This is a genomic window from Aerococcus sp. BD502 (assembly GCF_057919555.1).
In genome coordinates this window covers 1,195,515-1,253,185 of record NZ_CP147972.1, presented here as the reverse complement: position 1 = coordinate 1,253,185, position 57,671 = coordinate 1,195,515, and the positions used below count along the sequence as shown (strand labels likewise).

The following is a 57,671-nucleotide window of genomic DNA, read 5'->3' as shown; positions in this document are numbered from 1 at the left end:
CACATATGTCCTAACTTACATAAACAAAGCGCATTAGGACGGGCTTTGCTTACTTTTACCCAGTTTGTAAAGAATAGGTAAAACGGTTAAAACATACATTTTTTGTTTTCGTAAGTGAACTTTAATCTTTTATCGTGAATTTAAAATACAAGCCCCAGCTATTTTGTCTTTATACTTTCAAAAGTATCATTTTTTCCTCTCGCCATAGGGCTTGACAGGGCTCATATAATCGGGTAAACTCTTATTCGTAATGACTACGATTTAAAACGAAGGAGGATTTATGAAAATACGCAAAGCATTATTTTTATTCTTTACCGGCCTCCTCTTCCTCGCTGGCTGCCAAGGTGGTGGCCGGCAAGAGGCAGCTAGCCTAAAAATTCAAACCAGTTTCTATCCCATCTATAGTCTGACGAAAATGGTGTCCGGGGATTTGAATCAGGTCGAAATGATTAACGCCAAGCAAAGTATTCACAGCTTCGAGCCCGCCGCCAGTGATCTGGTGAAAATTGAAGATAGTGATGTTTTCATTTACCACTCGCATATTCTAGAGGGCTGGACAAAAAATCTCGCCGACAACTTACACGGTAAAGAGGTCACCATCGTGGAAGCCGGTGCCAATTTAAAAATGACACGCGTGCCGGGGCTAGAGGATATCGAGCCTGGTCCTGGTCAAGATGCCAGTAATCTCATGGATCCCCACACCTGGCTCGATCCCGTCCTTGTCGCTGATGAAGCCCAGGCGATCGCCGAAGCCTTGGGGCAAAAAGACCCCGAGCATAGGAGCACTTACTTGAAAAATGCCGAAAAAGTCAAGACCGATGCAGAAGCCCTCGTTAATAAATATAAACCCCAATTTGACCAATTGGAGCATAAAACTTTCGTCACCCAGCACACGGCCTTCAATTACTTAGCCCAGCGTTTCGGCTTGACGCAATTAGGTATTGCTGGGGTGTCTGACAGCCAGGAACCCAGCGCCAAGCAACTCGCCGAAGTGGAAGACTTCGTCAAGGAATATCACGTGAAAACCATCTTCACCGAAAGCCAAGCCTCCGAACATCTTGCCCAGGTCATTTCCCAAGCGACCGGCGCCCAATTAAAACCTCTCAACCCCTTAGAAGTCGCCCCCGATAATGATAAGAATATCTTGGAAAACATTGCTTGGGATTTAGAAACCTTAGCCACGTCATTGAAGTAAGCAGGCAGATAAAAAGCAGCTCAGAAAATTGAGCTGCTTTTGTTATTTACTGGGCGGAGAGGTCTGATCAGCTATCTAAATCATTAATGGCCTTCAGCCACCTAAAACTATAATTTAAGATCTATTCAAATCAACACTGCTCTCAAACTGTCAGCTGATGAGTATGAAGAACTTTTCGGTTTGAGACCTATTCAAATCAACACTGCTCTCAAACACCCCATCATCAACCAATCACTGGATAATTGTTTGAGACCTATTCAAATCAACACTGCTCTCAAACAGGAGTTGCCAGTACTTACCCCGCACGCCTGTTTAAGACCTATTCAAATCAACACTGCTCTCAAACTATCTTTCTAAGGGAGGTTTTAGGACGAAAGTTTAAGACCTATTCAAATCAACACTGCTCTCAAACTTTATTCCTGAAGGCATTGCTGTGGGGGTGGTTTAAGACCTATTCAAATCAACACTGCTCTCAAACCTTTCTCCATGCTGGCGTTTGCTCTTTTTGGTTTAAGACCTATTCAAATCAACACTGCTCTCAAACTTATCGCTACACCAAAGCCTTTATTGATCGGTTTAAGACCTATTCAAATCAACACTGCTCTCAAACGGCAGCCGCTTGGGACTTTGTCAAAACACAGTTTAAGACCTATTCAAATCAACACTGCTCTCAAACCGGCCGCTATCTAAACCGGTGCTGCTATTAGTTTAAGACCTATTCAAATCAACACTGCTCTCAAACCCTCCACCTTGCGCTCATGGGCAAATATAAGTTTAAGACCTATTCAAATCAACACTGCTCTCAAACTTCTTTACGCTATAAGCTACAACCCATGGGTTTAAGACCTATTCAAATCAACACTGCTCTCAAACTACGAAGCGAAAGCGGTAGAAGGAGGAGGAGTTTAAGACCTATTCAAATCAACACTGCTCTCAAACCATGGTGTACTACGAGGCGGTGCACTCCTAGTTTAAGACCTATTCAAATCAACACTGCTCTCAAACCTCAAATCCAAAGTAAGACCAACTTAGGATATTGATATATTGTTAAAAGTATTACAACATAGGCGAGATACAGAATTATTTCAAAGGTCTCACTAGTATTATATCAATAAATCACATTAAAATCACGGTCAATGATGTATTTGTTAGTGTCAAGCAATGCTCGGTCAATCATAAAGAACTCTATCTCGTATCTAATTATTCAAAAGTCACTTCGTTTTTGTGCTAAAGGACGCTGCGTTGAAAAGCAGTGGCACCGGCTTACGCTTCATAGAAGCTTACGCCTGACCGTCCTATTCTGGCTCTATGTCGTTGGATAGGCCTCGCTACGCTCACCCTATCGGCACTCCGAGAGCCAGATATACGGACGGCCTGCTAACACTGCTAACGCAGGTCTTTAGCACGCACTCCGTGTCTTTTGGCGAAGCAGCTAACAAAATGTATGGTATAATTTCCCGACCATACTGCTTGACACTTCACTTGGAATCGTGCCCTGATGGGCACCACAAGAACTTTATTGCGGCCTGTGACATAGTATTGCCCTAACAATCCCTGGATATTCGGGTATAAATGGGCTTGTATTAGCTTCAATATCTGATCGAACAGCTTCTTCAAAACAATGATTAGATTGAGCGGTGATAATGGCAGCCATTGCTGCTGCGCCTTGACGGGTCCAATTTCGTCCTTGCTTTTTCATGCGATAAGTATAAAGCCGATGGCCTGCTTCACAAACGCCACCGGAAAAATGGTTTGGTAAGCCTCGCTGCTCTGCTGGTTTAATGAGTAACCAATTCCTTTGAAGATAAGCTCTTAGAGCTTCAATTTCAGCCAAAAACTCCTGATGATGGTGCCAGCGACTTTCACAGGTCTCCAAAGTAACTTGAACTCCTTCGAAATCATAAGCCTTCACTTTTTTAATGACCAATTGACGTATTTTATGATCAAAAAATAGGCGCGTTCTGATTTTTTGAATGACATGAAATTTATCGCAGAAATGTTCATGCCGAAGGCATACCCCAATCATCTCGTTAAAATCTTCCTCCGTATAACCACTGCCACCATCCGAATTAGAAATCACAATCGTTTGATGTAAATCATAGTAGGAGTTAAGAAATCGGCTAACTTTTTCTCGAAGGGCTGCACTAGATTGAACAGAAGAAAAATAATGAGCTTGAATAAGTTGATGCCGCGAAGTGGATCGATCGACGCCTTCATAGAGAGTCACACGGTGTAGTTGAAGATGTTTTGTCCTTTTCCCTTTTTTCTTCTTCTTAGTGATTAAAACCCCATCCCCTTCAATGTACAGAAAAGGAACGGATCGTTTTTGAGAGTAAGCCAGTTCCTTCTCTTCTGCTTTTTTATTCTCAAAGCTTAAAATTTTTTGCCCAATTTCTTGAACAATATGATGTGCGGTCTGATGCGAAATACTAAAAGGCATTAAAGCATTGAAGGCTTCTGCAGTCGCACGAAAAGTTTGCTTCGTACAAAGCTGGGCAATTTTTTCTTTGACCTGAGAAGAAAGATGACTTCTTGCTTCTAGGCCTAAACACAAATCTAGGGGAAGAAAGCTAGAGTGACCTTCTTTTTTCATCCGACAGCGTCTAAAAGTGACGGCACCAAACATAAAACATAGTGTGCGTGGTTCATAGCGAGCAATTTTCCAGCCTTCGGCTTGGTATCTTTGAATTAATTGCTGATCAAGTTGAGTGAAAACCGCTGCAAGACATTCACAGCAAAAATTGCTTAATATCGGATAAACAAGATCTTCAAAGTCACCTAAAGATGAGCAATTTTCCGTCTTTTTTAGAATATCTGTGATAATATCATTCATGAGGACATCTTCTTTCTTTTTTTTGATCAACTTAAAGATAGATGTCCTTTTTTTATTTTTCAAGTCTTACCGAGCATAATTTTACACTAAGGATGTATTTACTAGCTTCCTCACCTCCTTTAATTTCCTGTCGTTCTATTAAAATTAAGGTCAATTCCTTTTGCTGGGCATATTGAATCACTGCCGTAATGTCTTGTGCTTCGAAATAAGCACTCAATTGATCGATAAGAAAAACTTCCGCCAGGTTGAGTTCTGTTATAACCTCTAAGTAAGACAATAAGCGTTCTAACGAGTTTTCCCCAGCAGTTAAAATATTGAAGCAAAATAATTGCAGCAATTTCTTCTGATTCATTTCCGTCGACCAAGAGACCCCCACAGGTAGGGCTTCTGCAATATCATACAAATACTCTTGTAAATGCTGCTGCAAGCCGATAAAAGCCTGATAATCCTCTGTGACATAGCTTAATAGCATACGCTCTAATTTCTTTAGAATCTTTTTTTCATTAACATCCAATAATAAAGGATGAAAAATAGTTTCCAATTGGCATTCTTTTCTACTACCTAAAATAGGATAACAAGCTACTTCGTCCTCCTCCCCTAGGGCCTGCTGGTGAAGGGCCAACAAGAACTGCCGGTATAAGTTAGGAGATTCAAGCGTCAAAATTAATTGTCCTGGAGAAGATATTTTAATGGCTTCCGGAAAACCAGTGTAAACCAGCCTCATAAAATCACCACCCGGTCGATTGAATCTAGTGTGCCCGTATGTTGCTCACCGACAACATATTCCATACGTGCAAATTGTTTTTCGGTAATGATGAGCAGTTGAACTAAGCCTTTCTCTGGCGCCTCCTCGCGTACATTATTAGCGATGGTATTAGCCACTGTAGGATTATGAGCTAATTTACTATACACCGACTGCTGCAGCATGATAAAGCCCGACTTCAATAAAAAACGCCGAAAATAGCGATAGGACTTGCGCTCCTTACTGGTCACCATCGGCAAATCAAATAAGACAATCACCCGCATATACCTATAACTCATTTCTATAAAACCTCAATAAACTAATATCCTCATGACGCAAAGCTCTAAAAATGCTGTGCACATAAACTCGGATACTATCTAATATATAGCGTTTCTTACCTCCAATGCTTACTTTTTGGTCAAAAATAGTCAGCATCGTACGGCGTTCCTTCTCCAAAAATTCAGTAGGTTCAAATTTCTTAACTAAATGGTCTACCAAAGGCCGATATGGTTCCATCACATCCGAGCCTAAGTTATAAGGATTGAATTGATTGCGATGGAAGAGTCCGAGCTGCGTATTGTAGCCAGCTGCAACAATCTCACGATTGCAAGCTGCTAAAATTAAAGCATAACCATAATCAAGGGCAGCATTAATGGCTGAGCCATCCGAGCGAGAAAAGCCAGCACCAAACAAACGGTTAAAATATACTTTCCCTGCATGAGCCTCTCGATTGGTTACATCGAGAGGCTCGATCTGTTCCGCATAAGTTAACAATAGACTTGCCCCTTCCTGATGATGGGGTTTAAGAACCTCGGCTTGGCGCATAATTTTCTCTCGAATAATACTCGCCCAAACGTCTGCCACACACAATGGCGACCAAGACAACTGCTCCTTTAGGCAGCCACTACTATCGTGACTGCCATAAAGGGGAAAACATTCCAAAGCAGGCTGATGGTATTCGTCACAGAAAATAATTTTTATTTTCCGTTTTCGACACTCATTGAGCAAGGCGGCTGTAATAGAAACGGCTGTGGATTCAATAATCAAGACTGCAATTTCATCTAGAAAAATCTTTACCAACTCATTGGGGCGTCTGAGAACCAAATGATTCAGTTTTAAATCGAGTTTTGCCCGTCGACTAATCAGGACTGTTCGCCAACTCATGACTGATATAACACCACCCGATTTTCGAAGAGGCCGGTCACCGATTGATTGATGAGATGGACATAGGTTTTACTGGATAGGTTATTAGGTATACGAATTCGACCTGTAGTTTTTGGTTTTCCAACTGACTCCAAATTAGCATTCATCGAGGTTGTATCGAATGCCTTCACTGTTTCTAAAATTAGGGCGGCCTTTTCAGAGCGATCCAAATCCCTCTTCTTCTTTTTTACCGTTATTGTATTTTGAGCTATTGCTTTTCTCGTTTCCCATAAATGCTTGTGTGTTGCTGATGTCAAAAGCCCCTTAAAATACTTTTTATCCAAATTCTTAAGAATCTCATCATACATCGCTAGCATTTCTTCGTCATTTAAACGGATACGGTGTTCTAGCAATTGATCTTGATTTTTTAATTTTTCAAGATGCTTATAATTTTCAATAAATGTTACTGAATACACAGCTGGCGTCACATTAGCTAAATTAAATCGATTATCTGAACGAGAAGTTATTCGTGCTCGCACGGCATATTCACCTTTTTTCTCTTTGTATTCGATCACACAATTTACTGGATTAATGGGGCCTTTTATGAAGATGCATTGATCTGCCTCTTCTTTCTTTGCTGCATACTTCTCCAATTGTTCAATGTTTTGAATCTCTGCGCCCATATAGCGAGGAATTGATAAAAGGGAAACAGTCTTCCTATTCCCTTTTTTTCTTTGGAATACTGCATAATAGTCAGGAGATGCGCTCGTATAGCCTCCATATTTTTCAATAGGTAAGTCTTTTTTAACCCGTATTTGGCCTTGGCCTTTAGACTGGATCGTTTGCTCAAATAGGCCCCCTCTTTTTTCTCCTGCCTGCCAAGTGAGGAGAGCATCATGTCGCTTCATCATGCGATTGACCTGTTTGATCGTTCCTTCCAGGCCAGCTCGCCAGGCTATGATCTGCCCCCGTTGAATATCGAAGTCAAACATCCTCGCTAAATTATAATGAGGCTTGTGGTCCTTCTTCAGAAAATTAAGCGGATTACTGGTAAATTTCGTGTAATACACATTACCGACGATGATATTTAGATAAGCGTCCTTAGCATGATGCAAGTCATTTAAAGATCGCACCTTAATGTAGTAACGGTAGTCTGGATTGATCGGTTTATTGGTATCTTTATCTTTGTTTTTCTGCTGGGCTCGGAATTCACTAACCAGGTGAGCTTTAACAGGAATGACCTTGGTTTTTGGCAAGGCCTTCGTTAAAATATCTTTCAATGCCTTGGAACTTTGGTGGGTTTCAACTAATTGTCGCGCAATAAACCCCGCTTTTTCTTCCATCGATAGGGGCTGGGTTCGGACCAGACGAGCAAATTTCTGCTTCGACATTAATCCTATTTGGCGTAGAGCTAGCCAGAAGCCTTTCTGTTGTTTTTGAATTGTTGGCTCTAAAGGATAGACATTGCTTTTATGCCGATTCAAAACACTTTTCACAAGAGCTAGATTACTGTAGCTATCATCTTTCTTGATGGATCGGGGAATAATATGATCAATATCATAAACTTGACTCCCAGAATCACCTAGGAGCGTATGATAGTCAATGGCCTCCCCACTGTAGAGACATTTGCCTTGCTGCAAGTAGTAGAGGAAAATTTTCTTTCGCCGTAGATTGGCATCTGTTTCCTCATCCAGCTGGTCTTTGACTTCATCAGCAACCTTAATTGACTTATAGAGCTTAGCTAGGAACTCACGACGCGAGGTCGCCTTCTGTCCTTTTTTGCCCCCACCGCGTGCCATCTCAATAAAAATACGCTTGGGATCGTAACCCATAATACCGCGGATTTCCTTAACCAGTCGGAGGCTTTGCCACATGGCCCGTTTAACAGCGGGTGACAGAACGAGATCCTCAATCACCTTCATATCAAAGCCTTCAGTGCCGGCAAATTCTTCCTGGTTTCTCGCTGTCTTTTTCGCCATGAAATCAAATTGACCGCTCAGAAGTTCCTCAAGAATATAGACTTGACCTTGCCTGCCTGAGCGCAGGGCTTCAATAATCGATGTTGGCCCATTCAGAAAATGCTCGGTATCTTGAAGCTCAGTCAGAAAAGCCTGTGAGAACTTCCCCCAGCCGGAAAAATTGATTCGGGTGAGGGCTTTAATTTCTTGAGGGGTTAACTCTTGCTGGTAATGTTTTTCAATTTCAGCCTGGAATAAGGGCTTCGTTTCTCCAAATAATGTTCCCCAGAGAACACAATTTTCCAGCAATTCTGGCTTGGGCAGGCCGGCAGGGAAAATGGCCTTAAACTGATGGTAGGTGGTTAGCCGTCCTTTGATATCCTCATCAATACCAGTGACTTCCAGCAAGTCATCCTTGCCGAGACCATGGTACTGGCGGTACCAAGCGTCGATTCGTTTCTTCGTTACGCGGATATTTTGCTCGATAAAAAGGTCTTGAAAAAGCTTTTCTTGCTCTGTTGCCGTGATCCGTTCACCATTGAAACACAACATATTTAAGGCATTCAAAACAAGGTATTCCTGATAAAGCAGGGAGTCTTTGGGCAATACATCTTCACCGAAGAGGTAAGTGCAAGGACTGGTCATCCGGCGAATGAAATTTTTTGCCGAAGAAGCAATATCCACCATTTCCTCAAAATTCCAAGGGTAAACCTTGCCCGCCTTTTTTCTGACGACCCAAGCATAGCCACTATCAGGATCATCCTTATGAGCTGGGTTCAAAGGTCCCACATAGTAGGGAATGCGAAAGGTAAATAATTGCTTTATTTTATCTTGGACCGTGTGCCCTTCCTGGTCTTCCTCATTTAAGAAGGGAAGATAGTTTTTCGCCTGCCCCAAGATTTTCTCCAATTCTAGCTGGTGAACCTGGCGCGGGATCACACCATTGTCCTTCTTGCGCTGCTTAACGAGATATTCCCCGTCATCAATTGCCTTTAGCAAGCTCTCTTTCTCTGGACATTCCTTGGGAAACTGCTGAACTAATTTTTTGAGCGATGCCTTAAACTTTTCTGCAGAACATTTTTCCCCACCGTCCTGATGCATATAGCTAGCATAATTCTGATAGCCCTTACTAGTACTATATTGTTTCGCGATTTTCTCTTCTTCCGGTGTTAAATTTTTAAGATTCGGTGTATGGAAGAAAAACCGATAGTGCTCAGGCAAGTACTTTTTAACAAGGACCTTCAATTCCTTTAATTGCTCGCGATATTTGTTATAGCTTTTAATCTTGGCTTGGGAAATATTTTCTTCGCCATCTAAGATATTTTGTAAAATACCCCAATCATACAATAATTTAGCTACTTCCAAGAGCCGCTGTTCATCACCAGTGAGTTCCTGGAGGGAGAGGTCCCTTTCATCTAGTTCTTTTCTAAATTCTAGGCTTTCTTCACCGGTAAAATTTTCAAAAAGCGTTGATAAGCTAACCTTGCCTCCTGCTAGTAAATCACAAAGTTTTTTTAATGAAGCATTCTTACTGTTCTTTCCTAATTGTTGCTTAAGCCCGTTTTTTTTATCAGTCAAAGACATGGACTCACTCAGGAAATGTGTCACATCTTGAAACGCGCTGGAATCTCCGATATCAGGAAAAACTGGGGCAGCAAACAAACGCTCGCTAAGCGCATTTAATTCCGCTAGTAATTCTTCTATGGCTTGACCACTTTGAAAGTCTCCCTCCAATAAGAAGTGTCCGCGGTATTTTAAAATATGATGAAGGGCTAGGTAAACGAGCCGCACATCATGCGGTTCGGGATTTTTCATCAATTCCTGGCGAAGATGATAAATGGTGGGATATTTTTTGTAATAATCCTTGTCGGTAAAATCCTCATCATTAAATAAGCGGTAAGAGTCCTCGGTTGTCCGATCATCAGCTTGCAGGCGCCCCTCTGCTAAATTCGTGAAGAAATTAGGATCAAGGCGATCGATCGCTGGCTTGAAAAAGGCTTGTAAAGTTGCTAAACGCTCCCGCCGCCGTTGATAGCGGCGACGCGACGTCCGAAACAAACGAGTGTCTTCTGCTGTTTTAGCCTCGTCAAACATCCGAACGCCCCACATGGATTTTTTGTTAAATTTGCAAACCTTATAGCGCTCGTTGGTAACGGCCCAGCCCACTGAGTTAGTACCAATATCTAGCCCTAAATAATAGTCCCCGTAAAGTTTCTTCTTGTTTTTCATTTGACTTCCTTTCTACTTGCCCATATAATGATATTAGGTAAATAACCTATGCAGCTTTAAGACCTATTCAAATCAACACTGCAGGTTCAAATAAGGTTTTACCGATTTTGCTTATGTTGACATAAGCCTAGCTGGCGTGTGCCAGCTTTTTTTATTGTAGCATACAAACTCATCAAACGCTTGCATGAACAAAAATGACAGTAAGCCAAAAAAACCCACGCTGCAGCCTCTATCTTCTCGAAGCATGCGTAAGCGTAGGTTTTTTTAATTCTAAACTTCTTCCATCGATTCCTGCCCCAGTCCTTCCAGCAGTTGAGGGACATCTTTATCCCCACGGCCCGATAAATTGACCATCAGACATTCGTCGGCTGCCATGGTGGGGGCAAGACGCACGGCACCGGCGAGGGCGTGCGAGCTTTCCAAGGCTGGCAGGATGCCTTCGGTTTTGGCGAGCAATTGGAAGGCTCCCAGTGCCTCATCATCAGTGATGGCATAGACTTCTTCCCGCCCGCTCGTCTTAAGGTAGGCGTGCTCAGGGCCGACACCCGGATAATCTAAGCCGGCGGAAATGGAATACGTGGGAGCGATGGCTTTTTTGTCATCGCAAAGGAAGAGGGTCTTCATGCCCTGGTCCACGGCCACTTCCCCTAAGGTTAAGCTGGCCGCTGTTTCCCCGGTGTCTAGTCCCCGTCCAGCGGCCTCACAGGCAATGAGGCGCACCGATTTTTCGGGGATAAAATGGTGGAAGGCGCCGATGGCATTGGAGCCCCCGCCCACGCAAGCTAGCACGGCGTCAGGCAGCTGACCGACCTGGTCGAGGAACTGCTGCTTAGCTTCCTGGCTGATGACACTTTGGAAGGTGCGCACCATTTCGGGATAAGGTGCAGGTCCCACGGCAGAACCGATGACGTAGAAGGTATCCTCCAAGTGCTCCAGCAAGTCTCCCATGGCCACGTCCACCGCGTCCTTTAAGCCTTGGCCGCCTTGGGTCACGGCTTTAACATGCGCCCCCATCAGTTCCATGCGGAAAACATTCAATTGCTGGCGCTGGGCGTCTTTCTTGCCCATGTAAACGTCACAGGCTAGGCCGAATTTCGCCGCCACTGCCGCAGTGGCCACCCCATGCTGGCCGGCACCTGTTTCTGCGATCACGCGCTTCTTCCCGAGCCGGTTAGCTAAAAGAATTTGCCCGAGCACATTATTAATTTTATGCGCGCCGAGGTGGTTCAAGTCTTCGCGTTTCAGGTAAATTTGCGCCCCACCTAAAGCTTTGGTTAGGCCCTTGGCATGGTAGAGTGGTGTGGCCCGGCCGGAGTAGTCCCGTAGTTCCTTATTTAGCGTTTCTTGAAAGTCGGGGTCTGCCTGAGCTTCTCGGAAGGCTTTTTCAATTTGGACCAATTCGTCCTGCAAAATATCGGGGACGTATTGCCCGCCAAAATCACCAAAGTAGCCGGCTTGTTTTACTGCTGTTTGTTGTGTCATGCTTATCCTCCTCAAATGTTCTGGTTTAACATCAAGGAGCTTGTGCAGTTTAGGATACAAAAAAGGCACTCCATATCCACTATGAAGTGCCACTCAATCGTCGTTTACACTGCATAGGCTCCTATTTTTCTTCGCGAAAAACCAGTGAGCCTATTTTGACCCACCGTTTAAAGCCATGCTTGCCAACGGTTCATCTTGTGCATGTGTAAACCTCCTCGAAACTTATTTTCTCTATCATAGAATGCCCGGGTCCCTTTGTCAAGGGTGCATCTTATTTCCGGCGGTCATTGACGGCAGCAATCACTGCCTTTTGCACTTGCTCGCCTTCTTCTAAGGCTTTTTCCATGCGCTCGGTGTAGCCGTCTGCTTTTTCCTTGTCTTTTAACAATTTAGCATTTTCAATAACGTTATATTTGGCGCAATTTAAAGCCGTATGCAAGTGTTGAATGCCTACTTCCACGTCCGCCAAGACAGATTTCCGACCAGTTTCAGCGATCGTTTGCATTTCTTTCATGCATTTCAAGCTGGTCTCCATCACATCGAGGGGAACTTCCGTGGCGTCAAGCAAGGCGTCTTGAATGGCTGCAGTCCGTTTTTCCTTTTCCTCGTCGGTATTTTTGGGCAAGCTATATTGCTTGAACATGTAGCCGGAGACTTCCTCGTCCTTATCGCTTAATTCTTGCAAGTGTTCAATACGCTCATGCATGCGGCCTAAGAGAGCGTCGATCGCTTCCACGTCGGCATTTTTGCTTTTGTCCTTGGTAATTTCAAAAACCATGCAGCCTAAGGAAGCCCCCAAGGCTCCGGTCAAAGGGATGACTGAGCCGCCACCGGGTGCAGATTCTTTCGATGCGACTGCTTCAATATATTGTTTAATTTCCATACTTGCCTCCTATTAATGTTGTTCATGGAAATAGTTTCCATGCTCATCTTAGCATGCTCTCACTGCTTTTACCATTAAAAGCCGCCTTAAAAATAATCGTTTTCTGGGTGTAGAGCTTGCTTTATGGCCACCAGCACCTAGAAAAATTGAACATTCGAGAGCTGCTCTTGCCATCAAGTTAATGTTAACGCTAAATATTTAAGCGAGGCTAAATATTTTCAAAAAACTGCCATTTTTTTCATGAAAAATATTGCATGACGGGGACATTTCTTCCATAATATACAACATGAAATAAGCAGTAAAGGAGTCCTCTCATGACAAGAATTACACGTGAAGACATTAACCGTGATGTCAAAGCAAAAGATGTGCATTTCCTCCGCCTGGCCTTTACAGGAATTGATGGTATTTTGAAAAATGTGGAAGTGCCCATCAGCCAATTAGACAAGGTCCTTGACAATAAAATGATGTTCGATGGCTCTTCCATTGAAGGCTTCGTCCGAATTGAAGAATCTGACATGTTCCTGGTACCCGATTTGGATACTTGGATTGTCTTCCCTTGGGAGGCTGTAGGTGGCCGCCGGATCGGCTTGTTGCTTTGTGATATTTACCAAGTGGATGGCACACCCTTCCCTGGTGACCCACGTGGCAACCTAAAACGCATGGTAAGGCAATTGGAAGCGGCCGGTTTTAGCGAAATGAATTTGGGACCAGAAGCAGAATTCTTCCTCTTCCTAAGAAATGACCAGGAAGAACCCACCCTCCAGGTGAATGACCACGCCGGCTACTTCGACCTCGCACCCGTCGATTTGGGTGAAAACTGCCGCCGGGACATTGTCTTAATTCTTGAAGAATTAGGTTTTGAAGTGGAAGCCTCCCACCACGAAGGCGCTATTGGCCAGCACGAAATTGACTTCAAGTACTTGGATGTCGTCCAGGCTTGCGATAAGATCCAGCTCTTCAAATTGATCGTGCGCACGATTGCCCGCGAGCATAATTTGCATGCGACCTTCATGCCTAAACCGGTCGCTGGCATCGCTGGCTCCGGCATGCACTGCAATTTATCTCTCTTCACCGAGGAGGGCAATGCCTTTGCTCAAGCTGACGATGACCTTGGCCTCTCCAAAACGGCCTATCAAGTGGTCGGTGGCTTGTTGAAGCACGCCAAGGCCCTGACCTCCGTGGGCAATCCCTTGATTAATTCCTATAAGCGCTTGACGCCTGGCTTTGAGGCTCCCGTTCATATTGCCTGGTCCGCCCAAAATCGCTCTCCCCTTGTCCGCGTGCCGAGCGCCCGAGGGAATTCCACCCGCTTGGAATTGCGCTCAGTCGATCCTTCCGCCAATCCTTACCTTATTATGGCCGGAATTATCGGCGCCGCCCTCTCAGGGATCGAAAACGACCTCACCCCACCCCATAGTATTCCGCAAAATATCTACGACATGAATTCTGAGGAATTAGCAGACGCCGGCATCGACCACCTGCCTTACAGCTTAAACGATGCCTTGAATGCCTTAGAAGCAGATCCCGTTGTCCTAGATGCCCTGGGCCAGCATATTGCTGACAACTTCATCGAAGCCAAACGCTTGGAATGTGCCGATTACGAGCAAAGTGTCTCCGCCTGGGAGATTGAGCATTACTTCAAAGCTTTCTAGCCCCTCACTTTAACCCATGACGCGTTCATGGGTTTTTTGCTGCTCAGATCTTTTCTTCCAAGGCCTCGAGAGACCCAGTGTCCCTAACACAGAACGCAGAGCCTTCAGAATTTTAAAGACTCGATAGAGTTCTTGATGTTTGACTGAGCATTGCTTGATACGAAGTAAAAGGAATCGCCTTGCTAACCTTGCAGGCTTATGCTATATTGAAGGCGTAATAAATGAGAATGATTATCATTGTCAGAAAAGGAGACAAAAATGAAAAAATATGCGAAACTTTTATTGACTCTCAGCCTAGCCCTGCCCCTCGTGGCCTGCCAAGGCGGTCAAAGCGAAAGCCCAAACCCAGCGAAGGAAGAAAGCAGTAAAACGGTCGAAAAGTCAGACACTAAAAGCGACGAAGCCGATAAAGGCACGGAAAAAACGGACGACAGCAAAGAAGAAAGTGAAAAAGACGGCGAAGCGACGGACGAAACCATTACCGTCAAAGACATTCACGGTGAGGTGGAGGTCCCCAAACATCCCAAACGGGTAGTGGCTTTAGACAACCGGACCTTCCAAACCTTAGAAGACTGGGGCGTGGACTTGGTCGCCGTGCCTAAAGACGTCATGCCAAACGCTTCCGCTTACAAGCAAGATGACGAATTAACCGACCTCGGCAACCACCGCGAACCGGATTTGGAAGCCCTCGTCGCTAGTGACCCCGATCTCGTCATCGTCGGTCAACGTTTCTCTTCTTACTATGATGAAATCAAAGAACTCGTGCCAGATGCAGCGGTGATTGACTTAAACATTGATGTCAGTGAAGATGCTGAAAATCCTGCTGAAAACTTCGAGAACGGCTTAAAAGATGACGTCAAAGTTCTTGGCCAAATTTTCGACAAGGAAGACGAAGCGGAAAAATTGGCGACCGATTTCGATGACGCCGTCAACCGGGCAAAGGAAGCCTACAATGGTGAAGATAAGGTGCTCGCTGTGGTTGTTGCTGGGCAAAAAATTAACTACATTGCCCCAGAAGCCGGCCGTATTTGGGGCCCAATCTATCCCCTACTCGGCTTAAAACCAGCGATTGAAACTGACCAAGAATCCAGTGACCACAAGGGCCAAGACATTTCCTTAGAAGCCATTGCCCAAAGTAAACCCGACTGGCTCTTAGTCTTTGACCGTGATGCGGCTGTCAGTGAAGAAGGCGAAGAAGTCAAACCCGCCGAAGAAATTATTAACACCACCAGCAGTCTTAGCCACCTGCCCGCTGTGGAAAAAGGCCAACTCTTGATTGCGCCGGCGGACACATACTTGAATGAATCCATCCAAACTTGGACGAAAATCTTGAACGAAATGGCGGAAAAAATGGAAGCTGAAAAATAAATTAAAAGCCAAGGAGGGGGAGAATATTGCAGGAAAAATTGATGCGCCAGCTGACCCAGAAGAAAGCCTTCAAATGGCTACTGTTAGGGCTGCTGCTTTTAAACATTCTCTCCCTCTCCTTGGGGGCTTATGATATTCAAAAGCAAAGCGATGGCTGGTGGATGTTTTGGCTGGCCCGCTTGCCTCGGACCTTGGCCGTCAATTTATCGGGCTGGGCCCTGGCCATTAGCGGGCTTGTCATGCAGCTCCTCACCCGCAATCGCTTCGCAGAGCCAACCACGACCGGAACCTTTGAATGGGCAGGCTTGGGCATTCTACTAGCCTTAATTTTTCAACCTAGCATGTCTTTACTCAATCGGATGTTGTGGGCCATGGGCTTCGCCGCCCTTGGCCAGCTCTGCTTTTTTGTCTTTCTACGTTTTCTCCCCCGCCGGCAGAACTTACTGGTGCCCTTAGTGGGCTTAATGCTGGGGACGTTGATTCAGGCGCTGGCTACCTTTATTGCCTTAACCACGCAGCGCCAGCAGGCCATGGCTTCCTGGTTTGTGGGCTCCTTTGCCCATATTGAAGCGGGCCGCTATGAATTTCTCTGGCTCTTAGTGCCAGCTAGCCTGGCGATTCTCTTCCTCGCTAATCAATTGACGATTGCCAGTTTAGGAGAATTTATGAGCCAGAATTTAGGCCTCAATTACCAGCGCATCATGCTTCTTGGCCTGGGCTTGGTCGCCTTAATTACCGGCATTATTGCCACCGTCGTGGGCCGCCTGCCCTTTATCGGCCTTTTGATCCCCAATATGGTTCGGCTTTACTTAGGGGATGATGCCAAAACGAGTGTGCCTTGGGTGGGCCTTTTAGGTGCAATCTTGCTTTTAGCCGCCGACTGCCTCTCCCGCATTCTCATCATTCCCTTCGAAATGCCGGTGGCTTTTATTTTAAGTGCTCTGGGCGCCTTAGCTTTCCTCTTATTGATCCTGCACCAGCAAAGGGGGCGGAACCATGCCTAACGTCTTCCGCCACATCCAAGACAAGCATCGCTACTGGGGACGGCTCGTGCTCTTTGCCCTCTTGGCGCTGGCCGTGAGCTATCTCACCCTCACCTATGGCCTGCCCAAGGGCTTGTCAAAGCAAGCCTTCCTCTTGCTCGTCAAGCGGCGCCGCTATCAATTACTGTTACTGGCCGCTGTTGCCATTAGCCAAAGTCTAGCGACCCTCACCTTCCAAAGTGTGACCCAAAATCGGCTTCTCACCCCGTCCTTACTGGGTTTTGAAGCCCTCTACCAATTCCTGAATACGGCCCTATTGGCCACGCTAGGCTTGGCCCCTTGGCTCCATTTATCAGGGCCTTGGCTCTTTTTTGGGCAAATTTTAGTCATGGTGAGCTTGAGTGTGTTACTCTTCGTCTATTTCTTCGCCCGCAAGAATTTTGATTTAACCAGCCTGCTCTTACTGGGGGCGGTCTTTGGGATGGCCTTGCGTTCCTTAACGAACATGCTGCAACGCTTCCTCTCCCCCACTGCCTTTGATCTTTTGCAGGCCAAGCTTTTGGGCTCGATTAATAATGCCGATCCCACGATTATTCGCTATGCCCTACCGCTCCTAGCGGTGGCCAGTGTCCTTCTATTCCTTTTAGCCCGGCAATTGGATGTCTTGCTTTTAGGGGAGAAAATCGCCACTGGCCTCGGCCTGCCGACAAAACGGGTGACGCTGCTCGCCTTAGCAGCCGTCGCCATTCTAATGGCGGTGTCCACGGCTTTGATTGGTTCTTTGACCTTCTTCGGCTTTATTGTGAGCAACGTGACCTATGAACTGGTGCCCACTTACCGGCACACCTACCGTTTCATTTTTGCGATTTTACTGGGCTATGTCTTCCTCATTTCCGCTTATTTCCTCATGACGCACGTTGTCCATGCCCAAGGGGTGGTCGCCCTCGTCATCGAAAGCGTGGGGAGTGTGGTCTTCCTGGGTATTCTCTGGCTCAGACGAAAGGAGTTTCGATGATTTCTTGTCAAACCTTACGCAAAGCTTATCCGAAGCAATTGATTGGCCCCTTAGATTTTGGTTTCCCGGATGGCCAATTGACCGCCATCATCGGGCCGAATGGGGCTGGTAAGTCGACTTTCCTCATGATGTTAGGGGGCTTACTGCCCGCTGATGAGGGAGAGGTTTTCCTTGACGCCCAGCCTTTAAGTGGCTTGCGGCGCGACGAGCGGGCGAAAAAGCTCGCCATCCTCCACCAGGAAAGCCATATTAATTCCCGCCTCACTGTCCGCCAGCTGGTGTGCTTTGGCCGCTATCCCCTCTGCCATGGCCGCCTCAGCCAAAAAGACTGCCACCAGGTGGACCGCTACCTCGAGCAATTGGACCTGGCTCCCCTGGCCGACCAATACCTTGATGAGTGCTCGGGCGGGCAGAAGCAGCGGGCTTTTATCGCCATGATTTTAGCCCAGGAAACCCCATATGTGCTCTTGGATGAGCCCTTAAATAACTTGGACATTGCCAGCCAGGCCACCATTCTCCGCCACCTGAAAGCCAGCTGCCAGGCCTTGAACCGGACGATTATTATGGTCGTGCACGACTTGAATGTGGCCAGCCGCTATGCCGATTACCTCTGTGCCCTAAAGAATGGCCAAGTCTTTGCTGCGGGTACGCCCAAGGAATTGATCAATTGCCCCACCATGTCTAAACTCTACGATACAGATATTACCGTCCACAAAACGCCTGAAGGCTTACTGACAGCCTATTAAATGAAAGTCCCAAGACACTGGCTTGGGGCTTTTTTATTGAGGAAAATATTTTGCTCGGAGCATAACGTTCTTATATTGTACTCTTTCTGTACAATATTGGCTTATTTACCCGTTTTTCCCGGCTTTAAAAAGGTTCCTATTGAGCTAGGAATAAGTAAGTGATACATTAAACGTATCCAATGACGCTTACCAAAACAAAGGAGAATCAATCATGAACCCAACGATTCAAGAAAAAGCCCTAGCCTTTGCCCGCGAACAGATTGCGCCGGTGGCCAAGGATCTAGACAAAGAATACCAATTCCCCAAAGAAATTTTTAAAAAGCTTGGTGAAGAAGGCTTCTTTACCCTCTTAATCCCCGAAGAGCAAGGTGGCTTGGGACTCGGACTTTTTGAGCATGAAGAAGTGGTGCGGACGTTTGCGAAGGCAAACGCCAGTGTTGGCCTCTGCTACATGATGCATAACGTCGCCTTAAACACGATTTTAAATGCTGGTAGCGATGATTTAAAGGCCGAAATTATTGACGCGGTGGTCAACAAACACCAATTCCTAGCCTTGGCCTACAGTGAGTCGGGCACGGGCACACACTTCTACCTGCCTGAAACCAAGGCTGACCACCACGATGGCCAAGTCACCTTAAAGGGGCGGAAAAGCATGGTCACCTCCGCCCAAAACGCCCAATATTATCTCGTCTTATCCGAAGGCGAGCAGGAAGGCGTCATCGATAACTGGGTCGTTTCCAAAGACGATGCCGGCGTAGAATTTATTCCGGAATGGTGGCACGGCCTAGGCATGCATGCCAACGTTTCCTGCCCCATGGACCTCAAAGACGTCACCCTGGACTATAAATACCGCATCGGTGAACCCGGCTCCGGCTTGGACCAAGTCCTCATGTACGTTGCCCCGATGTTTATTACCGGCCTGGCTGCCGTCTACACTGGCCTCGGCGAACATATTCGAGATATCGCCATTGCCCACGCCCAAGACCGGAAATACCCTGACGGCACCATGCTGGCGGAAATTGATACGGTGAAACTCCACCTCTCCAACATCTACAGTAATGTTTTTGCCTCCGTCGAAGCCACCAAAGCTGCTGCCCAAGCCGGTGCTAAAGGGGACGAGGATGCGCTCGCTAAAATTATTGCCGCTCGCATTATCGCCTCTGAAAAGGTCATCGAAACCGGCCGCCTCGCCATGCGCATTGGGGGTGGCCGCGCTTATAATGCTTACGGCGACTTTGCTTGGCTCCTCCGTGATACCTACGCTGGCCAAATCATGGCACCGAGTGTGGATGTCCTACACCAATGGCTAGGCCAAGCGGTGACCGGTCAACAAGTCCCATAACATATTAAAAAGCGAGTAAAAAAGCCAAGTTCTGCAGGGAACTTGGCTTTTTCATTGACGGAGCATTATGAATGGGGTAGGTTTTTACTTGGATCTTTGAAGTGACGTTCTAGATAGTGGCGGCTTTTTAGTCCAGGTCAGGCCTGAGGAGGGTCTGAGTTACATTAAAGGAAAGAACCTTCCCTTTAAGTGTCAACTCGACCTCTCCTCTTTTCGGCGTTCGCTCCCTATAGTCCAGCTCAGCTCGGCAGGCTAGGCTCCACTTCGAACAATGACTTGAGACCATGCTACGCCGTCTCAGCGTCATTGTCCTCCAGTGGTCCTGCCTGCTTTCCGAGCTTCGCCTCCTGCTATCAACTCAGCGGGAACCTTGGTGGCTTCGTATCCTTATTTAAAATTCATCCCAAGGATCCTGTGCTTCCTCTTCTTCCTGTTGGCGGCGGGTGTAGGCTTGGTCGGGATCCTGCCTTTGGCGGGTGGACCACTGAGAGAGTTCGGCGGCCCATTCGGTTCGCAAGCGCTCATAGAATTGGATTTCAGCAAAAGTTTGGTAAGGGGCCACATAGACTTGGAGAATGCCGGCGGTGAGGCCTGAGAGTATATACCAAGGAATGAAGCGAATTTTAAGTTTCAGCCAGCTCCAATGATGACCGCGCATCAGGATACGACTGGCGGTAATGGCATCATTATAGCGCAGGCTAGGATAGTCGTTCATCAGGTAATCGGTCAGGGCATAGCTGATCCACTTGTGAAAAACGGGCAAGACGAAGCAAAAACTCCACATCACTAAATAAAACTGCTGGAGAAGTTTTGTGCCGGCAAAGGAAAAACTTTCACTCCATAAAGGTTGGACGATATCCCTGTCGGCTTCTAATTCTTGGCCGCGTGCCCAGCGTAATAAGAGTCGCTTATAGAGCACTTGGCCACTGGTCATTAAAATATAGGTGAAAATAAAGCCCACCAGTGGAACAACCACGAGGACAAGGCCCGTCAAATAAGCTGTGAGCCAAACAACGAGGGTCACCGTGATGTATTTGAATGGATCTTCCTGCAGTAAGGCCTTGGCTTCAGCTTTGATCTGTCTGCTCGACATAAGCCCCCTCCCTTCTAGAATTATTCTAGCAGAGGGGCTTCGCTTTAACCTCAATCCTTAGACTGATTTTCTAATCACGACGATTTCCACCAAATAATAAAACAATTCGAAGCAAGGACAAGGCACTCCCAATCGTGGCTGCCACATAGGTCAAGGCCGCAGCACGCAGTGTTTTTTTTACATAGGGCAATTCATGGCGGGCCAAAATATTCCCCTCACTTAGAATAGCTAGCGCCCGGTTAGAGGCATTAAATTCCACGGGCAAGGTCACGAGCTGAAAAATGAGCGTAAAGGCAAACAGGAAAATGCCAATATTAATGAGCGTTTGGTTGTAACCCATCAAAGCCCCTAAAATAAGAATCGGAAAAGCAGCCTGGCTCCCAATATTCACCACCGGCACAATACGTTGGCGCAAGCGCATGAAGAAATAGTGGTCCGCATCCTGGAGCGCATGGCCACACTCATGGGCAGCCACGCCAATCGCCGTCACCGTGTCTTCTCCATAAATGGGTTCCGATAAGCGTAAGACTTTCTTGGTGGGGTCATAGTGGTCAGTCAGTTCACCACGAATCCCCTCCACCTGCACGTCACGAATGCCGGCTTTTTTTAAAATAAAACGGGCCACATCCGCACCGGTATAGCCACTTTCGGAGCGGAACTTCGAAAATTTTTGAAACGTATGATTCATATTCGCACTTGCCAAGCTAGCAATTGCCATCCCAATTAGAATCAGAATGATCGTGCGATCAAAAAAGAAAAACGGCATCTTGCATACTCCTTTACCAAAATGAGTTAGGTTCCTACATTTATTATAGCAAATTCCTAGGAAAAAGGCTGAGATCGTGAATTCCTAGGCCGGCGCCCTTTTATTTTGAGTTGATTATTGCTAGAATTAAGCATGTTATCATTCCACTATGCTAGATGAGGTGAATATATTGAAGACATTGAGAAAACTGCTTTGGCTAGCAGGCCTATGCCTATTTTTAGTGGCCTGCCAGCAGAGCCCGGCCGACTTGAGTGAAAATATCAAGGCCGAGAGCCAAAACATGATTGCTACGCTCAATACCCTGCAGGCGGCTGATCAGAAATTACAAGCGGCTTTCGATGCAGATGTCAAGGAAGATGAGAGCTTGAAGATTCTCTCGTCCAGGAAGAGCCAAATGAAGGCCAATCACGAGGAACGGGCTAAGGAATTCCAACGTTTTGAGAAGGCCTATGAGGCTTGGCAGAAAAATATCGACCAATTGGCGGCGCAAAAAAACAAAAGTAAGGAAGCCGCCTATGCCTATGCGGACGTTGAACCGGCTGCTGAAGCATCGAAGAAAGCCATGCAAGCTTTCCATACCGCCTACCAAAAGGCCTTAGATGAGGAAGAAAATAGCATGGAAGCCTGGCAAAAGGAAGATGCCGACTATCAAACCTTTGGGGGCGGCATCGACAAAATTGAAAACTACTACCAACAAGGGCAAAAAGCGCTAGCAGCAGGCCAAGAAGGCTTAGAAGCCCTCGCTGGACTTAAAATTGAGACAGGAGGAGACCATGAGTCAAAATAAACGCACACGCCAGCGCCGACACCAAAACCACCAGCATGTTCGCCAGCAGGCCAGACGTCAACTTTGGCTCGGAATCTCAGCGGGGCTCATCATCATTATTCTGCTGACAGTGGTAGCCTTCACCGCTTTTAATAGTGCTTTTAGCCTAGGCAGGAGCTCCCTGGCTAAAAATGAAGAAAATGTCAGCCACACTGAATTAAAATTAAACGACCAAGGCCTAATAAAAAAACCTGCCGTCCTGCCCTCCCGCTTCTACGTGGATAGCGGCTACTCCATTCCTTATCCAAAAGATGGTATCAAAGGCATCTACCTCTCCGCTACTGGAATGGGCACACCAGCTATTTTTGAGCAGAACATGACTTTACTTGAAAATTCAAACCTAAATTCTGTTGTGATTGATGTAAAATCCGACTGGGGCTCCATCACAACCCCCTTGGAATCAGACGATCCTTTGGTGAAGAAATTCCTCGAGCAAACTTTTGATGTACGGGAATTGATGCCCCGCTTTGAAAAGCAAGGTACCTACCCCATTGCCCGTATTACGACCTTTAAGGATACTTACGCTGCCCAAGAGCACCCTGAGTGGAGCTTCCATGATAGTAGCGGCAATATTTGGCATGATGCCGGTGGGCAAACCTTCCTAAATCCTTTCAATAAGGACACCTGGAAATATGTCACAGACGTGGCTAAAGCGGCGGCCCAAGCTGGCTTTAAGGACATTCAATTTGACTATGTTCGCTTCCCCGAAGGCTTTGAAACTTTCGGTGAAAGCCTCCAGTACGATATGGGCGACTACGCTGAATACGGCAAAGACAGTATTGAAGCCCGGCAGATGGCTATTACCGATTTCTTGAATTATGCAAAAAAAGAATTAGAACCTTACGGTGTGCACGTTTCCGCTGATATCTTCGGTTACGTCACCACCACCGGCAGTGCCCCAGGAATTGGGCAAAACTACTACAAAATTGCCAATTCGGTTGATGCTATTTGTGCCATGGTCTATCCGAGCCACTGGAATAGCGGTGACTTTGGCATAGAAGCGCCTGACCTTGAGCCTTACAAAGTCGTTCATGACTATATGGACGCCGAGTTAGAACAGTTAAAGCAGGTCAACCACAAACCCATTGTGCGTCCTTGGCTGCAAGCTTTCACCGCCAGTTACCTGGGTGAAGGCCGCTATAAGGAATATGGGGCCTTGGAAATTGAAGAGCAAATCAAAGCCTTAAACGAACACGGGGTGCATGAATACCTGCTCTGGAATGCCAGCAACGAATATCCGACCGACGCCAATTATTAAAGTAAAGATTAAAATGAAAAGGGAAGCCTCTTAGTTAGGCTTCCTTTTTTCTTAGGATACCCTCTAGGATGGAAAGGTTTACCTGACAATGGAAACCCCTGCCATTGTGATATTATTCACATCTCATTTAAGAAAAACAAAGCTTTTTTTCTTTGTATTTCTTATTTTCTATGCTAATATTTAACTGTAAAATGAATTAATCAAGGAGGATTAATATGGCTGACAACATGTCAAACTTAAAGAAAAGCCCTCTTTACGACTATTACGTTGAAAAAGGCTTAAAGCTTATCGATTTCGGTGGCTGGGCACTTCCTGTGCAATACACCTCCCAAATTGATGAACACAATGCTGTTCGTAATAGCGTAGGGATTTTCGAAACATCACACATGGGTGAAATTTTTGTGACCGGTAAGGATGCCCAAAGCTTCCTCAACGGCCTCGTCACCAACGACATGCGTGACTGCGCCGTTAACCAAGCCCACTACACCCCCTTCATCAAAGAAGATGGCGGAACCCTTGATGACTTAATCATCTTCCGCACGGGCGAAGAAGCATACATGGTTACCCCAAACGGTGCCAACAAGGAAAAAATCTTCAACTGGATCAAAGACCACCACGACGGTGAAGATGTGACCATCGAAGACCGCTCAGACGAATTTGGTCTGATCCCTGTTCAAGGTCCTAACGCGCAAAAAGTCCTTGCTAAAATCACCGATGCTGATCTTGACAGCATTAAATCCTACCATTTCCTCACCAAGCAAACGGTTGCTGGGGTGGATAACGTTATTATCGGCCGGAACGGTTACACTGGTGAAGATGGTTTCGAACTTTACTGCCCATGGGACGATACCCTCACCATCTGGAAGGCTTTACTCGAAGCCGGTGAAGAATACGACATCGCTGAATGTGGCCTTGGGTCTCGGGATACCCTGCGCCTTGAAGGTGGCATGTGCTTGTACGGCCAAGACCTTAGCGAAGACATCAACCCTATCGAAGGTGGCGTTGGCTTTGCCGTAAAAACAGACAAGAAAGACGTTGACTACATCGGTAAGGACAAGATGATTGAAGAACGTAACGGCGGCCAAACTCGCGTTTCCCGCGGTTTCGAAATCACTGGTAAAGGGATTGCCCGGACTGGCTACGAAGTCTTCAATAAAGACGATGAAAAAATTGGTGTCGTCACTTCCGGAACCAAATCCCCAACCTTTGGCAAAGCGATTGGCTTCATTATGATCGAAAAAGGCAGTGCCAAATTTGGTGATGAAGTCTACATTCAAATCCGCAAGAAAAAATCCCCTGCCATTGTTTGCAAGAAGGACTGGCTTCGTCGCAAATAGTCAACCGAATTGTTGAGATTGTTCTAAGTTTAGTTTACAATATAGGGTGTACGGTAAGTACGCAATATTAAAGAAAGAGGTTATGTCATTATGGCTAAATTTTTCACTGAAGAACACGAATGGTTAGAGGTAGACGGTAAGAAAGTTCGCTTAGGTTTAACTGCCCACGCAGTCGAACAATTGGGCGACATCGTTTACGTTGAATTACCAGACGAAGAAGACGAAGTTGAAGCTGAAGAAGACTTCTCTTCTGTAGAATCTGTTAAATCAACCTCTGAAATCTACTCACCAGTAGACGGGACCATCGTTGAAGTTAACGAAGAACTTGATGACGCTCCTGAGTTGATGAATGAGTCTCCTGAAGACGAAGCTTGGATCGTTGTTATCGAAGCTGAAGACGATGTTGACACTTCTGAATTCATGGACGAAGCTGCCTACAAAGAATTCATCGAAGAATAAGTGAAGCGCCGTTAAAGCGTAAAGCTTAGATCTGCTAGTCACTTAATCTACATTTTTATTTGGCAGGTCTAGCCCAAAATACATAATCTACCGTTATACTAATATTGCTAAATTTAATAAAGGATGTGAACTTTGTGTCAGACTTTATGCACCGCTATCTACCGGTGACGGCAGAGGACCGCAAAGCGATGCTGGAAACCATTGGCGTGGACAGCATTGAAGATTTATTTGCGGACATTCCAGCCTCTGTGCGGGATCGCATCGAGGAAGCTTACAAAAATCTTCCCGAACCCCTCACAGAAATCGCTCTAAAGAAACACACGAAAGCTTTAGCCGACAAAAACATCTCCGCTAACCAAGCGACCATGTTCCTCGGCGCAGGGGTTTATGACCACTTTATTCCGGCTGTTGTAAACGCTATAATCTCCCGGCAAGAATTCTTGACCGCCTACGTGCCTTACCAACCCGAAGTGGCCCAAGGGGAATTGCAAGCCCTCTTCGAGTATCAAACTATGCTTTGCGAATTGACGGGCATGTATGTCTCTAATGACAGTACTTATGACGGCTTTGTTTCTATTGGTGAAGCCTGCAACCTCGCTACGAAGGCGGCTAAGCGTAGTAAAGTTCTAATTTCCAAGGCCGTTCATCCTCAAGGTCTAGAAACCATGAAAACATATGGCTTCGGGATGGAATATGACGTGGAAGAAATTGGCCTTGACGGTGACGTCACTGACCTCAAAGAATTAGAAGAAAAATTTGATGATGAAGTCGGAGCCATTGTGGTGCAATATCCGAACTTCTTCGGCTCCATCGAAGACCTGAAAGCTATCCGTGACCTGATGGGCAAGAAACCAAAGGCTAATTTAATTGTTGTGGCTAACCCCCTCGCCTTAGCCGTACTAGAAAGCCCCGGTGCCTTAGGCGCTGATATCGTGGTTGGGGACACGCAACCTTTCGGTATTGGCATGCAATATGGTGGCCCTCACGCTGGTTACATTGCCACTACGAAGAAATTAATGCGTAAGCTCCCTAGCCGGATCGTTGGGGAAACGGTCGACTCACGCGGTAATCGCGGCTACTGCATGACCATGCAAACCCGTGAACAACACATCCGCCGTGAAAAAGCCACCAGTAACATGAGTTCCAACCAAGCGCTTTTAGCCCTCACCTCAGCAGTCTTCATGTCTGCTGTCGGTAAGGAAGGCGTCATTGAAATGGCAAAACGTAACATCAACAAGGCTCATTACTTAGCCGACAAATTAAAAGAAGCAGGCTTCGATGTTCTTAACAAGGGAGCTTTCTTCAACGAATTTGTTGTCGATGTGAAAAAAGACGTCAAAGCTGTTAACGACGCCCTACTAGAGAAAAGCATTATCGGTGGCTACGACGCTAGCGACGCTTATGGCCATGACCATGCCATGCTCGTCTGTGCAACCGAAAAACGGACGAAGGACGAAATCGATACCTTTGTCGACGCGCTTGTGGAGGTGGCTAAATAATGAGTGCATCAACAGAATATAATAAAACCATCTTTGAGATTTCAACTCCAGGCCGTCAATCCATTAGTCTACCAGAAAACGATGTGCCGGAATATGATCTCTCCAAAGACTTACCCGACCATTTAAACCGTAAGGAAAAAGCCCGTCTTCCTGAAGTTTCTGAGTTGCAATTGCTCAGACACTACACCCTCTTGTCTAACAAGAACTTCGGTGTGGAAACTGGCTTCTACCCCCTCGGCTCTTGCACGATGAAATACAACCCGAAAGTTAACGAAGAAATCGCTGCTTTCGATGGTTTCGCAAATATTCATCCCCTACAAGATCCTAAGACCGTCCAAGGTGCCCTCGAATTGCTCTACAATTTGAAGGAAATGCTCAAAGACATCACCGGCATGGACGAAATGACCTTGCAACCTTGTGCCGGGGCACATGGGGAATTGACCGGGATGCTAACGATCAAGGCTTACCACGAACACAATGGTGAATTAGACCAACGTCGTAACATCTTAATCCCTGACTCCGCCCACGGCACCAACCCTGCCAGTGCTGCGATCTGTGGCTTCAACACGATTGAAATTAAATCCACTGAAGATGGCTACATTGACCTTGAAGCCGTGAAAGCCGCTGTCGGCCCAGACACCGCTGGGATCATGATCACGAACCCATCCACCGCTGGCCTCTTCGAATCACACATCGAAGACATTGCGGAAGTTATTCACGAAGCTGGCGGCTTGCTCTACTACGATGGGGCAAACTCTAACGCCATCCTCGGGAAGACCCGTCCTGGCGACATGGGCTTTGATGTGGTGCACTTGAACTTGCACAAAACCTTCTCCGGCCCGCACGGTGGTGGTGGCCCAGGTTCCGGTCCAATCGGAGTTAAGGAATTCTTACGTCCTTTCCTACCTAAACCACGCATCGAAAAAGACGGCGACCAATATGTCTACAATGATGACTACCCAGAAAGCATTGGCCGCGTGAAAGCTTACTGCGGGAACTTCGCCGTTAACGTGAAAGCTTACGCCTACATTATGTCCTTGGGTGCTGAAGGTTTAACGAAAGTGTCCGAAGACGCTGTCCTCAATGCGAACTACTTGAAGGCTCGTCTCACCGACCACTACTACGTGCCTTTCAAGCAACCATGTAAGCACGAGTTTGTTCTAGACTGTACACCACAGAAGAAAGCAGGCGCCAATGCCAAAGACATTGCCAAGCGTCTACTGGACCACAACTTCTACGCCCCAACCACTTACTTCCCTCTCATCATTAAAGAATGCTTGATGATTGAGCCAACCGAAACGGAACACAAAGAGTCCCTCGACGAGTTTGCGGATGTCATGATCAAGATTCTTGATGAAATCAAGGAAGACACTGAATTGGTAAGCGAAGCTCCTCACGATACGCCAGCTGGCCGCTTAGACGAAGCGCGTGCTGCCCGTAAGATCATCGTGACCTACGACTACTCGCAATTGGAAGAAAAACCGATTGAGAAGGAATAACTCGCGTCAAACGTGAAGCACCTCCCTGTTGAGGTGCTTCTTTTTTCTTCAAAGGAGATTGTTATGCAAATTAATGTTATTAAAGCGCTCAGTTATAATTATATTTGGACAATTGAAGACGGCAAGGAAGCCATGCTCGTGGATCCAGGTGAGGCGAAGCCAGCCCTGGCTTACTTAAAGGAAAAGGAACTCCAACTGACCACCATTCTCCTCACCCACAAGCATGAGGATCATATTGGCGGCGTTTTGGCTCTCTGTGATGCTTATCCCGAAGTCCGTATTTATGGGCCGAAGGAAATTAGCGGCTTTCCTTACGAGTGTTTGAGTGACGGGGCTTCTTTCGAAGTGGGTTCCCACCATTTTGCTGTCAGAAAAACAGCAGGCCATACAGAGGAACACATTAGCCTCTTGATGGATGGGGAGCACCTTTTCTCTGGCGATGCCCTTTTCTCTGCCGGTTGTGGCCGCGTCTTCACGGGAGATTATGAGGCGGCCTATCAAGGCATGCAGGTGTTTAAAAGCCTGCCTCCCGAAGTCCTGATCTATGCCGGCCACGAATACACGCTCACCAATCTTAAATTTGCCCTGGACCAGTGCCCAAATGACTTAGCCATTAAGGATGCTTACCTCAGTGCCCAAGCCAAGCAGCAGGCGGATATTCCCACCCTGCCCAGCCCCTTAGCGACCGAATTTCATATTAATCTTTTCCTCCAAGCCAAAAATGTTCAGGAATTTAAAGCCTTACGAGATAAGCGCGACCGATATTAAGCCCTCATCCTTCTTTCCAAGGTCTTCCCCTAAGCTTGGCCAAGACAGGCCAGGCAGTATAGGAGAAGTTTATTAGCCAATACGATCAGTCCTCACCGCCTGCATTGATATTTTAGCTTGTTTAACAGTATAAAGCTTTCCATTCATGGCTGTTGTTTTTCCTCTCTTCCTCCCCTTAGCTCAATTTCTAGCTTTCCGGTCTTGACAAGGCGGGCAATATCCGGTAAAGTCTTAATCGTAACGATTACGATTAAGAAAACTCAAGGAGGAACCGATGAAATTAAAAACTCAATTATTCGCCAGTCTCGCCCTCGCCTTTACCCTCGGCGCCTGCCAATCCCAAGGGGAAGGTAAACCGACCACGGCGTCTGCCCCAGCGACCAGCACCCAAGCCTCATCCGAAAGTGAGCATCAGCATGAGGAAGGCGAACAACATGACCATGAAGGTGAAGAGCACCATGAGCACGGGGCTGAGGATCATCACGATCACGACCATGACCATGACCACGAGCATGGCGAACAAATTGTCATTAAAATTACAGATGATGGCTATGTCACGTCCCACGGTGATCACTTCCATAACATGAATGGCAAGGTGCCTGCTGATGCTCTGATCGATGAGAAACTTTTCCTCCACGATGACAGCTACCAGTTAAAACAAGAGGATATCATTAGTGAACACGCAGACGGCTACATTGTAAAAATTAAAGATAAATTCTACCTCTACGTGAAGGAAGGCCAAAAGCCCACTCATGTGAAGAAAGTCGAAGGCTAAAACACAAACAGCCCAGGCCTAAGCCTGAGCTGTTTTTTTAGTGGTAGCACACCTTGCCTGTCGCCAAGGTCGAAGAGAGAATGCCCATCAATTCACAGTTAACGTTCTATTGGGCTTCTGCCTTCAGGGCTTGCTCTTGGCGCAAGCGTCTCAAGAAAGCCTCAATTTTTTGCATGGCACGTTCCAACTCGCGGATGGAATAAGCATAGCTTAAACGCAAATAGCCTTCTCCCCCAGGTCCAAAAGCTGTTCCTGGCACAATAGCTACCTTCTCTTCTTCCAAGAGACGGAAGGCAAAGGCCTCACTACTTAAATGAAATTCTCGAATATCAGGAAAGGTGTAAAAGGCTCCTGCGGGGACGAAGCAGGAGAGCCCCATTTCTCTAAAGCGATTCAATAAGAAATTGCGCCTTTTCTCATAATCATCCCGCATCATTAATACATCATCATAGCTCTCCTCCAAGGCGATCAAGCCAGCATATTGGGACATGGTGGGTGCTGCTAGGATAGTAAACTGGTGAATTTTAAGCATTTGCTCACTAATAGCTTTGGGGGCACAAACATAACCCAGGCGCCAGCCCGTCATGGCATAAGCCTTCGCAAAACCATTGATGTAAACGGTGCGTTCCCGCATCCCTGGCAAACTGGCAATCGAGCAATAAGGTTCAGCCTCATACCAAAGTTCCGCATAAATTTCATCGGTGATAACATAGAGATCGTGAGCCACAATGACTTTGGCGAGCGCTTCGAGGTCAGCCTTCCGACAGGCCGCCCCGGTGGGATTATTGGGGTAATTTAAAATGATGGCCTTCGTTTTAGGGGTGATAGCCGCTTCTAACTGCTCGGCTTGCATGACAAAGCGGTCCTCAACCCGCAAACGCACCGGCACAGCCACCCCACCGGCCAGGCGGATAGCCGGTTCATAGGAAACATAGCTCGGGTCCATGCAAATTACCTCATCTCCCGGCTCTATGAGTGTGCGGCAAGCTAAGTCAATGGCTTCACTACCACCAATCGTGACCATAATTTCTGCTGTTGGGTCATAATGCAAGTCAAAATGCTCCCCTAAGTAACGACTGATCCCTTGGCGCAAGGCCAGTAAGCCCGCATTGGCGGTATAGAAGGTTTTGCCCTTTTGAATGGCTTTAATTCCGGCCTGACGCACGGTCCAAGGCGTATCAAAGTCCGGCTCCCCCACCCCGAGGGAAATGACGCCTTCCATGCTGTTGGCCAGGTCGAAAAATTTCCGAATGCCAGAAGGTTGCAGGGCTTTGACCGTTTGATTTAAAGCTTTCATTATTGAGACACCACCAAGCGTCCCTCTTCATGGCCATAATTTTTAAGGACGGTGCCATGATCCTTGTAGCGATTCATAATAATGTGGGTAGCCGTGGCGGTCACTTCATCAATGGCGCCGAGTTTATTCACAAATTGAGAAATCTTGGTCATAGGAGCCCACTTCGTAATCAAAATATAATCATAAGTGCCACTGGTCAGGTAGAGGGCTTCCACTTCATCATAGCGGTAAATCATTTCAGCAATCTCCTGGTAGGAAATACCCGCATGCAAGTTCACCGTCACTTCAATCATGGCCGAAACGAGGGCATGCTCTTCATTATCCCAGTTAATAATCGTCTTATAACCAGCGATTACCCCACGCTCTTCCAGGCCTTGAATCGTCCGCATCACTTCGGCCACTGGCTCATCTAACATGCCAGCCAGGGCTTGCTCGGAGAGTTTGGCATCTTCTTCCAAGCATTCTAAGAGTTGTTTTACTTTTTTCGCTTCCATATTATAACTCCTTTGAGATCCTATCTCAGACTTAGGATCCATGATACAATAGAAAAAGTAAGATAAACTATATCATAGCATAAGCATGATTGCTTTGTTGGGGGAGGATGGTAATTTGAAAAAACTTTATCTCTTTTTAAGTCTCTTGAGCCTGTGTTTGTTGGGGGCTTGCCAGCAGGAAAAGCCGGCTCAGCCCGCCGCTAAGGAGCCGGCTGAAGAAACGACCACACCCGAGGAGGAAGAAAAAACAAGGGCTAAATATGTGATCGACCCTGAAACCTATCAGGTGCGGCCGATTGGCGATGCCGACCCCAAGGTGGTACTTTTGACCTTTGATGATGTGCCCCGTCCTTTGCCAGAATCGAATGCTCCAGAAATTGCGGATGCCCTGGCGGCGGAAGGCGTGCAGGCCATGTTTTTTGTGAATGGCATGTATTTGGATGAGGAGCGCGGGCAAAAAATTGTCCATGATCTCGCTAAGGCTGGCCACATGATCGGCAATCACACCGAAGGCCATGCGGACGTGACCGATTTGACTGAGGACGAGTTGCGCTGGCAAATTGAAACCACCGATGACAAAATTCGCGCTGCTGGCGGTGGAGAAACACGCTTCTTCCGTCCACCCTTTGGCTCCAGTAGCGAAGTGATGTACCAGCTCATGGACGAGAAGAAAATGCAGGCGATGAACTGGACTTATGGCTATGACTGGGAGGCTGAATACGAGGATCCCGCGGCTCTTGCGGATATTATGGTCAATACACCCTACCTGCAGCCGGGCGCTAACTTGCTCATGCACGACACTCAGTGGACAGCCAAAGCTCTTCCAGCCATTATTTCCGGGCTCAAAGCTAAAGGCTATCGGATTGTCAACCCTTGGGAAATTGCCAATGTCGATGAATTAGCAGCCTGGCAAGAGAAGAATCAAGCGGCGGCGCAATAGCTTTTTAATTTTCTTGATCACTCTTAACACCTTCTTAATTAAAGACATGCTATAATATAGGCAACAGAAAGGGGTTATTCTCTTGAAAAAATACATGAAAAATTTCTTCGCAGCTGGCCTCGCAATGCTCATGCTCCTGGCACCGACTGCGCAAGTGCTCGCTGATAAAATTAAAATCCAGCCGATGTTTACCTATGGCGAAAGCCTTAATGAACAACAGTTCCAGCAAACTCGCCAAACTTTAGGCGTCCAAGATGGGGCCCAGGAGATTAAAGTTCATATTAATGAATTAAATGGCCTACTCCATGACTCCTACCCTTACTACCAAGTTTACTCCTCAGCTTATATCACGCCGGCTGATAACCAAGGTGGCGTGACCGTGAATATTCTCACCCCCCAAACCATTACGAGCATCACGCCCCGCCAATACGAAAATGCGGCGGTCACAGCGGGGGCGGTGGATGTGAATATTAATGTCGCCTCCGCCGTCCAAGTAGACGGTTCCGGTGCCCTAGCCGGAGTATATAAAGCCTTCCAAGAATCTGGCCACCAATTGAATCAAGAAGCGGTCGGTGTAGCCCAAGACGAACTTGGGGTTGCCTCTAAAATTACCGAAGAAAATAAAGGCAAGAAGGGCTATTCCGACGATGCCTTGAATGCAGCGATTGCCGAAATCAAAGCCGAAATCCAAAAAGCCAAAGAAGAAAACAAAGGCAACATTTCCAATGAACAAATTCAAGTGATTATCAATAACGTCATCAATAACTACAACTTAAATAATGTTCTCTCCCAAGAAAATATTGACCAGCTCCAAAATCTTATGCAAAAATTCAGCCAAATTGAATTGACTGATGAACAAAAGGATGCCCTCACGAAGCTCGGCCAGGACCTCTTAAAATCTGGCGATGAGCTCTTAAAAAAGGCGAAAACCTCTTGGGACTCCTTAGACGACAACAAAAAGCAAGAAATCAGCCAACAAGCGACGAGCATCTGGCAGCAATTCTTGAACTTCTTGAAAAACATCTTCAGTATTTTCAATAAATAGGAAAATAAAGCCCAGTAGCCAACTAGCTACTGGGTTTTTTGCTGCCTACGAACCTTCCGGTAAGTCACTAACAACTTCGGCCACAACTTTAGAGACTTCGGCCATGCTTTCACACATGGGGTTGAAAGCCGTGCCCTGGCAGAGCATGGTGAGAATATATTTGTGGCCATCTAATTCAATAATCGCCGCATCATTGGCTACTTGCCCCTCCCAATCCTCACCAGACTTATTAAAAATATGCGCCCGACTCGGCACGCCCGCCACGAAGCGATCCTGGCCGGAAGTATTCGTCAGCCAGGTCAGCCATTGCCTGGTATGGGCGGCATTCGCTAACTGCCCTGCTTCCAATTGCTGGAGTAGGCTACAGAGGTCTTGGGACGTGGTCACATTCGCCCCCGACTCATCCACCTGGTCCAAATAACGCTCCAAGCGTGTGGTCTGACGACCCGTAATCTGCCAAGCCCGCGCTGTGATCACGTCACAACCGCCTGCCAAAGCAATCAGTCTATTCGTCGCCTCATTATCAGACTGGTTCAGCATGGCTTCCATGTCAGCAGCAACGGTGTGAAAATTGAGCTGCTCAGCTTCGATTTGCTGGAAAATTTCCGCTGCCACAAATAATTTAATGGTGGAAGCGGAAAGTTGGGAGCCCTCCTGATTGGCTAAATCGACCTTTAAGTCGGGGGCTGTTATCCCTTGTAAAGTGAGCTGGTATTTGGGAATATCAGCCTTGGCCAAGATCGCTTGCAGTTTCATTTTTATCACAGCATTGGCACCCTGCACCGATATTTGCGGCTGAGCCTTAGGCGAGCTTTCCAGGGCGGAAGAGGAGGCAGCGAGCTCCTCCCCAGAATTTAAAGCTTCCTCCTGAGACGTCTGGCAGCCCCCCAGTAAGGCCAAAAAAGCCGCCCCCAGCACCCCGAGCCAGCCTTTAAAATATTTCATATTAATCACCCAATCCAAAAACGATTAATCTGCTTTCCAAGCATCAAGCTGGCCAAGCCAAGCAGGCTAACGAGTCAGCTCGGCCAGCCTTGTCAATATTCCCTCATGTTTAAGATATCCTAAAACCTATTATAGCAAAGAAAAATAAATTAGGCGCCCTACCTGGTGAATCAGTTAGTGTCAAGCAATGCTCGGTCAATCATAAAGAACTCTATCTCGTATCTAATTATTCAAAAGTCACTTCGTTTTTGTGCTAAAGGACGCTGCGTTGAAAAGCAGTGGCACCGGCTTACGCTTCATAGAAGCTTACGCCTGACCGTCCTATTCTGGCTCTATGTCGTTGGATAGGCCTCGCTACGCTCACCCTATCGGCACTCCGAGAGCCAGATATACGGACGGCCTGCTAACACTGCTAACGCAGGTCTTTAGCACGCACTCCGTGTCTTTTGGCGAAGCAGCTAACAAAATGTATGGTATAATTTCCCGACCATACTGCTTGACACTTCACTTGGAATCGTGCCCTGATGGGCACCACAAGAACTTTGTTGCGGCCTGTGACATAGTATTGCCCTAACAATCCCTGGATATTCGGGTATAAATGGGCTTGTATTAGCTTCAATATCTGATCGAACAGCTTCTTCAAAACAATGATTAGATTGAGCGGTGATAATGGCAGCCATTGCTGCTGCGCCTTGACGGGTCCAATTTCGTCCTTGCTTTTTCATGCGATAAGTATAAAGCCGATGGCCTGCTTCACAAACGCCACCGGAAAAATGGTTTGGTAAGCCTCGCTGCTCTGCTGGTTTAATGAGTAACCAATTCCTTTGAAGATAAGCTCTTAGAGCTTCAATTTCAGCCAAAAACTCCTGATGATGGTGCCAGCGACTTTCACAGGTCTCCAAAGTAACTTGAACTCCTTCGAAATCATAAGCCTTCACTTTTTTAATGACCAATTGACGTATTTTATGATCAAAAAATAGGCGCGTTCTGATTTTTTGAATGACATGAAATTTATCGCAGAAATGTTCATGCCGAAGGCATACCCCAATCATCTCGTTAAAATCTTCCTCCGTATAACCACTGCCACCATCCGAATTAGAAATCACAATCGTTTGATGTAAATCATAGTAGGAGTTAAGAAATCGGCTAACTTTTTCTCGAAGGGCTGCACTAGATTGAACAGAAGAAAAATAATGAGCTTGAATAAGTTGATGCCGCGAAGTGGATCGATCGACGCCTTCATAGAGAGTCACACGGTGTAGTTGAAGATGTTTTGTCCTTTTCCCTTTTTTCTTCTTCTTAGTGATTAAAACCCCATCCCCTTCAATGTACAGAAAAGGAACGGATCGTTTTTGAGAGTAAGCCAGTTCCTTCTCTTCTGCTTTTTTATTCTCAAAGCTTAAAATTTTTTGCCCAATTTCTTGAACAATATGATGTGCGGTCTGATGCGAAATACTAAAAGGCATTAAAGCATTGAAGGCTTCTGCAGTCGCACGAAAAGTTTGCTTCGTACAAAGCTGGGCAATTTTTTCTTTGACCTGAGAAGAAAGATGACTTCTTGCTTCTAGGCCTAAACACAAATCTAGGGGAAGAAAGCTAGAGTGACCTTCTTTTTTCATCCGACAGCGTCTAAAAGTGACGGCACCAAACATAAAACATAGTGTGCGTGGTTCATAGCGAGCAATTTTCCAGCCTTCGGCTTGGTATCTTTGAATTAATTGCTGATCAAGTTGAGTGAAAACCGCTGCAAGACATTCACAGCAAAAATTGCTTAATATCGGATAAACAAGATCTTCAAAGTCACCTAAAGATGAGCAATTTTCCGTCTTTTTTAGAATATCTGTGATAATATCATTCATGAGGACATCTTCTTTCTTTTTTTTGATCAACTTAAAGATAGATGTCCTTTTTTTATTTTTCAAGTCTTACCGAGCATAATTTTACACTAAGGGTGAATCACTATAGTGGGCGGGAGTTTGAATATTATTGGCTACGATCTTCGTGTTTTTAGTGGGAGCGCTTGAAGAAAATCGAATTCACCGCTCCCTCTCTTCGGCGCTCCCTTTCTTTAGTCCAGTTCAGCTCGGCAGGCTGGACATCCACTTCAACAAATACCTTGAGACGCCCTTCGCCGTCTCTGCACTATTTGTCTCCAGTGATTCCGCCTGCTTTTCGAGCTTTACTTCCTTATTTATGATAGGGTTGTTTGTTAATAATGCGATAGGCTCTGTAAATCTGTTCGGTGAGGATGAGACGCATGAGCTGGTGGGGATAGGTCATTTTGCCAAAAGAGAGAGTAGTGTTGGCCCGTTTTTTAACCGCTTGGCTGACCCCAATCGAGCCACCAATGACAAAAACGAGCTGGCTTTGACCCTGAATACGACGCTGTTCGATATGCTTAGCAAATTGGACGGAATCAAGCATTTTGCCCTCGATATCGAGAAGATAAACATAATCTCGTTCTTTAATTTTACTGAGGATGGCTTCCCCTTCCTTCATACGGAGCTGCTCGTCTTCTTTCTCGCTGCTATTTTCCTTCGTGGGCTGATCTTTAACTTCTTCAATTTTCAGTTTGGTATAGCCTTGCAGGCGTTTCTGGTATTCCGACACCCCTTGGCGCAAGTATTTTTCCTTCAATTTCCCCACAACGATTAAACGAATACTCATAAGACCTCCTGTTTCATATTTTACAACTGTTTTTCTCCCTGTAAAGGGTTTATGCACAGGTCTATCCACAGATTCACAGGGCAAAAGCCTGTAATCATCCCTTTTTGGGGATAAGCTGCTTGGAAAACAGATTTTTATCCCCAAACTCAATTGTTTTATACACAGCTCTATTGTTGATTAGCTAAAGTTTTCCCCTGTTTTCCACTGACTTATACACACCCTTGTGGATAAATCAACCACAAACTTATCCACATTTCTGCCCAAAGAAAAAGGTTGAAGTCTTGCTTCAACCTAAAAATTATTGGCCATATAAGTTTCAATCACGTGCTCACCTTGCACTAAGCCTGCTTCGCCGAGCAAAACGGTGACCACTTCCACAAGTTCATAAAGTTCATCTAACTCAAGACCTAAGGCCCGGGCTCGTTTTAAATAGCGATCCATCAATTCCTGACGTCCAGTGGCCATACTCGTGAGGAGGAAATACTTGGCCTTTTCCTTGGCACTGCTTTCCCCACCGTCTTTCACATCCTGGTGAATATCGAGCAATTCTTGGAGCGGCGCACTGTGGAACGTAATATCCACCGGTTGGTTATTCAATTTTGTCCTCATCCTATTCCCTTCTTAAATCAATAGCACCTATTGCTGATTAAGATAACGCAATTTTGGGGCTAGTCGCTGTTTAGAAACTTCTAATTGATGGACAAATCAACGCTGGTCGACCATTTTACCCCTCCTTACGTTTCTGTGGATGATACTTTCATTCTAGCGATTCCTCTAGGAAAAGTCAATCATTCCCCCAGTTTAAAAAGCTTGTAAATAGTAAGCTGACGCGGTTTTCAGCCCCTTCTTCTTAACGCCTAACCCGATATAAGCCTTTCTTTTTCTCCCCTGGCGAGCTTTGTTATAATAGAATAAGGACTGTAAAGGAGGCCTCCTATGGAAGCAAAAATTGAAGCTGCATTGGAGCGAACAAATCAATATCTGTATGACCACATATTTACCCATCCACGCACGGCGGATATGATTCGGATTATTTTTTCCGATAGCCCCGCCTACCAGCAAATGGCTCGTGAGTTAGCCCATCCCCTTAAAAATCCCAAGGACGCCTTGCCCTTGACTTGGGTGGTGCCTTTTGACCGTTTTTTAGCCATTGAAATGGTGCGCATTTTTATTCAACTGCGGCAATTTAATTTAAAAACAATGCCAGCTACCGAACTGGACTTACACCTGAAACACTACCTCGGTTCCCAAAGTTTCCTCGTGCAACTGATCAGCACCATGCGCCATTCCGATGACTACTGGTCTGGGGAACGCTACATGCCTATTGGTGACGAGCGGCCGCCCTTTTTTGGGAGGAAAAATTTCCATGAAAATATTCAAGCCGTTGCCGAAGCTTATGAAGAGAGTGAGCAGGTTCAACGCGATTACCAGCATGAATTACTGCCACGCGCTTGGGAATTAAAGCAAATTCTAGACCATGATAATCCGCCCGCATAAGAAAAAGCCCCGACCACTGCCTAGTGGGGGGCTTCAAATTTTATTCATTAATTTTCCCGAGCTAGCATTAAACGCGTGTAGCCATAGAGAACGTAGAAAACAGCCAGGGTCGCAATGACGGTTTCCACTAGCACTAAAAGCTTTAAGGGAGCTGCTTGGAAAACTTGCGCATTGGCGAGTTTTAAGGACAAAGCACTGATCACCATGGGGAAAGTGAAGGCCGAATAAGACGGCAAGAATTTAGGCTGCAGCATTTTCGGTAATTGAATAAGGACGAAGAGATATAAGGCTTGGGACAGGAGGGTTAAAAACCACACCATGGCCATATTTTTCTCCGGGAAGCTATTCATATAGCCCGCCAAGCACAAGGCCGTTGGCGCCGTAAAAATCGCTAGATTGGGCCGGACGGGGGGCTTAATCTCACCCACCTTGTAAACGCGGTAGAAGACGATCGGCAGGAGAATCAGTAAGCCTACTAGGCCGATCCAGAAAATAATCTGGCCTAATAAGAGGGCTTTAAAGGCGGGAGCCGTTACGGATGCCACCACCGCCCCAACGAAGACAATAAACCAAGATGGGAAGACGTTTCGAATAGAAAAATTGAAAACAAATTTGACCGCAAACCAAGCATAGAGCACAAATTGAGCGAGGATCGCCACGTACCAAAGTACGGTCGCCGCCCCTCCGATCAAAGGTTTCACGTAACCAGCTAAAAGCATCAAAGCCATGGGGTAAGTCGCATAAACGGAACTGATCACAGGATTTTCCATCTCAGCCATAAAGCCTGACCAGCTGGAAAACATCTTAACTGTTACTAAAATAAAGACGATGGCTGCTAATACGCCACATAGGCCCCGCAAAAATTCGCTATGACTTTGCAGGAGATTGCCCAAGGCCGCCAGACCGAGCGCCAGGCCACTCATGGGCAGGTGAATTTTCTTCAACATAATTGCCTCCTTATCGCATTGCTAAAAATTCTAAAACATCACGAGCGAGCTCGTCTTTGGTGGGTTCCTGCACCAAATAATGGCTGCCTTCTGGGTAAATTTTGGGGCGTAGGACATCTGCTGCCTGGCACACCCGGCGCAAGCGTTCCACCGAATTAACCTGGAGCACTTCGTCTTGGCCGCCTTGCGCCATAAATAAGGGCGCTTCAATCGTTTGATACTTGGCCCAGTGGCTGTCTAGCCAAGCCTGAATGCTATTAAGCATCTCGTCCATCTCCTTAAAAGCTGCCTTAGCTGCGGTTTCGTCGCCCCCTGCCGCCTTAAAATAGCGCTGGCGAAGGAAGTAGGGGACCCGGCTTTTTTTAATGTCTTCAAAAGCTGGCGTGGCCATGAGAATCCCCCCACTCAAACCTGGATAAGCAAGCAAAAGATCCAAGGCCAATAAGCCCCCTAAGGAGAGGCCGCCGACATAAACCTCTTGCTGGCCTTCCTCATAAAATTTTTCCAAGGCCTGCTTGGCATCGGCTTGCCAATCCGTCAGCCGACTCTTGAAGAGATCTGCAAGCTGGCCGCTGCCATGCCCCGTTAAAGTGGGCGCATAAAGGCGGTAGCCAGCAGCGTTGATTTTCTTTGCAAAATCGGTAAAGACCGCCGCCGAATCCCCCAAAGAATGAAAGAGGAGGATAGCGGGCTGGCCAGCTTTACCGGGATAATCAATACTTAAACTCATATGATCACCTAAAATTGATAGAGTAATTGGTAAGGGTCTTCGAGGAGGTCTTTGACGTAATCGAGCACTCTAAACACCGTATCACGGGCAAGAATGCGGTGGTCCACGACCAGAGATATCGGAAGCATGGGCTTAATCGTCATTTCCCCCTTTTCCACGACCACTTCCTCACGAATGGCATTGAGGCCAAAAATCGCCGCTTCCGGATAATGCACGACCGGCTGGAAGTGCTCCACCTGGGATAAATGGCTCACGTCAGAGAGGGTAATCGTCCCTTCCGAGTTGGTTTCGTAGTTGAAAATCCGTTCTACCATCACTTCATGCTCGAGTTCATGGTAGCGTGTGACTAAGTCTTCTAGAGACATTTTGTGCGCATCCTTAATGACGGGCGTGAAGAGGCCTTGCACGGTATTCATTTCAAAGCCTATGTTCACATAATTTTTGAAGCGGAAAATGGATTCCGTATCATCCAAGGAGCAATTAAGCTCGGGGAAACGCTGGCAGGCTTCAATAACTGCCATAGCCACAAAGAAAAGATGGGGCTTCTGTTCGCCAGCTAAAGCATCCATTTTCTTCGTCAAAGCTTGCAAAGCGGTGGTGTCGATGGACGTGAACACGGCGAAAGGTACCGTCTTGTGATGGGACATTTCGAAGCGGGAGGCATTATACTTCCGGATATAAGTTTCCTCGCGGCCAAATTCTTCATCTGCCCGGTGCGTCCAGTAGCCGGGATCCATGGTATCAATTTTTCGGAAGTTCCATTCGCGTTCACCCACGGCATGGCTGGCGGCATACTCAACTTCCTCCATGGTGACAATACCTTCATCATTGGTGGGCATTTCACTGATATCAATCCCATGCTTGGCCGCATATTCACGTACGGCTGGACTGGCCTTGGTATGGCGGCCGGCTTCCAGGTACCATGCCTCTGTTTTAGCATTGGCCAAGTGGGTGGGAATCGGCTTCGAGCCATCTTGGGAATGGTTAAAGTTGTCTTGGAGAGGCTTTAAGTAACGGTGCGTCCGCGTCGTCGAAGGCTTCGGTGCTCCTTGCTGGGCTTGGCCTTGATCCTTCATAAATTCTGCATTTGCTTTCTTCTGATCCTTGGGCTTGGGCATTTTCCCGTAAGCCGCTTGGAGAATTTCTTGAACGGAGCCAGTACCCAGGGCTTGGGCTTTTTCCAGATCCAATTGGGGCTCTCCCATTGGCGTTTCTTCTGGCTTTGCTGCCGCAGGCTTAGGCGCTAATGATTTTTGGGCTGCAGGCACAGGCGCTTCTTCCTGAGACGCTGTGGCTGCTGGTTTTTCGGACTCTGCCGGCTCAGCGGCTGCTGGTTTTTCGGCTGCTTCTCCCCCACCAGCCAATTTTTCACCTTCAGGGGGTGCGGTAATGCTGCCATCTTTTTGCACGCGTCCGGCGTCGCCACCGGCTGCTGTGGTGAGTTCTTCTTTGCCATCATCAATCATAAATACCTTCTCATCTCTGAATATGTAATCCCACAGGCGAATATAGATTTTCTCAATGCAGCCGCTGGTAGGTGCTGCTAGCGCCCCCACAGCCTTATCCGTCTGCATTTCGGCGAGCACATCGCCTTCCTTCACTTCGTCGCCTTCTTTGACGTTCATTGCCACACATTGGGCCTCAAAAATCCCTTCACCTAGGGGAGGTAATTTAACTAAAAATGCCATCTATTAACTCCTCTCACTAGCGGGCTTGTGTTTTCATAATCGCTTTTTTAATGTCTGCTTCACTAGGCAGCCAGTCGTGCTCCAATTGCTTAAAGGGGAAAGGCGTATTCGGCGCCGCGACAAATTCAATCGGCACCAGCAATTGGTAGAAGGCCCGGCGGCTAATTTCACTGATAATCTGCCCGCCTAAGCCACAATGGCTTTGGGCTTCTTGGACCATAACCACGCGTTGGGTTTTTAAAACGGACTGCATAATCGTATCGTAGTCAATAGGCGCTAAGCTTCTCAAGTCAATCAATTCAACATGGATGCCTTCTGCTTCCAACTCTTCCACGACACTTTGTGTTTTCCGCACCATGGCACCGTAAGTAATGACGGTGACATCCTCACCTTCTTGGACCACTCGCGCCTCAGCAATCGGCAGAGTATAAGGCTCTTCGTCCACCTTCTCCCTAAAGGAGCGATAGAGGTACATGTGCTCGAGGAAAACCACGGGATGGGGGTCTTGAATAGCGGCCGCCATTAAGCCCTTCGCTTCAATAGCGGAACTGGGCATCACCACCCGCAAACCTTGGAAATGAGCGAGTAAGCCTTCCAAGTTATCGGGGTGGAATTCTGGCGTCCCCACTCCCCCACCGAAAGGCGTGCGCACCACAATGGGCATTGCCGCCAAGCCGCCCGTCCGGTAACTCATCCGAGACATTTGGTTAATGCTATCTAAGGCCTCGTAAATAAAAGGCAGGAATTGAATCTCAGCCACAGGATGGAAACCTTGATTGGCTAGACCAATGGCCATGCCGAGAATGCCGGATTCGGCTAGCGGGGTATCATTAACCCGTTCCTCACCAAATTTCTCCTGGAAATGTTCGGTCGTCCGAAAGACCCCGCCATTTTTCCCAATATCTTGGCCAAAAAGAATCAGTTTATCATCACGGGCTAATTCCTGGGCGAGGGCTTGGTTAATGGCTCTCACCATGGTCAGGTTATTGCCTGCTTCTGGGTTGCGTCGATCAACGTACATTAAGCTTGCCCCTTTCCATCAATTTCTTCATCATGTTCAATAGCTTCCTCTACCGTGGCGCCCGCGTCGCCATCTTCCACTTCAGCTCTTGAAGCTTCCGCAGCAACAACATCCCCATTGGCCTGGCTTTCTTCCCAAGTTTCCTTAGAAGACTCGTCAGTCGTGTCAGTCGCCGTTTCAGCAGTGATTTTTTCCGGCGTTTCTGTGGACTCGTTAAAGCCTTCTTCAGGCAGGCCGGGACCAAACGTCCAAGCTAGGGATTCTTCCACCGTCATCGGTTCCACCGCTTCCGCTTCTTCCATGCCGGCCTGAATTTTAGCCTTTGCCTCCTCAACAAATTCTTGGAATAAGTCTTCCGTTAGGAGGCCTTTTTCCGTTAAGTAATGAGAGAAGCGGTCAATGGGGTCGCGTAATTCCCATTCATCTAAGGATTCTTGCGTCCGGTAGCGGAGCGGATCGTCCCCCATCGTACTGTGGGGCTTCATGCGTTGCGTCAGCATTTCAATAACCACCGGCCCCCCGCCGTTGACGGCATGCTCCCTGGCCACATGACTGGCCAAGTAAACTGCCAGCGGATCATTCCCATCGACACGCAAGCTAGGGAGCCCTGCGGCAATAGCCTTTTGCGCGAGCGTTTCGGCTTTGGTCTGTATTTCCACTGGGGTCGAGATCGCATAACCATTATTTTGGAAGAAGAAAATGATAGGCGACTGGTAGCGGCCGGCAAAGTTCATCGCTTCATACGTATCGCCTTGGGAAGTGCCGCCATCACCAATATAAGCAAAGGTGACTTGTGGCTCGCCCTTCAATTTCTGTCCCAATGCATTCCCTTGGGCCTGCACCATTTGAGCCCCGATAATAATTTGCGGAATCATGGCCTTAACACCCTTCTTCTGGGCAAATTGTGAGCCGCTGACATGGCCCAAGCTCCACAGGTAAGCATCCGCCACACTAGCTCCATGCAACATCAGTTGGGGAATGTCCCGATAAGAGCCATATAGCCAATCCTCCTTCTCAAAGGCAAAATGGCTGGCCGCTTGCGCTGCTTCTTGGCCACGTGAAGGGGCATAGAAACCCAGGCGCGCCTGCTGGGAATAAGAAATACTTTCTTCATCAAATATCCGGCAGAAAATCAATTGTTTCATTAACTCCAAGAGTTCTTCATCACTTAAGTCGGGCAAGAGCTCAGGTTGGACCACCTCGCCCTGTTCATTGAGCAGCTGGAGTGTGCTAAATTGCGCTGTGCTAGCTTCTAGGCCGGCATAAAAGTCATCGATAGAAAACAATTTTTGTTTGCCTTCACCCACGAATTTTTCCTCCCTTTCTGATTAAAACATAGAAATTATCAACAATCGTAGCTTTGATTTGATATTTTAGCGCTAATCAACTATTATAAATATAGCATATTGGTACTTACAAAGAAAGTAAGAACCAAAGTTCATGAAAGTATCAATAATGAACTCGTTTTCTTTTTGAAAACAGCTAAAACCATGCTTGTGGAGGTGACTTTATGAAACATATTTCTTCAACACTGCCAACGAATCATGACCGCCAAACAATTGAAAACCAAACGGCCAAGTCTCACGGTTTAGAGGCAATGACACTCACATGGAACAAGCCACCGGTGATTGCACCTATCATTGAGAAACCTTTGTCCGAATTGCGTGTTGCCGTGGCAGCGTCCACAGGTGTCCATTTGCGGACCGATATTCCTTTCACCATCACGGGAGACTCTTCCTACCGAATTATCCCTGGTGATGTAGCTTACAACGATATTACGATCACCCACGTGCGTTACCCTAATCAGGCAGCGCATAAGGACCTAGACACGGTCTTCCCTTTAAATACCCTACGGCAACTCAAACACCAAGGTATTATTGGCGAAGTATCTCCGGTGCATGTCTCCTGGATGGGCCACGTTCCCCGCGTCGATACCTTAATTGAAGTTATGGCACCACAAATTGCCGAGCTCTTTGAGGAAAATGGCGTAGACATTGCTTTGATGTCTCCAGGCTGATTCATGTGCCACCAGTCCGTGGGATTGGTCGCTCGTGAATTGGAAAAACATGGCATCCGAACCGTTCTCTGTGGGCACTTCCCCCACTTAGCTGAACGGATTCGTCCACCACGCATGTTTATTGTCGATGCGCCCTTAGGAGAAACCTTCTCCAAGGCTTACGACTTTGATATGCACGAAAAGGTAACCCACGAAGCGCTCGAATTTGCGCGCACGGGGGGAGCCGAGATGATTTACTATGCTCCTTATGTGTGGGGTGAAAATGGTGGTTTAGTGCTTCCTGACAATGTGCAGGATCCAAAGCCCATCATTTTGAAAAATCCTCGTGCCCTAAAGGATGAATAAGCAGAAAGCTTGCCCAACTGAATTTTCTCAGTGGGCAGGCTTTTTTGTATTGACTTATTTTTCTAAAATCGCTTTGGCGAGGCGCATGCGGTAAGACATGTTCGGGTTCACCACTTGGCAAACTTCTAAATTTCCGGCAATGGACATGAGGATGTGGGCATCTTCCTTGCTGAGCTTGGTTTTAGCCTGGATGAGTGCCAGCATGGCCTGGCAGGCTTTTTGAATAGCTTCCGCATGGCTATTAGCCGCCCCCATGGTCAGCCAATCGTCTGCAGTTTCCATACTTAAGGCTGGTAGCGGGCTGCCTTTTAATACTTCCACCTTCACCGTGGCTTCACCAGGAACTTCCACGCCCGTCCCGCATATTTCCCCGTCACCCATAGCCAAGTGAAAATCCCCCATCGCTAAAAGGGCGCCTGGCGTATTCACTGGGAAGTAAATGGTCGTGCCGGCTTGAATGGCCGTATTATCAAGATTGCCCCCGTGATCTGCGGGCGTGCCCGTCATGACCCCTTCGCCCGCTGGTGCCGTACCAATCACACCGATCATTGGGCAGCTAGGAATACTCACATCCCCCATTCTTAGTCGCCCGTCCTGATATTTAATGAGACGCGCTTGGCCTTTTGACATCTCAGCACCTAAAACGCCAAAATCCTTAATGGCCATTGCAACCCCCTGCTCTTCCAGATCCAAAGCTTGGATGGTAACTTTGAGCAAGTCGCCCACCTCCGCCCCTTCCACGTATAAGGGACCCGTAGCCGGATTAATAGTATCATAGTCAATCGCATCCAGGGCTTGATCTTCCGATTGAATTTGATTAGAGAAGCAGTCGAGCGACTCAAAAATTACTTCCGCCCCACTCTGCACACGCAATACCGGCTCGTTCTCCTCCGACATGACAAAAATATGCTGGTCCTTCGTTATTTTTTCCATCGTCATCCCCTCCATAATTTAATTTTATCCTATTAAAAAGCCAATAGGAAAGCAAGCAAAAAGGCTGTAGCTCTCGCTTATTTCAATTCTAGAGAAGAAAAAAGCAGCCGGTAGGCTGCTTAAAAATAGGGTGTGAAGGCCGGTTAAAAGGAGGACGTTATGGGATAAAGGCAGGTTCGCACCCTTAGTGCGGTTCTGACTTTAATACATAACGCACGCCTCCTTTTAGGCCTGAACCCGACTAATAGGGTGTGAAGGCCGGTCAAAAGGAGGACGTTATGGGATAAAGGCAGGTTCGCACCCTTAGTGCGGTTCTGACTTTAATACATAACGCACGCCTCCTTTTAGGCCTGAACCCGACTAATGTCAGAACCACCCTGTAGTCCAGCTCAAGCGGGAGGGCGAGGCATCCACTTCGACAAAATGCTTGAGACATTGCTTCGCCGTCTCTACGCTTTTTGCCTCCAGTGATCCTGCCCTCTGATCCGCTTTCGCTTCCTTTAGTCCAGCTCAAGCGGGAGGGCGAGGCATCCACTTCGACAAAATGCTTGAGACATTGCTTCGCCGTCTCTACGCTTTTTGCCTCCAGTGATCCTGCCCTCTGATCCGCTTTCGCTTCCTGTTGTCAACTCAGCGGGGGCGGTCGGTGGTTCGTATCCTGGTTTTCCAGTGATCCTGCCCTCTGATCCGCTTTCGCTTCCTATAGTCCAGCTCAAGCGGGAGGGCGAGGCATCCACTTCGACAAAACGCTTGAGACATTGCTTCGCCGTCTCTACGCTTTTTGCCTCCAGTGATCCTGCCCTCTGATCCGCTTTCGCTTCCTGTTTACACTTCTTCCTTTTGTGGTTGGAGTTGGATTTCTTCGGTTTGTTTTTCGCCGTTGCGGTAGTAGGTCACTTTGACCTTATCTTCGGGCTTGTGGTTGTAAAGTAATTGTCTGAACTGCATGGTGCCTTCGACTTTTTCGCCGTTAAATTCGGTAATGACGTCGTATTGCTTGAGGCCGGCTTTGTCAGCGGGACTGCCAGGGACGACATCCATGACGACGACACCTTCTTCGATATCCTTTGGTAATTTGAGGATACGTTCTTGTTCTTCTAAGGAAACATGGTAGAGATCAGCGAAACGGATACCTAATTCTGGTCGGCTGACGCTACCTTTCTCTTCCAATTGCTTAATAATTTTCACCACATCATTACTTGGAATGGCAAAGCCCATGCCTTCAACTTGTGGAGTGGAAATTTTCATGGAGTTGATGCCGATCAATTGGCCAGCAGAATTGACCAAAGCCCCACCAGAGTTACCAGGGTTAATAGCGGCATCGGTTTGAATGGCGGTGACTTGCCAATCGGGCCGGCCGTCTTGGTTTAAGTCGACAGGCACTTGCCGGTCTAAGGCCGAAATAATGCCGTAAGTGACGGTAGAAGCAAACTCTTGGCCTAAGGGTGAACCAATGGCAATGGCGGGCTCACCGACAGACAAGGTGCTGGAGTCGCCAAATTCGATGGCGCCTTTGACAGCTTTAGCTGGCACCTTTAACACAGCGAGGTCACTAAATTTATCGGCACCAATGAGCTCTGCCTTAACCTTTTTCCCGTCACGCGTAATAATTTCTAAGGCGTCTTGGCCGTCAATAACGTGATTATTAGTGACGATATAGGCATGGTCGCCTTCAATTTTATAGACAACGCCCGAGCCTTCACCGGCCGTTTGGTAGTCATCCATGTTATCCCCTTGGCTACTGCCGCCATTATTAGGATCAGTAAAGCCGAAGAGATCATAGAACTCATGATTCGAGCGATTCGCTAAATTCACGACCGAAACAACCGAGTCTTGGACTTTACTGACAATCTGACTGACATCAGTCGTAATATCTAAGGACTTTTCGCTTGTTTTCGTACCGTCTTGGTCACTTTTAGTGCTTGCCTTTTGCTGCCCTTTCAATTCTTGTTGGACAATTTTTTGGACATCATTTTGGGACATGTTCGTTTTACCCATGTCAGTGGCGAGACCAATCCCTCCCACCAACAGTGCACCTACGACACCACCGCCGATGGTTTTCAGCCAATCGCTATGGCCTTGGCTATGATTTTGCTTTTGCTTTGCCACGGTACTTCCTCCTTAGTTGATTATACATTGACAAATGTACAATTTAATTTTGAATTATCGGTGAATGAAGCCTTAAAAATTATAAAGATAGCAATGGAGTCGCTTTATCAGGGCTGGCATTTTCCACTTTAAAGTCAAAGCCCGGCTCTTTGCCATGGGCCTTAAGGGTTTGGGTGAAGCTCTGGTAGGCAATTTCTGGCATATTATTATCCTTGGACAAGTGGCCTAGGTAAATGTTTTTCGTCTGGTCGCCCACCATTTCACTCATGGCTTCGGCGGAAGCTTCATTGGACAGGTGCCCATTATCGCTTAAAATTCGCTGCTTCAAATGCCAGGGGTAACGCCCCATGCGCAGCATATCAATATCGTGATTGCTCTCCATCAGGTAAGCATCGCAATTGGCTAGCATCTGCCGCTGGGCATCACTCACGTAGCCTAAATCAGTGAGCATGGCGAAGCGTTTGCCCCCTTTTTGGAAGGCGTAAAACTGCGGTTCCGCTGCATCATGGCTCACCCCGAAGCTTAAAACATCCAAATCATCCAGGGTGAGTAATTCCCCCCGTTCCAAATGATGGCGTAAGTCGGTATCGATATGGCCACATTTATCACCAATGGCCTGCCAAGTTTTCTCATTGGCATAAATATCCACCCCATACTGGCGGGCAAGGACACCCAGCCCCTTGATATGGTCACTGTGCTCATGTGTGACCAGGATCGTGTCGATATCATCCATACTGCGGCCGATACTTTTGAGGAGATTTTTTATTTTCTTCCCGCTGAGGCCGGCATCAATTAAAATTTTCCGTTTCGGTGTTTCTACATATGTGACATTGCCACTACTTCCACTCGCTAAAATGGAGATTTTCATTTCCGGTTCGCTTTTAACAGCCACCTGATCACTCCTTTCTAATCTTTAAACGAAATATTTTCTAAGCGGCCAGCGCGTTGGGCTTTTTTATGGAAGATTTTTTCCGTATTTAAGGCCCGGCTATAAGCATAGCGCCGCTGCCAGCCTAGGTCACTGTCTGCCAATTCCCAGTCGGTCAGTCGGCTTGTACGGGCAGCTGAAATATCTTCCCTGACGACATTTAAATCCGCCTCCACGCTAGCAGGGTAAAGGGGCAAAGCATAACGGTGCAGCCAGAGGAGCAGGAAATCACCCCAAAGCCCTAAGAGCAAAAGCCAAGGCACGTCCGGCAATTGACTATAGAGATAGGCCCAATAAAGAAAGCCTATATTCCAAAGCAAAGTCAAGCCAAGAAGCAGCGCTTGATAGCGGCCTGCTCCTGGTAAAACGGGCAGGAAGGTCTGCTGGAAGGCGGACCAGTGGCTTTTAAGGACTCGCTTACCTATCCGGCGCTGGGCTCGGGTTAAACGCTTAGGTTGAATAGTATCGCCCAACTCAGCCCAAGCAGTGAGCAGGTCAAGACCCAGGTCGCCTTGGGTGGGGCTTTCAGTTTGCACAATCTGGTAGTCCCCCGCTTCTAGGCCTTGCAGGCTGCCTTCCCGTTGGAAAGCCCGGACCAGCCACGGCAGCCAAGTGCGTTGGGCTTGCTGGTGGCCTAGCGCCCATAAGGCCAATAAGGGCTCTGCTAAAAAAGCCTCCCAGTGTTCACTGGGCAGCTGCTGCCCGGCCTTTCTGAAGGCTTGTTTCTCTCGCCATAAATGAAAAGCTAAAGCGACCAGTAAAGCCGTTAAGGCCCCGGCAGAAAGGTAGAGGCGGGTGCGCTTCTGTTGAATTTCCTCGCGGTAGGCGGCTACTTCGGCCTGCCATTCGTCATAGCGGGCTTCCCCTTGGCTTTTGGGCCCGACCGTTTGATTTTGCGGCAGGGCACTAGCGGGCAGGCGCAAGCGCAGGAAGTAGGTTCCCCCAGGCTTTATCGCCGGCAAGTGCGCGGTTAGCGTGCCGGCCTTCTCTTCCGTCCAAGCCAGGTCCCAGGCATCTTTCATTTGGATTTTTAAATCTTTCGCCTGGACGCCGGCCGGCAAATGCAAGGTGACTTGGGCATTTTTTATGCCATAGGGCGAGGCAAAAAGGGGCAATTCCAAAAGCGACCACTCCCCATAAGTCACCCAAGTTCCTGCTAGGCGGGCATTCAGGTAAGCCGTCTGCCGGCTTTTACTCATGCGATTATAGGCCCGTATTTTCAACTGCCCAGCCCGCTCTTCCAGGCGGTAAGTCCCATCCGTTTCGGAAGAACTATAAGCAAAGGGATAGGGGCTTTTGGCTTTTTCGGCCTGCATGCCGAATTTAAGGGTGTCCACTTCCCCTTGCTGGCCGAGGCCTAGGTGAAAATCAACGTGCTTGACCCCTTCTAAAACCTTTAACTGAGCCTCTTCCTGGTAGTGGGTGAGACCTTTATCGTCAAAAGCCAGCGAGATGTGGTCATTGGTAACCTGAATCGCTTCCTTAGCGGCCACCCCACCGCTAAAAATAAGTGTGCCTATTAGTAGCAAACCGACAAGCAATTTTTTCATGGTCCGACTCCTTAGCTGGCATTATTTTGTGTTTGAATGATGGTACCATTAATGGCATCCACATACAAGATCTTTGTTTCGCTATCTTTATTCCGAATATAGACCAGCCAGACAGGCTTATAGAGGAATAAATTATCCAGCAGCAAATTCGTCCGGTAGCCCAAAGCCGTGCTTAAGACTTCGGCATGGCTAGGCAGTTCATTATAGAGGTAGAGGTTCTCCACCGCCTGCTTTTCCGAAATTAACTGCCGGTCCTCCCCCTGGGGCATGGTATTTTCCACATAGCTCTGCTCATAGGATTCGACGTGGTAATTGTCATCGAGATGGAAGAAAATCTCTCCCGAGGCGTCAATAATAGGTCGACCCTCATGGCCATTCTGATAGAAGGCAATCACTTTTTTCTGGGGATTGTAGAAGGCAAAGTCATAGTGCTTGCCATAAAGCATAGCGTCACTGTTCTTAAAATCATTCAGCCGGCTCAAGGCCTGCTGGGCAAAGGCATCTGCTGTGGTTGTGTCGCTTAAGCCAGGCAAATCTAAGGGCTTGTCCAAATGGCTAAACAAGCGCTCGTTATTGCCGATGCGTATGTCCTGGTGCTTCAATTTATTCGCCTGTTCGGCCAAGCGGTTTTCCGTCTCCCCCGCCATAAAGGGCAGGCTCACTTCTTCTTCCGATAAATTTCCCGCACTCACATCTGCTGCCTGCATTTCCGCTTCAATCGTCCGACTCTGGCTTTGGCGCTGGTCTTCTAAACCTTGCGCCTGTTTCTGTTCAAACAGCGCATGGAAAAGGAAGGCATTCAGCACTAAGAAGGCCAGAATTAAAATGTATTCAATCCGTCGAAAAGCCATTGTCGCCTCCTAATGTTCCTGTCTGTCGCCCAACCACTGTCGGCGTCTCATCATCGATTCCCGGGGTCGTAATTGACTGTCACTGTCCCCGGCCGAACCCGCTCGTTTTAAAAGGTCGAGCGGCCGCTCATTGTCAGCCCGCTCACTTTGCCGGTCGGGAAAGTTAGCCATATCCACTTCTTGTTCTAGCATGACCCACTTGCCCTTGATCTTAATGTGCCAGGCCGGCAGCAAATCGATCAAGCTCTCCGATTGCTCATTCTTCACCCAGCGATAGCCCAGGCGAATATCCTCTACCTCTTTGGTATTGAGGCCACTTTTTTCAATAGTATCCCAGGCTTCCTGGCCAGACATGACTTTCACATCATAGGAGAGCGGGGTCAAGGGGGTTTGATTGGTTAAAGTCGATAAATTCAAGGCAAAAATATGCCTGCTATCCGCCAGCATGTGCACCTTAGAAACATTATAGGGGCCAAAAACCGGCAAGCCATTAATAAATTTCCGGTACTCAATCGAGCCATCGTCTTCATGGTAATGCACATATTTCCAAGAGTCCACATTGGCCTGGTAATTTTTCAACACGCGGAAGCTGTCCTGAATGGCTTCATTGCGCTTGGGCACGTCATCCTGGCGCTTGTCCTGATTAAACACCAATTCCTGAGTCTGGTTATTCACCAACAGAGATTTGTCATCCGAAAAATACCGCTGGAAATCCCCGTCACTGTAGTCGTGAATGCTCTCCGGTGAATCAAACAACTGGCGCAGGAAATTTGGCACAGGCTGGCGTTCCACCATGTAGGAAAGAGCAGGAACCGTCAACTCATCCTGGAGTAAATACTTACGCACGTTGCCCAAATCCAGGGGCGCAGCAGCCAGGAAATGATCCTTATTCTTCTCATAGTAATTGAGAATATGATCCACTTCCTTGGGCCTTGCCACACTTAGGCGATAAACCTTCCCCGCTTTCTGGTTTAGGACATACATGGCATCCGGTTCGTTTTTCTTAAACACCAAGCGGTCAAAGGACAAGTCATTGGTCACTTCCACTTCCTTCGTATCGATCAGGAAGGTCAGAGGGATTAAATCAGAAAACTCAAAATCCAAATAGGCTTGGTTGGTCAGCTGCTGGCGAAAGCCCGCCAGGTCACGTTCTTCGAGGGCCTGGTCGGTAATATCCTTGGAGATATTAAATAGGAGGTCGGTTAGCACTTTCATGTCGTCGATATTTTTCGACTTCATGCAAGGCCCGTTCGGTTCCGTGACCACTAATTCATTGGGGGAAAAGACTTCATGCAAAGGCGCTTCGTGCGACTGGGCGGTATTTAAGGCGCTGGCTGGCTTCGTCGTTTGCGCACTTTCCTCCCGGCGGAAGAAGCGCTGCAATTGGTCAGGCACCTGAAAAGACGAGCCGAAAATGCCTAAGGTGGCCAGTAAGCTTAACACCACGAGGGTAATAAGGACCAGGTGAATGAAAATGTTCCACTTACGGTGCATCGAACCACTCATCCTCTCCCTCTAAATCATTGAATTGCTCATCATAAGGCAGGGCCACGAAGAAGGTCGAGCCCTTGTTTTCAATACTATTCACCCAAATACGGCCATGGTGGAGGGTGATCACTTCCTTAGCAATCGCTAGGCCCAAGCCCGTCCCCCCTTGCGCCCGCGAGCGCGCCTTATCGACCCGGTAGAAACGCTCAAACAAATGGGTAATGCTTTGCTGGGGAACGCCTAGGCCCTGGTCTTGAATGCTTAGAATCAGTTCGTGCTGGTAGGCCATTAAACGCACCGTAATCATGCCGCCGTGGGGCGAATACTTGACCGCATTGTTCAGCAAATTATCCAACACCTGGGTCATGCGGTCCTGGTCCATCTCCAAGAAAAAGTCCCCCTCAGGAATTTCCCGGGCAATGGTAAAGGCGTTCTCGCCTAAGCCCCCCGACGCCAGCATCATGTCAAAACGATCCAGCGTATGGTGGAGGAAGGCGGTAAAGGACGTTAATTCCAATTCCAGTTTCGCCTTACCGGAGTCCATATTGGACAGGCGCAAGAGATCACTGATCATGCGGATCATGCGGTCGGTTTCCTGCTGAATCACGCCCAAAAAATTAACCGCTAAGTCCTCATCCGCCAAGGCCCCGTCTGCCAAGGCCTCGCTATAGCTTCGCACCGAAGTCAAAGGCGTGCGCAATTCATGGGACACATTGGAAACAAATTGCTTGCGGTCACGCTCAATCTTCTCGTGTTCGGTGACATCCGTTAAGACCCACACCAAACCACTCACAAAACCGGATTCACGTTGGATGATGGAGTACTCGCCGCGGATAATAGATTCTTGTTCTGGCGTACTAAAATCAATCAGGATTTCTTCGCTTTGATGGAAGAGTTGCCGGAATTTGAAGCGGTCAGCAAGCTTTAAAACCTCTAAAATCGGCCGACCGATGACTTCCTCCTCCGTTTGATTGATAAACTCCAAGGCCTTCTTATTGGTAATCACCACCCTGCCTTGCCGATCTGTGGCCATCACCCCATCCGTCATGTGCTTGAGCACGGAGTCTAGGCGTTGGCGCTCGGCTTCCATGGAAGTTTGGGCGTCTTTCACGCGCACAGAGAGATAGTTAATACTTTTCGCTAATTGGCCAATCTCATCGTCTCCGTAAATTTTCACCTGGCCAGAAAAGTTCCCATCGGCAATTTTCTCCGCCTGCCGCTGCATGGCCTTGATGGGGCGCGTAATCCCAGTGGAAATGAGGAGGGCTAAAATAATCGTAAATAATAAGGACACGAGCGAGCTGGTCAGGTAAATCACCACAATATTTTGAATTTGCTGGTACATGCTTTCAATATCGACCCGCAAACTCAAAACACCAATCAATGTCCCCGTATTGTCCGAAGACATAATTGGCGTCATGTAGAGCTTGGTCCGACTGCCCTGCTCCCGGTCATACACCTCTTCATTGACCGCCCCATTGGTGTAGAGCACTTGCTCCACCTCAGCTTGCGTGCTGCGCTGGCCCACATAGGGCTGATTGGCCGGGCTCGAGGTGGCCAGGAGGAAGCCGTTATGGTCTAAAACTTGAGCTTCAATAATATTGGCACTATTGAAACGCCGTAAAATCTGACTCAGGCGCTCTTCTTTGGCATTCCGTTCCAGCTTAGTCTCTTCTAAAATGTTTTGGGTACTATCGACTAAAAAACTCATCTCCACGGAACGCTGCTCATCAAAAGCTTGCAGCATATCGCGCTCTAATTGCTGGATAAAATAAGCCCCGATAATTTGCAGGGCGAGGAGGAGAATCAAAATTAAAATCGCTGGAATTTTAAAGAGCACCGAGCGGTAAAAAGGTAGCCTCTGTCTCTCCATAACTACTCCTGATCATTATCTTGCACATAGTAGCCCACACCCCGGCGCGTGATTAAAATTTCTGGGTGGCTAGGAGCTTGCTCAATTTTCTCCCGCAAACGCCTGACCGTCACATCCACTGTCCGCACATCGCCAAAGTAATCATAGCCCCAAACACTGCGCAAGAGATCCTCGCGGGTGACGACTTCGTCCTTGTGCTGGGCGAGATAGAGGAGTAATTCAAATTCACGGTGGGTCAGCTCAACAGGGTCGTCGCCCTTCGTCACTCGGTAGGTTTCTGCATTAATCGTCAAGTCCCCTACTTCGTAAACTGCTCGCTTTTCTTCAGGCGCTGCTTCTTCCTGGCTAATCGCGGTCCGGCGCAAGTTAGCTTTGACGCGTGCCAGTAATTCTCGGTTGGAAAAAGGCTTGGTCACATAGTCGTCAGCCCCCATTTCCAAGCCTAAAACCTTGTCAAATTCATCAGACTTGGCTGTTAGCATAATAATTGGCACTTGACTCTTTTTCCGAATTTCCAGGCAGACTTCTAAACCATCAATTTTAGGCAGCATTAAGTCCAAAATGACAATATCCGGTTGATACTCTTCAAATAGTTCTAAGGCTTCTTCGCCGTCTTTGGCTTTGGCAAATTCATAGCCATCCTTTTCCAAGGTGAAGCCGATGATATCACGAATGGACGCTTCATCATCAACAATCAACACTTTCTTCATACTTACACTCCCTCTAAGAGGCTAAATTCAATCGAATCTTAACCATATTATACCGTGCCGGCAAGCAAAACTCAATTCTTCTAAGTTATTAGTGATACCGTTTTCACCATAAGGTATCGAAAAAGCCGAGTGGGGTAAGTCTCGGCTTGTCAATTTTTCTTACCGGTATTGAGCCATGCTGACTGCAAAGTCTGGCCGGTAGTAGTTAACGTTAGAATTTTGTACGGTTTTTCCAGGTTGAGGGGCGTGGATATAGCCACCTTGATTATCGGTAGCGAGCGCAACGTGGCGGGTACTGCCTTTAGCTCCCCAGAAGTACAAGTCCCCTGCTTGCGCTTGGTTCACACCAATTTGTGGGCCGGCGTTTTCTTGCGGTACGGTCCAGCCACCAATTTCCTTGCCGGTTGCTTCCTTGTAAACATAGTGGGTGAAACCGGAGCAGTCAAAGCCTTTTGGCGTTTTACCGCCCCAAACATAAGGGGTGCCGACGTATTTTTGTGCTGTATTCACAATATTTTGCCCTTGGTTGCCTTGATTTTGTTGCTTTTGGGCAGCGGCTTCTTGTTGGGCTTTCTTTTCTGCTTCAGCTTGTTTTTGGGCAGCGGCTTCTTGTTGAGCCTTCTTTTCTGCTTCGGCTTGTTTTTGCGCTTGTGCTTGCTTTTCAGCTTCCGCTTGTTGTTGTGCTTCCGCTTGGGCTTTTTGTCGGGCTTCGGCTTCCGCTTGGGCTTTTTGTCGGGCTTCTGCTTCCGCTTGGGCTTTTTGTTGGGCTTCTGCTTCCGCTTGGGCTTTTTGTTGGGCTTCTGCTTCCGCTTGAGCTTTTTGTTGGGCTTCTGCTTCCGCTTGGGCTTGTTGTTGGGCTTCTGCTTCCGCTTGGGCTTTTTGTTGTGCTTCCGCTTGAGCTTGTTGTTCCGCAGCAGCAGCTTGTTGCTCAGCTTCGGCTTGTTGTTTAACAGCTTCGGCTTGGGCTTGTCGTTTTGCTTCAGCTTGAACCGCTGGCGTGCTGACTTGGGGCGCAACCTCAGCTTTGACTTCGGGTGTTTCTGCTTCTACTGGTGCTGGCTTGGCTTCGTCTTTAACCACTTGCAGCACTTGGCCGGCGTAAATAAAGTTACTGGTTAAGCCATTCATCGCTTGCAAGTCGCTCACACTGAGGCCTGCTGCTTCGGCAATGGCTTCTAGGGTGTCCCCTGGCTGTACTACATAAGTGCTGCCTGAAATCGCAATGCTTGGCGTGGCTACTTCAACAATCGGTGCGGCTTTTTCGGTCGTTTCTTCTGTTTCTAAGGTTTCAGCTGCCACCTTGTCCGTCTCAACTTGCTCTTCAACTTCAGCTTTGAGACGTAATTGCTGGCCGACTAAAATAAGGTCGCCTTCTAAGTGGTTCAGGCTGCGTAATTTTTCAACAGAAATATTAAATTGCTGGGCAATTTTGTTTAAGGTGTCGCCAGCTTGGACGTGGTAAACATCAGCTTTTGCTTCAGTCGCTGTTGGTTTAACCTCAATAGTTTGGCCATCAGGAATGGTAATGGAGTGGCCGGCAATAATTAAATCGGGATTGTTGATTTTGTTTTTCTTGGCTAATTCATCAACAGTAGAATTAAAACGTGCAGCAATTTGTGAGAGAGTGTCGCCTTCATTGATCTTGTAGATTTCATCGGCAGACACCCGAGGCGCAAAGGCGAGCATTAGGCCCGTAGTTGCTAAAGACGCCCCAATCATCTTACTTGCTTTACTCATGGTTTTGT

The 57,671-nt window shown here is 47.3% G+C and carries 49 protein-coding genes and 1 CRISPR repeat array; of the genes, 20 read left to right on the top strand and 29 right to left on the bottom strand.

The features are described from left to right. The first annotated feature begins 280 nt into the window (after positions 1–280). Positions 281–1,195 carry a metal ABC transporter solute-binding protein, Zn/Mn family gene (locus tag WF803_RS05850; protein WP_489610611.1) on the top strand — a complete coding sequence of 305 codons (915 nt, stop codon included), beginning with the start codon at positions 281–283 and terminating at the stop codon, positions 1,193–1,195. Between the two features lie 112 nt (positions 1,196–1,307). Then, positions 1,308–2,200: a CRISPR direct-repeat array (repeat unit 36 nt; unit sequence GTTTAAGACCTATTCAAATCAACACTGCTCTCAAAC). 511 nt (positions 2,201–2,711) lie between these two features. Here the strand turns inward: WF803_RS05850 and WF803_RS05845 are convergent. From WF803_RS05845 to WF803_RS05815, 7 genes are all read right to left on the bottom strand, one after another. After that, entirely contained in the window at positions 2,712–4,058 is a 1,347-nt protein-coding gene (locus WF803_RS05845) for an ISLre2 family transposase (RefSeq protein WP_489610610.1), read from the bottom strand. A 22-nt stretch (positions 4,059–4,080) separates the two neighbouring features. Continuing rightward, complete coding sequence (gene csn2, locus WF803_RS05840; RefSeq protein WP_489610609.1) at positions 4,081–4,752, bottom strand: type II-A CRISPR-associated protein Csn2; 672 nt, start codon at positions 4,750–4,752, stop codon at positions 4,081–4,083. Next, on the bottom strand, positions 4,749–5,069 hold the full coding sequence (gene cas2, locus WF803_RS05835) for a CRISPR-associated endonuclease Cas2 (protein ID WP_489610608.1): 321 nt from the start codon (positions 5,067–5,069) through the stop codon (positions 4,749–4,751). Before cas2 ends, csn2 begins: the two co-directional genes overlap by 4 nt. Beyond that, on the bottom strand, positions 5,059–5,934 hold the full coding sequence (cas1, locus tag WF803_RS05830; protein WP_489610607.1) for a type II CRISPR-associated endonuclease Cas1: 876 nt from the start codon (positions 5,932–5,934) through the stop codon (positions 5,059–5,061). Before cas1 ends, cas2 begins: the two co-directional genes overlap by 11 nt. After that, entirely contained in the window at positions 5,931–10,100 is a 4,170-nt protein-coding gene (gene cas9 / locus WF803_RS05825) for a type II CRISPR RNA-guided endonuclease Cas9 (RefSeq protein WP_489610606.1), read from the bottom strand. The genes cas1 and cas9 overlap by 4 nt, the downstream gene beginning before the upstream one ends. A 270-nt stretch (positions 10,101–10,370) precedes the next feature. Further along, positions 10,371–11,582, bottom strand: a complete 1,212-nt coding sequence (gene trpB, locus WF803_RS05820; RefSeq protein ID WP_489610605.1) for a tryptophan synthase subunit beta — start codon at positions 11,580–11,582, stop codon at positions 10,371–10,373. Positions 11,583–11,853: 271 nt separating this feature from the next. Further along, positions 11,854–12,465: a cyclodeaminase/cyclohydrolase family protein gene (locus WF803_RS05815; RefSeq protein WP_489610604.1), complete on the bottom strand. Its 612-nt coding sequence runs from the start codon at positions 12,463–12,465 to the stop codon at positions 11,854–11,856. Positions 12,466–12,779: 314 nt separating this feature from the next. On the opposite strand from WF803_RS05815, the gene glnA reads away from it, so the two are divergent. The 6 genes from glnA to WF803_RS05785 all read left to right on the top strand — a co-directional run bounded on the left by glnA (position 12,780) and on the right by WF803_RS05785 (position 19,571). Then, complete coding sequence (gene glnA / locus WF803_RS05810) at positions 12,780–14,117, top strand: type I glutamate--ammonia ligase (RefSeq protein WP_489610603.1); 1,338 nt, start codon at positions 12,780–12,782, stop codon at positions 14,115–14,117. A 258-nt stretch (positions 14,118–14,375) separates the two neighbouring features. Then, on the top strand, positions 14,376–15,485 hold the full coding sequence (locus WF803_RS05805) for a siderophore ABC transporter substrate-binding protein (RefSeq protein WP_489610602.1): 1,110 nt from the start codon (positions 14,376–14,378) through the stop codon (positions 15,483–15,485). Positions 15,486–15,511: 26 nt separating this feature from the next. Further along, positions 15,512–16,489, top strand: coding sequence for an iron chelate uptake ABC transporter family permease subunit (locus WF803_RS05800; protein WP_489610601.1), 978 nt, complete (start codon positions 15,512–15,514; stop codon positions 16,487–16,489). Continuing rightward, complete coding sequence (locus WF803_RS05795; RefSeq protein ID WP_489610600.1) at positions 16,482–17,483, top strand: iron chelate uptake ABC transporter family permease subunit; 1,002 nt, start codon at positions 16,482–16,484, stop codon at positions 17,481–17,483. The genes WF803_RS05800 and WF803_RS05795 overlap by 8 nt, the downstream gene beginning before the upstream one ends. Beyond that, on the top strand, positions 17,480–18,229 hold the full coding sequence (locus WF803_RS05790) for an ATP-binding cassette domain-containing protein (protein ID WP_489610599.1): 750 nt from the start codon (positions 17,480–17,482) through the stop codon (positions 18,227–18,229). Before WF803_RS05795 ends, WF803_RS05790 begins: the two co-directional genes overlap by 4 nt. Before the next feature lie 211 nt (positions 18,230–18,440). Next, the gene (locus WF803_RS05785) at positions 18,441–19,571 is read left to right on the top strand and encodes an acyl-CoA dehydrogenase family protein (protein WP_489610598.1); all 1,131 of its coding nucleotides are present in this window, start codon (positions 18,441–18,443) and stop codon (positions 19,569–19,571) included. Positions 19,572–19,962: 391 nt separating this feature from the next. On the opposite strand, the gene WF803_RS05780 is transcribed toward WF803_RS05785, so the two are convergent. Together WF803_RS05780 and WF803_RS05775 are read right to left on the bottom strand one after the other, a co-directional pair. Next, positions 19,963–20,664, bottom strand: coding sequence for a DUF975 family protein (locus WF803_RS05780; RefSeq protein ID WP_489610597.1), 702 nt, complete (start codon positions 20,662–20,664; stop codon positions 19,963–19,965). A 70-nt stretch (positions 20,665–20,734) separates the two neighbouring features. Beyond that, positions 20,735–21,430, bottom strand: coding sequence for a zinc metallopeptidase (locus tag WF803_RS05775; RefSeq protein ID WP_489610596.1), 696 nt, complete (start codon positions 21,428–21,430; stop codon positions 20,735–20,737). A gap of 169 nt (positions 21,431–21,599) precedes the next feature. Between WF803_RS05775 and WF803_RS05770 the strand changes: the two genes are divergently transcribed. The 8 genes from WF803_RS05770 (at position 21,600) to WF803_RS05735 (ending at position 29,851) form a co-directional block, all read left to right on the top strand. Next, complete coding sequence (locus WF803_RS05770; protein ID WP_489610595.1) at positions 21,600–22,217, top strand: YkyA family protein; 618 nt, start codon at positions 21,600–21,602, stop codon at positions 22,215–22,217. Then, positions 22,204–23,514: a putative glycoside hydrolase gene (locus WF803_RS05765; protein ID WP_489610594.1), complete on the top strand. Its 1,311-nt coding sequence runs from the start codon at positions 22,204–22,206 to the stop codon at positions 23,512–23,514. The genes WF803_RS05770 and WF803_RS05765 overlap by 14 nt, the downstream gene beginning before the upstream one ends. Positions 23,515–23,729: 215 nt before the next feature. Continuing rightward, complete coding sequence (gcvT, locus tag WF803_RS05760) at positions 23,730–24,851, top strand: glycine cleavage system aminomethyltransferase GcvT (protein ID WP_489610593.1); 1,122 nt, start codon at positions 23,730–23,732, stop codon at positions 24,849–24,851. Between the two features lie 90 nt (positions 24,852–24,941). Beyond that, positions 24,942–25,310: a glycine cleavage system protein GcvH gene (gene gcvH, locus WF803_RS05755; protein ID WP_489610591.1), complete on the top strand. Its 369-nt coding sequence runs from the start codon at positions 24,942–24,944 to the stop codon at positions 25,308–25,310. A gap of 134 nt (positions 25,311–25,444) precedes the next feature. Beyond that, positions 25,445–26,809: an aminomethyl-transferring glycine dehydrogenase subunit GcvPA gene (gene gcvPA / locus WF803_RS05750; RefSeq protein ID WP_489610590.1), complete on the top strand. Its 1,365-nt coding sequence runs from the start codon at positions 25,445–25,447 to the stop codon at positions 26,807–26,809. After that, entirely contained in the window at positions 26,809–28,308 is a 1,500-nt protein-coding gene (gene gcvPB, locus WF803_RS05745) for an aminomethyl-transferring glycine dehydrogenase subunit GcvPB (protein ID WP_489610589.1), read from the top strand. Before gcvPA ends, gcvPB begins: the two co-directional genes overlap by 1 nt. Before the next feature lie 63 nt (positions 28,309–28,371). Beyond that, entirely contained in the window at positions 28,372–29,076 is a 705-nt protein-coding gene (gene gloB, locus WF803_RS05740; RefSeq protein WP_489610588.1) for a hydroxyacylglutathione hydrolase, read from the top strand. 274 nt (positions 29,077–29,350) lie between these two features. Further along, positions 29,351–29,851, top strand: coding sequence for a pneumococcal-type histidine triad protein (locus tag WF803_RS05735; protein WP_489610587.1), 501 nt, complete (start codon positions 29,351–29,353; stop codon positions 29,849–29,851). Between the two features lie 106 nt (positions 29,852–29,957). Here the strand turns inward: WF803_RS05735 and WF803_RS05730 are convergent, their stop codons facing one another. Both WF803_RS05730 and WF803_RS05725 read right to left on the bottom strand, forming a co-directional pair. Next, the gene (locus WF803_RS05730; protein ID WP_489611900.1) at positions 29,958–31,151 is read right to left on the bottom strand and encodes an aminotransferase class I/II-fold pyridoxal phosphate-dependent enzyme; all 1,194 of its coding nucleotides are present in this window, start codon (positions 31,149–31,151) and stop codon (positions 29,958–29,960) included. Next, the gene (locus WF803_RS05725) at positions 31,148–31,642 is read right to left on the bottom strand and encodes an Lrp/AsnC family transcriptional regulator (protein ID WP_489610586.1); all 495 of its coding nucleotides are present in this window, start codon (positions 31,640–31,642) and stop codon (positions 31,148–31,150) included. Before WF803_RS05725 ends, WF803_RS05730 begins: the two co-directional genes overlap by 4 nt. 115 nt (positions 31,643–31,757) lie before the next feature. On the opposite strand from WF803_RS05725, the gene WF803_RS05720 reads away from it, so the two are divergent. Beyond that, positions 31,758–32,582: a polysaccharide deacetylase family protein gene (locus WF803_RS05720; protein ID WP_489610585.1), complete on the top strand. Its 825-nt coding sequence runs from the start codon at positions 31,758–31,760 to the stop codon at positions 32,580–32,582. An 82-nt stretch (positions 32,583–32,664) separates the two neighbouring features. Continuing rightward, the gene (locus WF803_RS05715; protein WP_489610584.1) at positions 32,665–33,627 is read left to right on the top strand and encodes a DUF1002 domain-containing protein; all 963 of its coding nucleotides are present in this window, start codon (positions 32,665–32,667) and stop codon (positions 33,625–33,627) included. A gap of 45 nt (positions 33,628–33,672) precedes the next feature. Here WF803_RS05715 and WF803_RS05710 read toward each other — a convergent pair whose 3' ends face one another. From WF803_RS05710 to WF803_RS05695, 4 genes are all read right to left on the bottom strand, one after another. Continuing rightward, complete coding sequence (locus WF803_RS05710) at positions 33,673–34,572, bottom strand: serine hydrolase (protein ID WP_489610583.1); 900 nt, start codon at positions 34,570–34,572, stop codon at positions 33,673–33,675. A gap of 458 nt (positions 34,573–35,030) precedes the next feature. Beyond that, positions 35,031–36,461, bottom strand: a complete 1,431-nt coding sequence (locus tag WF803_RS05705) for an ISLre2 family transposase (RefSeq protein WP_489610582.1) — start codon at positions 36,459–36,461, stop codon at positions 35,031–35,033. A gap of 298 nt (positions 36,462–36,759) precedes the next feature. Beyond that, on the bottom strand, positions 36,760–37,239 hold the full coding sequence (gene rlmH, locus WF803_RS05700; protein WP_489610581.1) for a 23S rRNA (pseudouridine(1915)-N(3))-methyltransferase RlmH: 480 nt from the start codon (positions 37,237–37,239) through the stop codon (positions 36,760–36,762). A 291-nt stretch (positions 37,240–37,530) separates the two neighbouring features. Continuing rightward, a complete protein-coding gene (locus tag WF803_RS05695) occupies positions 37,531–37,848 on the bottom strand; it encodes a hypothetical protein (RefSeq protein WP_489610580.1) in 318 nt (105 codons plus the stop codon). A gap of 327 nt (positions 37,849–38,175) precedes the next feature. Here WF803_RS05695 and WF803_RS05690 point away from each other — a divergent pair, with 327 nt between their 5' ends. Beyond that, on the top strand, positions 38,176–38,736 hold the full coding sequence (locus WF803_RS05690; protein ID WP_489610579.1) for a hypothetical protein: 561 nt from the start codon (positions 38,176–38,178) through the stop codon (positions 38,734–38,736). Positions 38,737–38,783: 47 nt separating this feature from the next. Here WF803_RS05690 and WF803_RS05685 read toward each other — a convergent pair whose 3' ends face one another. From WF803_RS05685 to WF803_RS05665, 5 genes are read right to left on the bottom strand one after another with little or no spacing between them, the layout of a single operon-like run. Further along, positions 38,784–39,683, bottom strand: a complete 900-nt coding sequence (locus WF803_RS05685; RefSeq protein WP_489610578.1) for a TDT family transporter — start codon at positions 39,681–39,683, stop codon at positions 38,784–38,786. A gap of 10 nt (positions 39,684–39,693) precedes the next feature. Continuing rightward, the gene (locus WF803_RS05680) at positions 39,694–40,413 is read right to left on the bottom strand and encodes an alpha/beta hydrolase (RefSeq protein WP_489610577.1); all 720 of its coding nucleotides are present in this window, start codon (positions 40,411–40,413) and stop codon (positions 39,694–39,696) included. A gap of 8 nt (positions 40,414–40,421) precedes the next feature. Continuing rightward, positions 40,422–42,101, bottom strand: a complete 1,680-nt coding sequence (locus WF803_RS05675; protein ID WP_489610576.1) for a 2-oxo acid dehydrogenase subunit E2 — start codon at positions 42,099–42,101, stop codon at positions 40,422–40,424. A 16-nt stretch (positions 42,102–42,117) separates the two neighbouring features. After that, on the bottom strand, positions 42,118–43,122 hold the full coding sequence (locus tag WF803_RS05670; protein WP_489610575.1) for an alpha-ketoacid dehydrogenase subunit beta: 1,005 nt from the start codon (positions 43,120–43,122) through the stop codon (positions 42,118–42,120). Next, positions 43,122–44,429: a thiamine pyrophosphate-dependent enzyme gene (locus WF803_RS05665; RefSeq protein ID WP_489610574.1), complete on the bottom strand. Its 1,308-nt coding sequence runs from the start codon at positions 44,427–44,429 to the stop codon at positions 43,122–43,124. Before WF803_RS05665 ends, WF803_RS05670 begins: the two co-directional genes overlap by 1 nt. Positions 44,430–44,719: 290 nt before the next feature. On the opposite strand from WF803_RS05665, the gene WF803_RS05660 reads away from it, so the two are divergent. Then, positions 44,720–45,139, top strand: coding sequence for a glycine/sarcosine/betaine reductase selenoprotein B family protein (locus WF803_RS05660; RefSeq protein ID WP_489610573.1), 420 nt, complete (start codon positions 44,720–44,722; stop codon positions 45,137–45,139). A gap of 39 nt (positions 45,140–45,178) precedes the next feature. Then, entirely contained in the window at positions 45,179–45,484 is a 306-nt protein-coding gene (locus WF803_RS05655) for a hypothetical protein (protein ID WP_489610572.1), read from the top strand. 54 nt (positions 45,485–45,538) lie between these two features. Here WF803_RS05655 and WF803_RS05650 read toward each other — a convergent pair whose 3' ends face one another. The 9 genes from WF803_RS05650 to WF803_RS05610 all read right to left on the bottom strand — a co-directional run bounded on the left by WF803_RS05650 (position 45,539) and on the right by WF803_RS05610 (position 57,663). After that, complete coding sequence (locus WF803_RS05650; RefSeq protein WP_489610571.1) at positions 45,539–46,417, bottom strand: acetamidase/formamidase family protein; 879 nt, start codon at positions 46,415–46,417, stop codon at positions 45,539–45,541. A gap of 825 nt (positions 46,418–47,242) precedes the next feature. Then, positions 47,243–48,526 carry a S1C family serine protease gene (locus tag WF803_RS05645; protein ID WP_489610570.1) on the bottom strand — a complete coding sequence of 428 codons (1,284 nt, stop codon included), beginning with the start codon at positions 48,524–48,526 and terminating at the stop codon, positions 47,243–47,245. 79 nt (positions 48,527–48,605) lie between these two features. Next, positions 48,606–49,394: an MBL fold metallo-hydrolase gene (locus WF803_RS05640; protein ID WP_489611899.1), complete on the bottom strand. Its 789-nt coding sequence runs from the start codon at positions 49,392–49,394 to the stop codon at positions 48,606–48,608. Between the two features lie 38 nt (positions 49,395–49,432). After that, on the bottom strand, positions 49,433–51,004 hold the full coding sequence (locus WF803_RS05635) for a hypothetical protein (RefSeq protein WP_489610569.1): 1,572 nt from the start codon (positions 51,002–51,004) through the stop codon (positions 49,433–49,435). An 11-nt stretch (positions 51,005–51,015) separates the two neighbouring features. Next, positions 51,016–51,855 (bottom strand): two-component system regulatory protein YycI, encoded by an 840-nt coding sequence (locus tag WF803_RS05630; RefSeq protein WP_489610568.1) that lies wholly within the window; start codon positions 51,853–51,855, stop codon positions 51,016–51,018. Positions 51,856–51,864: 9 nt separating this feature from the next. Then, positions 51,865–53,349: a hypothetical protein gene (locus WF803_RS05625; RefSeq protein ID WP_489610567.1), complete on the bottom strand. Its 1,485-nt coding sequence runs from the start codon at positions 53,347–53,349 to the stop codon at positions 51,865–51,867. Further along, positions 53,339–55,216, bottom strand: coding sequence for a cell wall metabolism sensor histidine kinase WalK (gene walK / locus WF803_RS05620; protein WP_489610566.1), 1,878 nt, complete (start codon positions 55,214–55,216; stop codon positions 53,339–53,341). The genes WF803_RS05625 and walK overlap by 11 nt, the downstream gene beginning before the upstream one ends. Positions 55,217–55,218: 2 nt before the next feature. Beyond that, on the bottom strand, positions 55,219–55,926 hold the full coding sequence (gene yycF, locus WF803_RS05615) for a response regulator YycF (protein ID WP_489610565.1): 708 nt from the start codon (positions 55,924–55,926) through the stop codon (positions 55,219–55,221). Between the two features lie 159 nt (positions 55,927–56,085). Continuing rightward, on the bottom strand, positions 56,086–57,663 hold the full coding sequence (locus WF803_RS05610; RefSeq protein ID WP_489610564.1) for a C40 family peptidase: 1,578 nt from the start codon (positions 57,661–57,663) through the stop codon (positions 56,086–56,088). Positions 57,664–57,671 lie beyond the last annotated feature (8 nt).

Excerpts from the sequence above, each read along its gene's own strand:
- WF803_RS05850 (WP_489610611.1), top strand. The coding sequence starts at position 281 with ATGAAAATACGCAAAGCATTATTTTTATTCTTTACCGGCCTCCTCTTC.
- csn2 (WP_489610609.1), bottom strand. The coding sequence starts at position 4,752 with ATGAGGCTGGTTTACACTGGTTTTCCGGAAGCCATTAAAATATCTTCT.
- cas2 (WP_489610608.1), bottom strand. The coding sequence starts at position 5,069 with ATGAGTTATAGGTATATGCGGGTGATTGTCTTATTTGATTTGCCGATG.
- cas1 (WP_489610607.1), bottom strand. The coding sequence starts at position 5,934 with ATGAGTTGGCGAACAGTCCTGATTAGTCGACGGGCAAAACTCGATTTA.
- cas9 (WP_489610606.1), bottom strand. The coding sequence starts at position 10,100 with ATGAAAAACAAGAAGAAACTTTACGGGGACTATTATTTAGGGCTAGAT.
- trpB (WP_489610605.1), bottom strand. The coding sequence starts at position 11,582 with ATGACACAACAAACAGCAGTAAAACAAGCCGGCTACTTTGGTGATTTT.
- WF803_RS05815 (WP_489610604.1), bottom strand. The coding sequence starts at position 12,465 with ATGGAAATTAAACAATATATTGAAGCAGTCGCATCGAAAGAATCTGCA.
- glnA (WP_489610603.1), top strand. The coding sequence starts at position 12,780 with ATGACAAGAATTACACGTGAAGACATTAACCGTGATGTCAAAGCAAAA.
- WF803_RS05805 (WP_489610602.1), top strand. The coding sequence starts at position 14,376 with ATGAAAAAATATGCGAAACTTTTATTGACTCTCAGCCTAGCCCTGCCC.
- WF803_RS05795 (WP_489610600.1), top strand. The coding sequence starts at position 16,482 with ATGCCTAACGTCTTCCGCCACATCCAAGACAAGCATCGCTACTGGGGA.
- WF803_RS05790 (WP_489610599.1), top strand. The coding sequence starts at position 17,480 with ATGATTTCTTGTCAAACCTTACGCAAAGCTTATCCGAAGCAATTGATT.
- WF803_RS05785 (WP_489610598.1), top strand. The coding sequence starts at position 18,441 with ATGAACCCAACGATTCAAGAAAAAGCCCTAGCCTTTGCCCGCGAACAG.
- WF803_RS05780 (WP_489610597.1), bottom strand. The coding sequence starts at position 20,664 with ATGTCGAGCAGACAGATCAAAGCTGAAGCCAAGGCCTTACTGCAGGAA.
- WF803_RS05775 (WP_489610596.1), bottom strand. The coding sequence starts at position 21,430 with ATGCCGTTTTTCTTTTTTGATCGCACGATCATTCTGATTCTAATTGGG.
- WF803_RS05765 (WP_489610594.1), top strand. The coding sequence starts at position 22,204 with ATGAGTCAAAATAAACGCACACGCCAGCGCCGACACCAAAACCACCAG.
- gcvT (WP_489610593.1), top strand. The coding sequence starts at position 23,730 with ATGGCTGACAACATGTCAAACTTAAAGAAAAGCCCTCTTTACGACTAT.
- gcvH (WP_489610591.1), top strand. The coding sequence starts at position 24,942 with ATGGCTAAATTTTTCACTGAAGAACACGAATGGTTAGAGGTAGACGGT.
- gcvPB (WP_489610589.1), top strand. The coding sequence starts at position 26,809 with ATGAGTGCATCAACAGAATATAATAAAACCATCTTTGAGATTTCAACT.
- gloB (WP_489610588.1), top strand. The coding sequence starts at position 28,372 with ATGCAAATTAATGTTATTAAAGCGCTCAGTTATAATTATATTTGGACA.
- WF803_RS05735 (WP_489610587.1), top strand. The coding sequence starts at position 29,351 with ATGAAATTAAAAACTCAATTATTCGCCAGTCTCGCCCTCGCCTTTACC.
- WF803_RS05725 (WP_489610586.1), bottom strand. The coding sequence starts at position 31,642 with ATGGAAGCGAAAAAAGTAAAACAACTCTTAGAATGCTTGGAAGAAGAT.
- WF803_RS05710 (WP_489610583.1), bottom strand. The coding sequence starts at position 34,572 with ATGAAATATTTTAAAGGCTGGCTCGGGGTGCTGGGGGCGGCTTTTTTG.
- rlmH (WP_489610581.1), bottom strand. The coding sequence starts at position 37,239 with ATGAGTATTCGTTTAATCGTTGTGGGGAAATTGAAGGAAAAATACTTG.
- WF803_RS05695 (WP_489610580.1), bottom strand. The coding sequence starts at position 37,848 with ATGAGGACAAAATTGAATAACCAACCGGTGGATATTACGTTCCACAGT.
- WF803_RS05690 (WP_489610579.1), top strand. The coding sequence starts at position 38,176 with ATGGAAGCAAAAATTGAAGCTGCATTGGAGCGAACAAATCAATATCTG.
- WF803_RS05685 (WP_489610578.1), bottom strand. The coding sequence starts at position 39,683 with ATGTTGAAGAAAATTCACCTGCCCATGAGTGGCCTGGCGCTCGGTCTG.
- WF803_RS05680 (WP_489610577.1), bottom strand. The coding sequence starts at position 40,413 with ATGAGTTTAAGTATTGATTATCCCGGTAAAGCTGGCCAGCCCGCTATC.
- WF803_RS05675 (WP_489610576.1), bottom strand. The coding sequence starts at position 42,101 with ATGGCATTTTTAGTTAAATTACCTCCCCTAGGTGAAGGGATTTTTGAG.
- WF803_RS05670 (WP_489610575.1), bottom strand. The coding sequence starts at position 43,122 with ATGTACGTTGATCGACGCAACCCAGAAGCAGGCAATAACCTGACCATG.
- WF803_RS05660 (WP_489610573.1), top strand. The coding sequence starts at position 44,720 with ATGACACTCACATGGAACAAGCCACCGGTGATTGCACCTATCATTGAG.
- WF803_RS05650 (WP_489610571.1), bottom strand. The coding sequence starts at position 46,417 with ATGGAAAAAATAACGAAGGACCAGCATATTTTTGTCATGTCGGAGGAG.
- WF803_RS05640 (WP_489611899.1), bottom strand. The coding sequence starts at position 49,394 with ATGAAAATCTCCATTTTAGCGAGTGGAAGTAGTGGCAATGTCACATAT.
- WF803_RS05635 (WP_489610569.1), bottom strand. The coding sequence starts at position 51,004 with ATGAAAAAATTGCTTGTCGGTTTGCTACTAATAGGCACACTTATTTTT.
- WF803_RS05630 (WP_489610568.1), bottom strand. The coding sequence starts at position 51,855 with ATGGCTTTTCGACGGATTGAATACATTTTAATTCTGGCCTTCTTAGTG.
- WF803_RS05625 (WP_489610567.1), bottom strand. The coding sequence starts at position 53,349 with ATGCACCGTAAGTGGAACATTTTCATTCACCTGGTCCTTATTACCCTC.
- walK (WP_489610566.1), bottom strand. The coding sequence starts at position 55,216 with ATGGAGAGACAGAGGCTACCTTTTTACCGCTCGGTGCTCTTTAAAATT.
- yycF (WP_489610565.1), bottom strand. The coding sequence starts at position 55,926 with ATGAAGAAAGTGTTGATTGTTGATGATGAAGCGTCCATTCGTGATATC.
- WF803_RS05610 (WP_489610564.1), bottom strand. The coding sequence starts at position 57,663 with ATGAGTAAAGCAAGTAAGATGATTGGGGCGTCTTTAGCAACTACGGGC.